Annotated in this window: 52 protein-coding genes (1 of these 52 running past the window's edge); 27 read left to right on the top strand and 25 right to left on the bottom strand. The window is 70.1% G+C overall.

The window, feature by feature from the left end:
- On the top strand, window positions 1–399 hold the 3' portion of the coding sequence (locus GGR04_RS19285) for a DUF6030 family protein (RefSeq protein ID WP_183201553.1). 411 nt of this gene lie to the left of the window's left edge; 399 of the gene's 810 nt are visible here — the last part of the coding sequence; the start codon falls outside the window, past its left edge; it ends in the stop codon at window positions 397–399.
- 19 nt (window positions 400–418) lie between these two features.
- Here GGR04_RS19285 and GGR04_RS19280 read toward each other — a convergent pair whose 3' ends face one another.
- The 5 genes from GGR04_RS19280 to GGR04_RS19260 all read right to left on the bottom strand — a co-directional run bounded on the left by GGR04_RS19280 (window position 419) and on the right by GGR04_RS19260 (window position 7,432).
- Complete coding sequence (locus GGR04_RS19280; protein ID WP_183201551.1) at window positions 419–1,906, bottom strand: helix-turn-helix transcriptional regulator; 1,488 nt, start codon at window positions 1,904–1,906, stop codon at window positions 419–421.
- Between the two features lie 97 nt (window positions 1,907–2,003).
- On the bottom strand, window positions 2,004–3,860 hold the full coding sequence (locus tag GGR04_RS19275; protein WP_210291884.1) for a PAS domain-containing protein: 1,857 nt from the start codon (window positions 3,858–3,860) through the stop codon (window positions 2,004–2,006).
- Window positions 3,861–4,046: 186 nt separating this feature from the next.
- A complete protein-coding gene (locus tag GGR04_RS19270; protein WP_183201547.1) occupies window positions 4,047–5,162 on the bottom strand; it encodes an HlyD family secretion protein in 1,116 nt (371 codons plus the stop codon).
- Between the two features lie 25 nt (window positions 5,163–5,187).
- Window positions 5,188–6,786: an MFS transporter gene (locus tag GGR04_RS19265; protein WP_183201620.1), complete on the bottom strand. Its 1,599-nt coding sequence runs from the start codon at window positions 6,784–6,786 to the stop codon at window positions 5,188–5,190.
- A gap of 133 nt (window positions 6,787–6,919) precedes the next feature.
- A complete protein-coding gene (locus GGR04_RS19260) occupies window positions 6,920–7,432 on the bottom strand; it encodes a MarR family winged helix-turn-helix transcriptional regulator (protein ID WP_183201545.1) in 513 nt (170 codons plus the stop codon).
- Window positions 7,433–7,610: 178 nt separating this feature from the next.
- Here GGR04_RS19260 and GGR04_RS19255 point away from each other — a divergent pair, with 178 nt between their 5' ends.
- A complete protein-coding gene (locus GGR04_RS19255; RefSeq protein ID WP_246393401.1) occupies window positions 7,611–7,928 on the top strand; it encodes an Rdx family protein in 318 nt (105 codons plus the stop codon).
- A gap of 122 nt (window positions 7,929–8,050) precedes the next feature.
- Here GGR04_RS19255 and GGR04_RS19250 read toward each other — a convergent pair whose 3' ends face one another.
- Both GGR04_RS19250 and GGR04_RS19245 read right to left on the bottom strand, forming a co-directional pair.
- Window positions 8,051–8,485, bottom strand: a complete 435-nt coding sequence (locus tag GGR04_RS19250) for a DUF1236 domain-containing protein (RefSeq protein ID WP_183201543.1) — start codon at window positions 8,483–8,485, stop codon at window positions 8,051–8,053.
- Window positions 8,486–8,622: 137 nt separating this feature from the next.
- The gene (locus GGR04_RS19245) at window positions 8,623–8,970 is read right to left on the bottom strand and encodes a DUF427 domain-containing protein (RefSeq protein ID WP_183201541.1); all 348 of its coding nucleotides are present in this window, start codon (window positions 8,968–8,970) and stop codon (window positions 8,623–8,625) included.
- A gap of 232 nt (window positions 8,971–9,202) precedes the next feature.
- Between GGR04_RS19245 and GGR04_RS19240 the strand changes: the two genes are divergently transcribed.
- From GGR04_RS19240 to yacG, 8 genes are all read left to right on the top strand, one after another.
- A complete protein-coding gene (locus GGR04_RS19240; RefSeq protein ID WP_246393398.1) occupies window positions 9,203–9,727 on the top strand; it encodes a sigma-70 family RNA polymerase sigma factor in 525 nt (174 codons plus the stop codon).
- Window positions 9,724–10,449 carry an anti-sigma factor gene (locus tag GGR04_RS19235; RefSeq protein ID WP_183201539.1) on the top strand — a complete coding sequence of 242 codons (726 nt, stop codon included), beginning with the start codon at window positions 9,724–9,726 and terminating at the stop codon, window positions 10,447–10,449. The genes GGR04_RS19240 and GGR04_RS19235 overlap by 4 nt, the downstream gene beginning before the upstream one ends.
- 189 nt (window positions 10,450–10,638) lie before the next feature.
- Window positions 10,639–11,205, top strand: a complete 567-nt coding sequence (locus tag GGR04_RS19230) for a fasciclin domain-containing protein (protein ID WP_183201537.1) — start codon at window positions 10,639–10,641, stop codon at window positions 11,203–11,205.
- A gap of 120 nt (window positions 11,206–11,325) precedes the next feature.
- Window positions 11,326–11,484 carry a hypothetical protein gene (locus GGR04_RS19225; protein WP_183201535.1) on the top strand — a complete coding sequence of 53 codons (159 nt, stop codon included), beginning with the start codon at window positions 11,326–11,328 and terminating at the stop codon, window positions 11,482–11,484.
- Window positions 11,485–11,651: 167 nt separating this feature from the next.
- Window positions 11,652–12,941, top strand: a complete 1,290-nt coding sequence (murA, locus tag GGR04_RS19220; protein WP_183201533.1) for a UDP-N-acetylglucosamine 1-carboxyvinyltransferase — start codon at window positions 11,652–11,654, stop codon at window positions 12,939–12,941.
- Window positions 12,942–13,167: 226 nt separating this feature from the next.
- Complete coding sequence (gene infA / locus GGR04_RS19215) at window positions 13,168–13,386, top strand: translation initiation factor IF-1 (RefSeq protein ID WP_062011982.1); 219 nt, start codon at window positions 13,168–13,170, stop codon at window positions 13,384–13,386.
- A 14-nt stretch (window positions 13,387–13,400) separates the two neighbouring features.
- A complete protein-coding gene (locus tag GGR04_RS19210) occupies window positions 13,401–14,033 on the top strand; it encodes a Maf family nucleotide pyrophosphatase (protein ID WP_183201532.1) in 633 nt (210 codons plus the stop codon).
- Window positions 14,034–14,040: 7 nt separating this feature from the next.
- A complete protein-coding gene (yacG, locus tag GGR04_RS19205) occupies window positions 14,041–14,235 on the top strand; it encodes a DNA gyrase inhibitor YacG (protein ID WP_183201531.1) in 195 nt (64 codons plus the stop codon).
- 12 nt (window positions 14,236–14,247) lie between these two features.
- Here the strand turns inward: yacG and GGR04_RS19200 are convergent, their stop codons facing one another.
- Window positions 14,248–14,772 (bottom strand): transglutaminase-like cysteine peptidase, encoded by a 525-nt coding sequence (locus GGR04_RS19200; protein ID WP_246393396.1) that lies wholly within the window; start codon window positions 14,770–14,772, stop codon window positions 14,248–14,250.
- Between the two features lie 455 nt (window positions 14,773–15,227).
- Entirely contained in the window at window positions 15,228–16,007 is a 780-nt protein-coding gene (locus tag GGR04_RS19195) for an alpha/beta hydrolase (protein ID WP_183201529.1), read from the bottom strand.
- A gap of 241 nt (window positions 16,008–16,248) precedes the next feature.
- Between GGR04_RS19195 and infC the strand changes: the two genes are divergently transcribed.
- The 13 genes from infC (at window position 16,249) to GGR04_RS19130 (ending at window position 29,866) form a co-directional block, all read left to right on the top strand.
- On the top strand, window positions 16,249–16,788 hold the full coding sequence (gene infC, locus GGR04_RS19190; RefSeq protein ID WP_183201613.1) for a translation initiation factor IF-3: 540 nt from the start codon (window positions 16,249–16,251) through the stop codon (window positions 16,786–16,788).
- Window positions 16,789–17,072: 284 nt separating this feature from the next.
- Window positions 17,073–17,273 carry a 50S ribosomal protein L35 gene (gene rpmI / locus GGR04_RS19185; RefSeq protein WP_183201528.1) on the top strand — a complete coding sequence of 67 codons (201 nt, stop codon included), beginning with the start codon at window positions 17,073–17,075 and terminating at the stop codon, window positions 17,271–17,273.
- A gap of 34 nt (window positions 17,274–17,307) precedes the next feature.
- Entirely contained in the window at window positions 17,308–17,724 is a 417-nt protein-coding gene (rplT, locus tag GGR04_RS19180; RefSeq protein WP_183201527.1) for a 50S ribosomal protein L20, read from the top strand.
- Between the two features lie 182 nt (window positions 17,725–17,906).
- Window positions 17,907–18,989: a phenylalanine--tRNA ligase subunit alpha gene (gene pheS / locus GGR04_RS19175; protein ID WP_183201526.1), complete on the top strand. Its 1,083-nt coding sequence runs from the start codon at window positions 17,907–17,909 to the stop codon at window positions 18,987–18,989.
- A gap of 11 nt (window positions 18,990–19,000) precedes the next feature.
- Complete coding sequence (locus GGR04_RS19170) at window positions 19,001–20,050, top strand: glycosyltransferase family 2 protein (RefSeq protein WP_312857491.1); 1,050 nt, start codon at window positions 19,001–19,003, stop codon at window positions 20,048–20,050.
- Window positions 20,051–20,185: 135 nt separating this feature from the next.
- Window positions 20,186–20,602 carry a hypothetical protein gene (locus GGR04_RS19165; protein ID WP_183201525.1) on the top strand — a complete coding sequence of 139 codons (417 nt, stop codon included), beginning with the start codon at window positions 20,186–20,188 and terminating at the stop codon, window positions 20,600–20,602.
- Window positions 20,603–20,664: 62 nt separating this feature from the next.
- Window positions 20,665–23,079 carry a phenylalanine--tRNA ligase subunit beta gene (gene pheT, locus GGR04_RS19160; protein ID WP_183201524.1) on the top strand — a complete coding sequence of 805 codons (2,415 nt, stop codon included), beginning with the start codon at window positions 20,665–20,667 and terminating at the stop codon, window positions 23,077–23,079.
- Between the two features lie 37 nt (window positions 23,080–23,116).
- Window positions 23,117–24,103 (top strand): Gfo/Idh/MocA family protein, encoded by a 987-nt coding sequence (locus GGR04_RS19155; protein ID WP_183201523.1) that lies wholly within the window; start codon window positions 23,117–23,119, stop codon window positions 24,101–24,103.
- Window positions 24,104–24,210: 107 nt separating this feature from the next.
- The gene (mepA, locus tag GGR04_RS19150; RefSeq protein ID WP_183201522.1) at window positions 24,211–25,305 is read left to right on the top strand and encodes a penicillin-insensitive murein endopeptidase; all 1,095 of its coding nucleotides are present in this window, start codon (window positions 24,211–24,213) and stop codon (window positions 25,303–25,305) included.
- Between the two features lie 116 nt (window positions 25,306–25,421).
- The gene (locus tag GGR04_RS19145; RefSeq protein ID WP_183201521.1) at window positions 25,422–26,447 is read left to right on the top strand and encodes a glucokinase; all 1,026 of its coding nucleotides are present in this window, start codon (window positions 25,422–25,424) and stop codon (window positions 26,445–26,447) included.
- A 94-nt stretch (window positions 26,448–26,541) separates the two neighbouring features.
- Complete coding sequence (locus GGR04_RS19140; protein WP_183201520.1) at window positions 26,542–28,368, top strand: ABC transporter ATP-binding protein; 1,827 nt, start codon at window positions 26,542–26,544, stop codon at window positions 28,366–28,368.
- Window positions 28,369–28,387: 19 nt separating this feature from the next.
- Window positions 28,388–29,206 carry a 4-hydroxy-tetrahydrodipicolinate reductase gene (dapB, locus tag GGR04_RS19135; RefSeq protein WP_183201519.1) on the top strand — a complete coding sequence of 273 codons (819 nt, stop codon included), beginning with the start codon at window positions 28,388–28,390 and terminating at the stop codon, window positions 29,204–29,206.
- Window positions 29,207–29,245: 39 nt separating this feature from the next.
- Complete coding sequence (locus GGR04_RS19130) at window positions 29,246–29,866, top strand: 2,3-bisphosphoglycerate-dependent phosphoglycerate mutase (RefSeq protein ID WP_183201518.1); 621 nt, start codon at window positions 29,246–29,248, stop codon at window positions 29,864–29,866.
- A gap of 260 nt (window positions 29,867–30,126) precedes the next feature.
- Here the strand turns inward: GGR04_RS19130 and GGR04_RS19125 are convergent, their stop codons facing one another.
- The gene (locus tag GGR04_RS19125; protein ID WP_183201517.1) at window positions 30,127–31,161 is read right to left on the bottom strand and encodes an SDR family oxidoreductase; all 1,035 of its coding nucleotides are present in this window, start codon (window positions 31,159–31,161) and stop codon (window positions 30,127–30,129) included.
- A 294-nt stretch (window positions 31,162–31,455) separates the two neighbouring features.
- Here GGR04_RS19125 and GGR04_RS19120 point away from each other — a divergent pair, with 294 nt between their 5' ends.
- Entirely contained in the window at window positions 31,456–32,340 is an 885-nt protein-coding gene (locus GGR04_RS19120) for an ABZJ_00895 family protein (protein ID WP_183201516.1), read from the top strand.
- A gap of 351 nt (window positions 32,341–32,691) precedes the next feature.
- Here the strand turns inward: GGR04_RS19120 and GGR04_RS19115 are convergent, their stop codons facing one another.
- The 5 genes from GGR04_RS19115 to GGR04_RS19095 form a co-directional block, all read right to left on the bottom strand.
- Window positions 32,692–33,123, bottom strand: coding sequence for a hypothetical protein (locus GGR04_RS19115; protein WP_183201515.1), 432 nt, complete (start codon window positions 33,121–33,123; stop codon window positions 32,692–32,694).
- A 156-nt stretch (window positions 33,124–33,279) separates the two neighbouring features.
- Window positions 33,280–34,095: a 5-deoxy-glucuronate isomerase gene (gene iolB / locus GGR04_RS19110; RefSeq protein WP_183201514.1), complete on the bottom strand. Its 816-nt coding sequence runs from the start codon at window positions 34,093–34,095 to the stop codon at window positions 33,280–33,282.
- Window positions 34,096–34,106: 11 nt separating this feature from the next.
- Window positions 34,107–34,991 (bottom strand): myo-inosose-2 dehydratase, encoded by an 885-nt coding sequence (gene iolE, locus GGR04_RS19105; RefSeq protein WP_183201513.1) that lies wholly within the window; start codon window positions 34,989–34,991, stop codon window positions 34,107–34,109.
- Between the two features lie 25 nt (window positions 34,992–35,016).
- Window positions 35,017–36,927 carry a bifunctional 5-dehydro-2-deoxygluconokinase/5-dehydro-2-deoxyphosphogluconate aldolase gene (locus tag GGR04_RS19100; protein WP_183201512.1) on the bottom strand — a complete coding sequence of 637 codons (1,911 nt, stop codon included), beginning with the start codon at window positions 36,925–36,927 and terminating at the stop codon, window positions 35,017–35,019.
- A gap of 52 nt (window positions 36,928–36,979) precedes the next feature.
- On the bottom strand, window positions 36,980–37,879 hold the full coding sequence (locus GGR04_RS19095; RefSeq protein ID WP_183201511.1) for a MurR/RpiR family transcriptional regulator: 900 nt from the start codon (window positions 37,877–37,879) through the stop codon (window positions 36,980–36,982).
- Window positions 37,880–38,034: 155 nt separating this feature from the next.
- On the opposite strand from GGR04_RS19095, the gene GGR04_RS19090 reads away from it, so the two are divergent.
- Both GGR04_RS19090 and iolD read left to right on the top strand, forming a co-directional pair.
- On the top strand, window positions 38,035–39,138 hold the full coding sequence (locus GGR04_RS19090; protein WP_183201510.1) for a Gfo/Idh/MocA family protein: 1,104 nt from the start codon (window positions 38,035–38,037) through the stop codon (window positions 39,136–39,138).
- 83 nt (window positions 39,139–39,221) lie between these two features.
- Window positions 39,222–41,078, top strand: a complete 1,857-nt coding sequence (gene iolD, locus GGR04_RS19085; protein ID WP_183201509.1) for a 3D-(3,5/4)-trihydroxycyclohexane-1,2-dione acylhydrolase (decyclizing) — start codon at window positions 39,222–39,224, stop codon at window positions 41,076–41,078.
- Window positions 41,079–41,142: 64 nt separating this feature from the next.
- On the opposite strand, the gene nhaA is transcribed toward iolD, so the two are convergent.
- The 10 genes from nhaA to GGR04_RS19035 all read right to left on the bottom strand — a co-directional run bounded on the left by nhaA (window position 41,143) and on the right by GGR04_RS19035 (window position 54,936).
- Window positions 41,143–42,330 carry a Na+/H+ antiporter NhaA gene (gene nhaA / locus GGR04_RS19080; RefSeq protein ID WP_183201508.1) on the bottom strand — a complete coding sequence of 396 codons (1,188 nt, stop codon included), beginning with the start codon at window positions 42,328–42,330 and terminating at the stop codon, window positions 41,143–41,145.
- Window positions 42,331–42,514: 184 nt separating this feature from the next.
- Window positions 42,515–44,035: a siroheme synthase CysG gene (gene cysG, locus GGR04_RS19075; protein WP_183201507.1), complete on the bottom strand. Its 1,521-nt coding sequence runs from the start codon at window positions 44,033–44,035 to the stop codon at window positions 42,515–42,517.
- Window positions 44,007–46,676 carry a nitrate reductase gene (locus GGR04_RS19070; RefSeq protein ID WP_183201506.1) on the bottom strand — a complete coding sequence of 890 codons (2,670 nt, stop codon included), beginning with the start codon at window positions 46,674–46,676 and terminating at the stop codon, window positions 44,007–44,009. The genes cysG and GGR04_RS19070 overlap by 29 nt, the downstream gene beginning before the upstream one ends.
- A gap of 3 nt (window positions 46,677–46,679) precedes the next feature.
- Window positions 46,680–47,030, bottom strand: coding sequence for a nitrite reductase small subunit NirD (gene nirD / locus GGR04_RS19065; protein ID WP_183201505.1), 351 nt, complete (start codon window positions 47,028–47,030; stop codon window positions 46,680–46,682).
- Window positions 47,027–49,483: a nitrite reductase large subunit NirB gene (nirB, locus tag GGR04_RS19060; RefSeq protein WP_183201504.1), complete on the bottom strand. Its 2,457-nt coding sequence runs from the start codon at window positions 49,481–49,483 to the stop codon at window positions 47,027–47,029. Before nirB ends, nirD begins: the two co-directional genes overlap by 4 nt.
- A 165-nt stretch (window positions 49,484–49,648) precedes the next feature.
- Entirely contained in the window at window positions 49,649–50,446 is a 798-nt protein-coding gene (locus GGR04_RS19055) for an ABC transporter ATP-binding protein (protein ID WP_183201609.1), read from the bottom strand.
- A 64-nt stretch (window positions 50,447–50,510) separates the two neighbouring features.
- Complete coding sequence (gene ntrB / locus GGR04_RS19050) at window positions 50,511–51,410, bottom strand: nitrate ABC transporter permease (protein ID WP_183201503.1); 900 nt, start codon at window positions 51,408–51,410, stop codon at window positions 50,511–50,513.
- Window positions 51,411–51,449: 39 nt separating this feature from the next.
- The gene (locus GGR04_RS19045; RefSeq protein WP_183201502.1) at window positions 51,450–52,748 is read right to left on the bottom strand and encodes a CmpA/NrtA family ABC transporter substrate-binding protein; all 1,299 of its coding nucleotides are present in this window, start codon (window positions 52,746–52,748) and stop codon (window positions 51,450–51,452) included.
- Window positions 52,749–53,113: 365 nt separating this feature from the next.
- Window positions 53,114–54,334, bottom strand: a complete 1,221-nt coding sequence (locus GGR04_RS19040; protein WP_183201501.1) for a CmpA/NrtA family ABC transporter substrate-binding protein — start codon at window positions 54,332–54,334, stop codon at window positions 53,114–53,116.
- A complete protein-coding gene (locus GGR04_RS19035; protein ID WP_183201500.1) occupies window positions 54,331–54,936 on the bottom strand; it encodes an ANTAR domain-containing response regulator in 606 nt (201 codons plus the stop codon). Before GGR04_RS19035 ends, GGR04_RS19040 begins: the two co-directional genes overlap by 4 nt.
- A gap of 552 nt (window positions 54,937–55,488) precedes the next feature.
- Between GGR04_RS19035 and GGR04_RS19030 the strand changes: the two genes are divergently transcribed.
- Window positions 55,489–56,181 carry an Arm DNA-binding domain-containing protein gene (locus tag GGR04_RS19030; RefSeq protein WP_210291882.1) on the top strand — a complete coding sequence of 231 codons (693 nt, stop codon included), beginning with the start codon at window positions 55,489–55,491 and terminating at the stop codon, window positions 56,179–56,181.
- Window positions 56,182–56,267: the final 86 nt, after the last annotated feature.

The raw sequence follows: 56,267 nt of genomic DNA, 5'->3' as shown, positions 1-56,267 counted from the left end.
GCCTATCCGGCATCCGCGGCGGGACGGCCGGCCACCACGGTCTTCGCGATGCTGCGCGGCGCGGCGCAGTCCCCGGCGTCCGAAGGGCCGGGCGGCAGCGAAGCGCTGCGCGAGATCCGCATGAAGCTGAACCTCCTCGACCCCGGCACGGCGGGGCGCGCGGCGGCGGATGCGGCGGGAGCGCTCGGGGCGGCCTTCGCCGCGCTCGGCTGGGCCGCACCTGCCGGGACGCTCACCCGGATCGCCGCGCTCGAGCCCTTCTCCGGCGAGGAGCGCGGCGTGCGCCTCCGCTTCTGGCGCGAGGTCGGCGACGAGGAGCGCTACAACCTGACCGTCGAGCTGCCGCGCCCGCTCGCGGTTCCCGACGCGACGCGCTTCCTGCCGATCCGGCGCGGCTGACGATCGAAGGGGCGCAAGATCAGCTCTCGCGGCGCGGCGGCACGGGCGACCCGGCGCGGGCAGGGAAGCTGCGTTCGCGCGCCCAGACGATGGCCGCGCTGCGGCGCGTCACCCCGATCTTGCGGTAGAGCGAGGCGACGTGGTTGCGCACGGTGTGGGGCGACAGGTGCAGCGCGGCGGCCATCTCCTTGTCGCCGAGCCCCTGGCAGATCAGGCCGAGCACCTCGCGCTCGCGCTCCGACAGGTCGCCGAGATCGGAGGAGGGGGGCGCGGCGTCCTGCGGCTGGCGCAGCGAGGCGAGCTTCTCGACGATGCGCCGGCTGAACCAGGACGTGTCCGACATCACCGTCTCGATGGCGGTGACGAGCTCGGCCTCGGTGCGCTTGCGCTCGGTGACGTCCTGCAGAGCGCAGAGGGCGCAGTCCTCGCTCCCGATGAGAATGCGCTCGGCCGAGAGCAGCGCCTCGACGCGCCCGCCCTTGCCCGATTTCAGCGACACTTCGAGATCGCTGAGGCTCGGCGAATGGGCCAGCGCGGCGGCGATGCGCGAGGTGGCGGAGGGGCCGCCGTCGAGAAGGCCGCTGCCCTCGCCGAGGATCTCCTCCTTCGGGCGACCGAGGAGATCGGCGAAGGCGTCGTTCACCTCGATGAAGCCAAACGGATCGAGCCGCACGATGGCGGTGGCCGCCGGCGAGAGGCGGAACGCCTTGGCGAAGCGCTCCTCGCTCTGGCGCAGCGAGCGCTCGGCCTGGCGTCGCGGCTCGAGGTCGGCGAAGGTGAAGAGCATCGAGGGCTCGTCGGCGATGTCGATCGGCTGCCCGGCGACGAGGACGCGCTTGTGCTCGCCGCCCGGCAGCGCGAGGTCCGCCTCGGTCTGGGGAATGGTCTCGCCGGCCCGCAGACGCTCGATCGCCTGCTCGCGGTCGGCCGAGCCCGCGAGAATGTCGAGCTCGTAGGCCGAGCGCCCCACCACGTCCCGGCGCTCGAAGCCCGTCATCTCGGTGAAGCCGCGGTTGACGCGCACGAAACGCAGATCCTTGAGCCGGCAGATGATGGCGGGTGCCGGGTTGGCGTTGAAGGCGCTCTCGAACCGGTCCTCGGCCTCGATGCGGGCCGTCTCGTCCTCCACCACCATCACCAGATAGTCGGGCTCGCCGTCGTCGTCGGTGATCAGCTGGAAGCGGATCGAGTGGATGCGCAGGTCGTCCGGATCGTCGGCGGGCACCACCTCGACCAGAACGGGCTCGCTCTTCTCGCCGCGCAGCAGGCGGTCGATGGCGATGTCGCCTTCGATGAGCGGGCTCTTGTCGCGCCGCGCGAGACGGAAGCGTTCGCGGTAGTCGTCGAGATCGCGGCCGAGATCGGCGAGCCGGCCGACGCCGTGCATGTCGATCGCGGCCCGGTTGGCCCAGAGGATCGTCTCGTCGAGATCGATGAGCACGATTCCGTCGGTGAGGCCGGAGATGAGCTGGTGGAGCTGGCGATGGTCGCGTGTCGGCCGGGTCATCGTCTCGAAATCGTCCTCCGCGTCACCCCGGCCCGCGCCGGGCGATCGTCCGCCTCGTGTCCTCTGCCTCATGCCCCCGGCCTCGCGCCGGCGCAACTCAGTCGTGCAACGCGGCGAGCGGAACCGCCAGCACCGAGCGCAGTCCGTCTTCATGCCATTCGTGCCGCATCTCGCCGCCGAGCTGGCCCGAGGCGCTGCGCTCGGCCAGGAGCGTGCCGAAGCCCTGGCGGGCCGGCGGCCCTTCGACGGGCGGCCCGCCGGTCTCGTGCCAGTCGATCTCGAAGCGTCCCTCGCCCGGCCGCGTCTCGATGTGGATGCGGCCCTCCTCGTTCGACAGGGCGCCGTATTTCATCGCGTTCGTGGCGTGCTCGTGGATGATGAGCGCCAGCGCCGTGGCGGCGCGTGCGCCGATCGGCCCGTCGGGCCCCGAGACCGTGAAGCGCCAGTCGCCGCTCTCGGTGCGGTAGGCGTCGAGAAGGGTCGAGAGCAGGCCGTGCACCGTGGTGGCGATCGGCTGCGACCGCGAAGCCGCGGAATGGGGCCGCACGTAGTCGTGCGCCAGCGCCAGGGTGGCGAGCCGCTGGCGCAGCCCGTCGGCATAGGGACGCAGCGCGGGATCGCGCCGCGCCGAGGTGGAGACGAGGCTGCCGACCACGGCGAAGATGTTCTTGATGCGGTGGGCGAGCTCGCGCGCCAGGAGATCGGCCGCCTCCTCCGCCTGCCGGCGCTCGTGGATGTCGAGGCTGATGCCGGCCCAGCGCCGGACGACGCCGGCCGCGTCGCGGATCGGCTGGGCGCGCACCAGCATCCAGCGGTAGCTGCCGTCGCGGCGCCGGAAGGGCATCTCCATCTCGAACGGGTGGCCGCCTGCCAGCGCCGCGCCCCAGGCGGCGGCCACGCCCGCGCGCTGGTCGTCCTGCACGACGCTCATCCAGCCCTCGCCCGCCGTGTCGGCGGGGCCGAGCCCGGTGAACTCGAACCAGTGCGGGCTGGTATAGGTCATCGCGCCGTCCGGCCCGGCGAACCAGACGACCTGCGGCGCCACCTCGATGAGCGTGCGGAAGCGCGCCTCGCTCTCGGCGAGCGCCGCCTCGGCATGCTTCAGCGTGTCGATGTCGGTGCAGGTGCCGAACCAGCGCAGGATCCGGCCCTCGTCGTCGCGCAGCGGCGCGGCGCGCCCGAGCACCCAGCGATAGTCGCCGTCGCGATGGCGCAGCCGGTACTCGATCTCGTAGAGCTCCCCGGTCGCCAGCGACCGGCGCCAGAGCGCGAAGGCCCGCTCGCGGTCGTCGGGATGGAACATCCCGTTCCACGCCTCGCCGTCGGTGGAGCCCCGCGGCACGCCGGTGAACTCGTACCAACGCTCGTTGTAGAAGTCGTGGAATCCGTCCGGCCGCGTCGTCCAGATCATCTGCGGCATGGAATCGGTGAGGACGCGGAACTGCTGGTCGCTCTCGTTGCGCTCGCGCAGCAGGCGCCGGCCTTCCAAGAGGTGCATCACCTGCCGGGCGAGCACCTCGAGCGTCAGCCGCTGCGTGTCGTCGAGGCCTTGCGCGTGGGGCGCGACGTCGAGCACCGTCAAGGCGCCGATCGCCACGCCGTCGCGCGTGACGAGGGGGCAGCCGGCGAAGAAGCGCAAGGGGCCGGCCTCGGTGCCGCGCCGCAGGTCGGCGAAGCGCTCGTCGGCGGTGAGATCGGGCACCACGACGACCCCGCCCCGGTCGAGGATACGGGCGCAGATCGACACGTCGAGCGGGGTTTCGGTGCAGCCGAGGCCGATCTGCGACTTGAACCATTGCCGCTGCCCGTCGATCAGGCTAATCGAGGCCATCGGCATGCGGCAGACCTTGGCGGCGAGCGCCGCCAGATCGTCGAAGGCCGCTTCGGCCTGCGTGTCGATCACGTCGAAGGAGCACAGCGCCTCGGTCCGGGCGGAGCCGTCGAGTTCGCTCATCGCGCCGCCGTCGCCGCGCCCGGGACGCAGCCCAGCTCCAGCGCCCTTCGAGGGGCGCGGGGCTGCGGCGCGCATGGATCGATGCTCATGGAATTTCCGTCCGGCTCTGTCCCGACCTTCCTTCTAAGGGAACCCGACCATTCGCGCGAGCCCGGAACCTACCAGAGGCGCTAGTAGGTTTCGGCTTTACGGTGTGGCGCCGGCGGCTGTCGGGGCCGCATGGGGCGCGGCGGCGGGCGCCTCGGTTTCGGCGCTGGCTTGCGTTCCCGCCGAGGCGGTGTCGAGGCGCACCACCACCGACATGCCCGGCGACAGCTCGGCGATGTCAGCCTGTCCGGGGTCGATGGCGATGCGCACGGGAATACGCTGGGCGACCTTGGTGAAATTGCCGGTGGCGTTGTCGGGCTTCAGCACCGCGAATTCCGAGCCGGTGGCGGGGGCGAAGCGCTCGACCCGGCCGGTGAGTTGGCGCCCGCCCAGCGCGTCGACGCTGAAATGCACGGGCTGGCCGATGCTCATGCCCGGCAGCTGCGTCTCCTTGAAGTTGGCGACCACCCAGACCGCCGAAGGAACGAGGCTGGTAAGCTGCGTGCCCGCCTGCACGTACTGGCCGAGCTTGACGCCGATCTCGCCGAGCCGGCCGGCCTTCGGCGCGGTGACGCGGGTGTTGGCGAGATCGATCTCGGCGAGCTTCACCGCGGCCTCCGCGCCCTCCACCGCCGCTTCGAGCGACTGGCGCGCGACGATCACGGTCTGCAGGTCCTGGCGCGAGACCTCGAGCGAGGCTTTGGACTGGTCGAGCGCGGCGGCCGCCTGGTCGCGGGTGCGGGTGGCCACGTCGAGATCGCTGCCGGGCACGTAGCCCTGGCGGGCGAGCGGCGCAATGCGGGCGTAGTTGGCCTCCGACGTGTCGAAGGCCGACTGGGCGCTCGCCACCGCCGCCCCGGCGGCCGCGACCTTGGCTTCGCCCGATCGGCGCCCCTGCTGCGAGTTGGCGAGCTGCGCTTTCTGGCCGGCCAGCGTGGCGCGCGCCTGCGCCACCTTCTGGGCGAAGATGCGGTCGTCGATGCGCGCGATGAGCTGACCCTCCTCGACGCTCTGGTAGTCCTGCACCGGCACCTCGGCGACATAGCCCGCGAGCTGCGGCGAGATCACCGTCACCTGCCCACGCACGAAGGCGTCGTTGGTGGTCTCGACGCTGGTGGCGAAGGGCGGCAGGCGCCAGGCGTAGAGGATGAGCGCGACGCCGGCGAGGCCGACGGCGAGGGCGACATAGGTGGAAGCTGAGCGGAAGATCGTCATCGGGGAACCTGCGAAGCGGGCAAAATCATGCGGCGGCGGCGGCCGGACGCCGGGCGGCGCGCCAAGCCCTCATGTGGAGGACCGTGAGGTGGACGAGGAGCGCGGCGAGGCCGATCGAGGCGAGCACGGCGACCGCCAGGAAGGCGTCGTTGTAGGCGAGGACGTTGGCCTGGGTGGTGGCCTGCGTGCCCAGCAGCGCCAGCCCCTCGGCCTGTCGAAGCGCGGCGTCCGGCAGCACGCGGGCGTAAGCCGCGCCGAGCTGGGCGATGCGCGCGGCGACGATCGGATCGGAGAGCACTACGCTCTCCGCGATCTGGCTCGAATGGAACTTCTCGCGCACCGTCACGAAGGTGCGGAAGATCGCCGAGCCGACCGCGCCGCCGAGCGACTGGGTGGTGAGGAAGACGATGAGGAAGGAGAGGATGTAATTCATCCCCTTCTTCATCGCCGAGGCGAAGCCGATCGCCATGGCCGGCGGCAGGAACAGAACGCCGGCCGCCGAGATCAGCCCCTGGCTGAGATACATCTGTTCGGGCCGCGTCAGCACGGTGGCGCGCGCGTCCATCAGCGAGCCCGCGATGAGGCAGGAGAGGGCGAGGATGTGGATGTAGGGGGCCCGGCCCGGCCGCACGAAGCAGACGCAGAAGAGCCCGGCGGCGAGCCCCGAGCCGAGCATCACGAGGTAGAGCGTCGTCATCTGCTCGTTCTTCAGCCCCAGCACCTGGAAGAAGCCGGTGGCCCCGCTCGCCTGTTCGGAAAGGAGCAGGCGGAAGAGCAGCAGCGTTCCCGCGAAGTGTAGGATCTCCTTCGAGGTGATCCAGCGAATGTCGATCAGCGGGTTGGCACGGTTGAGCTCCACCACCACGGCCACGGTGAGGCAGGCGACGCCGATCGCCAGCAGCCCGCCGATCCAGGGCGCCTCGAACCACCAATAGAAGGGGCCGACGGTGGCGACCACCGCGGTGGAGCCGAGGCCCACCGCGATGAAGGCGTAGTTCACGACGTCCATCGGCTCGATCACCGGCGTCTTTGGCGGCGAGTTGAGCGGCAGCAGCTTGATGAGCGCGAAGGAGACGAGCGCGAGCGCGGTCTCGAGCAGGAACAGGCCGTTCCAGTCGCCGAGATCGAGAAGGCTCGGCGACACCAGCCGCGACAGCGGCACCACGATCGACAGGTTGGTCATCGCCAGCGACACGCCCACCGTCATCTTGCGCTCGGGCGGGAAGGATTCCAGCATGTAGAGGAAGGCGAGCGAGGACATGGGCGAGGCCGCGACGCCCGCGAAGAAGCGCACCACGATCGCCGACTGGATGTCGTCGACGAAGAGATGCAGCGAGGTGACGGCCACGAAGGCGACGATCGCCCAGGTCGCGAAGGCGCGCAGGCCGAACTGAGCGCGCACCTTGGTGAGGAGCAGCGTCAGGCTGACGTTCGGCGCGAGATAGGCGGCCGAGAGCCAGACCGTCTCGTTCAGCGTGGCGCCGAGCGGCCCCTGGATCTGGTAGAGATTGGCGGTGATGAGGTTCAGCCCGAGCCCCTGCGTCATCGCGATCGCGGTGGAGGCGAAGACGTAGAGCGCGGCGAGCCAGACGGGCTTGGGCACGAAGGGCGCGGGCGCCGGCATCGGCTGGCCGCGGCGGCGACCGGAGGGGGCGGGCGAGCCGTCCGCCATCGTGTCGGCGGGCGCGGCGCCGCCGACCTGCGCGCTCAACGAGGCGCCGGCTGGCGTCTTCGCGCTCTCGTGGTCGGGCCGTTCCTCAAGCATCGCCGTCGCTCCCGGCCAGCGGCGTCTCGACCAGCGACCCTGCTTCGCCCGGATCGGCGTCGCGGAAGTCCAGGTCGATGGCATCGCCGATCAAGCGGAGCACCCCGAGCGCCACCGCCACGTCGGCGCCGGCGCTGCGCGCCAGGATGACATCGCGGATGCGCGAGGAGATCGCGGCCACCGTCTCGGCCTGTCGGCGCCCGTGGGCGGTGAGCGCGACGGCCTTGGCGCGCCGGTCGCCGGCGACGCCCTGGCGCTTCACCAGCCCGATCCGCTCCATGCCGTCGAGAAGGCGCACCACGGTCGGCCCCTCCAGCTCCAGCTCGATCGCCAGCTCGCTCTGGCGCAGCGGCTGGCGGCGCGCCAGCACGGCGAGCGCGCGGGCGCGGGGATAGGTGAGGCCATGGCGCACCACCTCCGCGTTGAAGCGCGTGCGCAGCTTGCGCCCGGTCTGCACGAGGGCGTCCGTGAACTCGGCCTTGAGCTGGGGATCGAGCGTTGGCATGAGGCGGATATAAATAGCGCGCTACCGTTCGGCAAGGCGGGCGCGATCGTCTTTCGCGCGCGTGGGCCAGCTCTTGCCTGCGGCGCGGGACGGGCAGACAAGGGGCGAGCCGATCCGTCATGCGGCTCCGACGGGCCGCCTCTCACGCCACTCCGTCACGCCGCCGGAAGCCCACCCCATGACCGAACCCCTCGCCATGACCGAACCGAACGAGACGGGCCTTTCGGCGCCGCGCGTCACCATCCGCTTCTGCACGCAGTGCCAGTGGCTGTTGCGCTCGGCCTGGCTGGCGCAGGAGCTTCTCTCCACCTTCGGCACCGATCTCGGCGAAGTGGCGCTGGTGCCCGGCACCGGCGGCATCTTCGAGATCCGCTACGGCGACGACGTCATCTGGGATCGGGTGACGGACGGCGGATTTCCCGAGGCCAAGGTGCTGAAGCGCCGGGTGCGCGACCGCATGGACCCCGAGCGCAGTCTCGGCCACAGCGACCGCTGAAGGACGGCACAGCGACCGCCGACGCCGGGATACGGGCTTTCGATACGACGACGCCGCCCTGTCGGAAGACATGACGGCGCCGGACGTCGGGTCGGTCGGGCCAGCCCGACCGGTCTCTCGGCCTACTCGGTGTAGTAGATCACGCGGCGATCGGCCTTCGAGACGATCACCGGGCGATTGCCGTCGGCGTAGAAGTACTCGTATTCCGGGTTCGAGGGCACGGGCGCCAGCGTCACCGTGTTCGGCACCTCATAGCCGTTGACGATCTGACCCTCGACGATGACGGGCGAGGTCGGGTTCGCCACGACGTATTGGCGCACGTCGTCGGGCGCCGAGGCCGCACCGCCGATCACCGCGCCCGCGACGCCGCCGACCACGGCTCCGACCGGCCCGCCCACCAGCGCGCCGGCCACCGCCCCGGTGCCGGTGCCCGCCAGCGTGCCCGTGGCGCGCTCGGCGTCGGAGGAGGGCTCGGTGGTGGTGATGACCGTGGTCTGGGCGAGCGCCGGGCCGGCGAGGAAGGCCGAGACGGCGGAGAGAAGCAGAAGCTTGCGCATGTGAATGGTTCCGAGAAGCGTTGTGTCCCTATGCCGCAAGAACATGCGACCGGGGCTTCCGTTCCGTTCGGTCTCATTATCAACGGGCTTTCGCCCATGATGGGCAAGGCTCGCTGCGAAAGGCGGAGGCATCGCCCTCAGGCGTCGCCCTCGACGGCGATGCGCACCTTGTCGGGATAGAAGGCGAGGTGGCCGGCGATCTCGGCCGCGCCTTCCTTGGGCTGGTCGTAGGCCCAGACGGCGTTCTCCGCGCCGTAGCCGCCGGCCGAGATCGACCAGTAACGCGCTTCACCCTTGTGCGGGCAGGTGGTGCGGCGCTCGCTCTCCTGGAGGAAGGCCATCTCCACGTGGTCCCGGGGAATGTAGTAGACCGGCGGATAGGAGCCCTCGTGCAACATCAGCGCTTCCGTGGTGGAGGCGATCACCGTGTCGTGGAAGAGGATCTGCACGGGACGGGTCTCGTGCTCGATTCGGATGGGGCTCATGGGGTGGGGCTCGCGGACTTGAGAGGAGGGGATCTTCTGCATCAAGCCGGCAGGCGGGCGCGGGGTTCCCGCCAACTTGCCGCAGCCGCCGATGGAACCGGTGGCGAAGGCTCGTCCTGCGGTTGACAATCGCCGGCCGGGCTTGTTCGGGTGGCGCGCCGGACGGTCCGGCCCGGTCACCGATGGAAACGCGCCCCCGATGAGTGCAGCCGATCGACGCGATCATCTGGCGATGCGGCTCGGTGCCGTGGCGCGCGGGCAGCGCGAGGCGCTGCGCGAGGTCTACGACCTCACCTCCGCGAAACTATTCGGGATCATCCTGCGTATCTTGCACGACAGGGAAGAGGCCGAGGACGTGCTGCAGGATGTCTACGTCACCGTCTGGAACCGGGCCGATCGCTACGATCCGGCGCGCGCCAGCCCGGTGACGTGGCTCGCCACGATCGCCCGCAACCGCGCCATCGACCGGTTGCGCGCGCTCGGGCCCCGGCGCGCTGGGGCCTCAATGGAGGACGCCGAGACGCTCGCCGACGAAGCGCCGGACGCACTGTCGCGGCTCGAGGCCGACGATGAGGCGCGGGCGCTCCGGCGCTGCCTGGAGACGCTGGACGCGCGCACGCGCGGCTCCATCGTCGCCGCCTTCTTCGGCGGCGTCACATACGAGGACGTCGCGGCCCGGGAAGGGGTGCCGCTCGGAACCATGAAGAGCACGATCAGGCGCGGCCTGATCCGGTTGAAGGGATGCCTGGGATCATGAGCGCGACGGGCGAGCGGGACGACGAGGCGCTGGCGGCGGAATACGCGCTGGGCGTTCTCTCCGCGCGCGAGCGGCGCGCGGCGGAGCGGCGCATGCGCGAGGACGCGGCCTTCGCCGCCGAGGTGGACGGCTGGACGGCGCATCTGGCACCGCTCGCCGCGACCCTCGCGCCTGTCGAGCCGCCGGCCGGCCTGTGGCGCGCCATCGAGGCCGAGCTGCCGCATGGCGCGTCCGCACCCATCGCCGCGCCCGCCGTCCCCGGCCGCCGCCTCGTCTCGGCGCTCTGGCAATGGCTGGCGGTCGGCGCCTCCGCGGTGGCGCTCGCCAGCCTCGTCGGCCTCGCCGTGATCGCGCAGGCGCCAACGCACGCGTCACCGATGATGACCGCCTCGATCGCGGCGGCCGACGGGCTCCCCCTGTTTACGGCGGTGATCGATGCCGGCACGGGCCAGGCGATGCTCGTTCCCATCCGGGTGGACGCCGCCGGCGGCGTCGTGCCCGAACTCTGGCTGGTGCCGGCCGGCGGCACGCCGATCTCGCTCGGGCTTCTCGACGCCGCGCGCCCGCTGCGCATCGACCTTCGCTCCGGCCACATGGACGACATGGGGATGATGAGCGCGCCGGACGCCGCGCTCGCCGTGTCGATGGAGCCGGCCGGCGGCTCGCCGACGGGCCAGCCCACCGGCCCCGTGGTCGGGCAGGGTCTGCTGCGCTCGGTCTGACCAGCACCGGTCGACTGACGCCAAGCCGCCGAGCGGTGGGATCGGACGGTCGTTTCAAGGCGATTTTTTGGCCGGCGCTCACAAAAACTTGAAAATAACGTTGGGCGCCTGCATCCGCGCCGCTCGGGCCGCTCGTAGCTCCCCTCGATCCTGCCCGGCTCCTCGGGCAGCTCGAACCGGAGATGCCCGATGAATCGCTCGTCCTCGCTCAGCCTCGCCCTCGTCCTCGCCGGATCGCTCGCCGCCTCGTCCGCCGCCTTCGCCAAGGGCCCCGTGATGGTCGGCGGCGCGCCGATGTATGCCAACAAGACGATCGCCGAGAACGCGCCGGAAGCGCCGAACCTGACGACGCTGGTGGCCGCCGTGAAGGCCGCCGGCCTTGTCGAGACGCTGGGCTCCAAAGGCCCGTTCACCGTCTTCGCGCCCACCAACCGCGCCTTCGACAAGCTGCCCAAGGGCACGGTCGCGACGCTGGTGAAGCCCGAGAACAAGGCGAAGCTGACGGGCATCCTCACCTACCACGTCGTGGCCGGCGACTATTCGGCCGCCCGCCTGATGCGCGAGGCCAAGGCCGGCGGCGGCGAGGTGCATCTGAAGACCGTCGAGGGCGAGCCGCTGACCGTGAAGCTCGACGGCCGCAAGCTCGTGGTGATCGACCGCGCCGGCCACGGCGCCACGATCCAGACCCCCGACGTCAAGCAGTCGAACGGCGTCGTCCACGTCATCGGCTCGGTGCTGATGCCGAAGATGGGCTGACCCCTCCCGCCCCATCCCCCGCATCGCATCTTGGAGAGACCCGGACGGCGGATACCGTCCGGGTCTTTTCGCGCCAGAAAGGCGCTTGGCGCGGGTCCGCGATGCTGTAGGGGAAGGGGGATGAACAAGCTCTTCTCGATCCTGATGATCGCGCTCATGGCGGCGCAGATCTGGCGGCCCTTCGGCGTGCCCGGCCTTCGCCGGCGCGGCGACTTCTGGAAGATCGCGCTCGCCGCGATGGTGGTGTTCGGGCTCGATGTACTGCTGCGCCCGCACTGAAGGCGCGCGGAACGGGACCGGAGACCCAGGGGAGAGAAGGGGCGAAGCCGCCGATTTGATCGTCTCCCTTGCCTCGTGTAGGAGACGGACTTTCCCGCCCCGGCCGACCGGACGGCGCGCCGCGCCGCGGGGTTCGACCTCCTCGGCGACATCAGCAAGGCCCCTTCATGGATCGCATTCGCATTCGCGGCGGCAACGCCCTCAACGGCACGATCCCGATCTCGGGCGCCAAGAACGCCGCCCTGCCGCTGATGATCGCCGCGCTTCTCACCGACGACACGCTGACGCTCGAGAACGTGCCGCATCTGGCCGACGTCGAGCAGCTCATCCGCATCCTCGGCAATCACGGCGTCGACTACACGGTCTCGGGCAAGCGCCTCGCCACGAACGCCGGTTCGGGCCGCACCATCCACTTCACCGCCCGCACCATCGTCGACACCACCGCGCCCTACGAGCTCGTCTCCAAGATGCGCGCCTCGTTCTGGGTGATCGGGCCGCTGCTCGCGCGCATGCACAAGGCGCGCGTCTCGCTGCCGGGCGGCTGCGCCATCGGCACGCGGCCGGTGGATCTCTTCATCGAGGGCCTGCAGGCGCTCGGCGCCACGATCGACATCGACGCCGGCTACATCGTGGCCGAGGCCAAGGGCGGGCTCGTCGGCAACCGCTACACCTTCCCGAAGGTCTCCGTCGGCGCCACGCACGTCCTGATGATGGCGGCCTCGCTCGCCAAGGGCGAGACGGTGCTCGAAAATGCGGCGCGCGAGCCCGAGGTCGCCGACCTCGCGCAGTGCCTCAACGCCATGGGCGCGCGCATCACGGGCGCCGGCACCTCCACGATCACGATCGAGGGCGTCACCGCGCTCTCCGGCGCGCGCCACCGCGTGCTGCCGGACCGCATCGAGACCGGCACCTACGCCATGGCCGTGGCGATGGCGGGCGGCGACGTGACGCTGGAAGGCACGCGCTCCGACCTGCTGCAGACCGCGCTCACCGCGCTGCGGGACGCCGGCGCCTCCGTCACCGACACGCCGCATGGCATGCGCATCCAGCGCAACGGCAATGGCATCCGCCCGGTGGACGTCGTCACCGACCCGTTCCCCGGCTTCCCGACCGATCTCCAGGCGCAGTTCATGGCGCTGATGACGCGCTCGGACGGCGTCTCGCACATCACCGAGACGATCTTCGAGAACCGCTTCATGCACGTGCAGGAACTGGCCCGTCTCGGCGCGAAGATCTCGCTCTCGGGCCAGATGGCGCGGATCGAGGGCGTGCCGCGGCTCGTCGGCGCGCCCGTCATGGCGACCGACCTTCGCGCCTCGGTCTCGCTCGTCATCGCCGGGCTCGTCGCCGAGGGCGAGACCACGGTGAACCGGGTCTACCATCTCGACCGCGGCTTCGAGCGGCTGGAGGAGAAGCTCGTCGCCTGCGGCGCCGACGTCGAGCGCATCTCGAGCTGAAAGCCGGGCTCCGGACGCCCGGCGCGGGAAGTGCTTGCATTTTGGTGGGCGAACGCCGATTTAGGGCGGGAATTCACGTTTTGAGGCGCGTGCGCGGCCGGCTTGCCGTCCGACGCCTGACCCGTTCCCCCCGCGGTCCCGGACCTCACGTCCGGGACGCTGTTTTTTCGAGGTGGTCCCGGACGTCATGTCCCGGGCCCCTGTCTTTTCGAGGTTCCGTAGACGCATGGCGAAAGAAGAAGTTCTCGAGTTCCCGGGAGTCGTCACCGAACTCCTGCCCAACGCGACCTTCCGCATCAAGCTCGAGAACGAACACGAGATCATCGCCCACACCGCGGGCCGCATGCGCAAGAATCGCATCCGCGTGCTCACCGGCGACAAGGTGCTCGTGGAGATGACGCCCTACGACCTGACGAAGGGCCGCATCACCTACCGCTTCAAGTAACGGCGGCGCTCCTTATGAAGCCGGCGAGCGCGCTCGTCCTCGCATCCGCCTCGCCTCGGCGCCTCGAACTCCTGCAGCAGGTGGGCATCGAGCCCGAGCGCCTGCTGCCGACCGACGTCGACGAGACGCCGCAGCGGGCCGAGACGCCGCGGGCGCTGGCCAAGCGCCTGGCGCGGCTGAAGGCGATGGCCGCCTTCGAGACGCTGCGCGCCCGCGGCGAGACCGAGGGGCGCTGGACGCTCGGGGCCGATACGGTGGTGGCGGTGGGGCGCGAGGTCATGCCGAAGGCCGAGATCGCGGACGACGCGGTGGCCAACCTTCGCATCCTCTCCGGCCGCACGCACCGCGTCTACACCGGAATCTGCGTGGTGACGCCCGGCGGCAAGACGCGCGAGCGGCTGGTGGAGAGCCGGGTGCGCTTCAAGCGTCTGTCGCGCGAGGACATCGAACGCTACGTCGCGTCCGGCGAATGGCAGGGCAAGGCCGGCGGCTACGCCATCCAGGGCCGGGCCGGCGCCTTCGTGGTGAAGCTCACGGGCTCCTACACCGGCATCGTCGGTCTGCCGCTCTACGAGACCCTGTCGCTGCTCGCCGGCGAAGGCTTCGCGGTTCCCCCGATCGGCGCACACGCGCCGCTGCCGGGCTGACGCGACGTTGAGCGCCAGCGTCGTCCCGCTTCGCCCCCGGCGCCGCTGCCCCGAATGCGGGCGGGTGTCCGATCGCGAGAGCTTTCCCTTCTGCTCGCCGCGCTGCAAGGCGGTGGATCTCAATCGCTGGCTGAAGGGCTCCTACGTGCTGCCGGGGCCCGAGACCGACCGTCCACCGAGCGAGCCCGACGACGAGAGTTGAAGCGCTTCGGCCTCAGCGCGACAGAGCGCTGACGATCGGCTCGGCGTCGGTCTCGATCTCCACCCAGCGGGCGGGATCGGTGGACGACTGGCGCTTGATGAAGCGATAGGGCACCTCGGCCCAGGGCCGCACGCGATCGTCGAGATTGTCGAGCACGAAGTCGCCGGCCTGCGTGCGCAGCGTCAGGATGGCGTGGCCGGTGCCGTCGCGTTTGCGCACCACCGTCATCAGGAGATCGCCATAGGGAACGCCGGCATCGTGCAGGCGCCGGCGCTTCAGCAGCGCGTAGTCCTCGCAGTCGCCGCGCGAGAGCGTCGGCAGGGTCCAGCGCTCCTCGACGCCGTAGAGCGCCTGGTCCGATTCCGGGGCGATCGAGCGGTTGACGTCACGGTTGATGCCGGCGACGAGGCGCATCAAGGGCAGATCGAGCGCGGCGGGCGAGGCGGCAGGACCGGGTTCGACGCGGCATTGCTCGGGATCGCGGCGGCACAGCGAATAGTGGCCGAAGGGTTGTTTGGTGGCCGCGCCGAGCGGCATGGTGCCGAGCCCCGTCGCGGAAGCGGGTCCGCCAAGGGATCCGAAAAAAAGGCAAGCCAAGAGCGTTGCGCCGAACACGCGCCGAAAAATCATGTCTGATCTCCGTCGGTTAGGCGAGCCGTCCCTCGCCTGGACCCATCGTGGGTGCAGCGCGAAAACCTGTCAATCGCAGGATTTCGTCGTCGCGGCGGCGCAGCACCGCCCCCAAGCCAGCTTCGGCCGAAAATGCGTGGGCGATGTGGAGCGCACGGGATCGGCGTCCAGAGGGTCTTGCAGCGAATCTTGCTCTTTTTTCCACCGCTTGCGTGGGCGGTGTCGCATGGCTGTGCCCGAAACGTCACAGCATCGTCACGATTGCCGGCGGAGCGATCCCTCAGGGCTGACCACCGGCTCCAGGCTCCCGTTTGCCGTCGTGTCCGCACGCGAAAGCCGGCTCGGCCTTCACGGCGGAGGCTCTAGCCGCGCGCCGCGGCCAGCAGTTCGCCGAGCGCGCGCTCCATGCGCAGGAGGTCCTCTTCGCGCGACAGGCGATGGTCGCCGTCGCGCACCAGCGTCAGCGTCACCCCGTCGGCCGGCAGGTGCGAGACGAGTTCGAGCGCGTGGGCGAAGGGGACCTCGGCGTCCTCCATGCCCTGGATGATGCGCACGGGGCAGCCGGTCTCGATCGGGCGGTCCATCACGGCGACGGCGGCACCGTCCTCGATGAGCGCGCGCGTGTAGAGCGTCGGCTCGCCATAGGGCGAGGGACGCAGGATCCGGCCTTCGCGCTCGAGGCATGCGCGCTCCTCGGCGGTGAGGGAAGGCTCCACCAGCCGCCCGGTGAAGTCGGGCGCGGGGGCGAGGAGCAGCAGGCCCTTCAGGCGCTCGCCCTCGCCGCGCGCCCGCAGCCAGGCCGTCAGCCGGAGCGCGATCCAGGCGCCCATCGACGAGCCGACGAGGATCAGCGGCCCCGGCGCCAGCGCCTCGATCGCGGCGCCCGCATCCTCGCTCCAGCGCGAGATCGTGCCGTCCTCGAAGGCGCCGCCCGATTCCCCGTGGCCGGAATAGTCGAAGCGCAGGAAGCCGTAGGTGCCGCGGCCGGCTCCGGCGGCCAGCCGTTCGGCCTTCGCGCCCCGCATGTCCGAGCGGTAGCCGCCGAGCCAGACGACGGTGGGCGCGGGGCCAGCGACGGCAAGATGGGCGATCGGATGGGGAAGGGCGGCGTCGCGCAGGATCGAGGCGGTGTCGGCGGTCATCGGCAGGGGTTCCATCGTCGAGGCGGGGGAGGGGCTGGGGGCGACCCCGCCATTTTTCTGGCGTTCGCCTTGCTACTTTTTCTGGCGCTGGCAACGTGAAATCGGGGCTGCGCCATGCTATATGCGAAAAAGCATTCACGACCGACAGGGTGTTCTTCGCATTGGGATGCGACGAAACCTCGTGCGGCTCGTTCTGATTTGAGACCCCGCAGCCGCCCGTCAACAGCCGGAGACAACGACCATTCGCAGACCATTTCGCGCGCCGCCGGCCCAGAAGGAGGGGCCGCGCTCCAACCGGGACATCCGGGTTCCCCAGGTTCAGCTGATCGACACCGACGGCCACAACCGGGGCGCCATCAACACCTCCGAGGCGCTCGCCCTCGCCGAGGAGGCCGGACTCGACCTCGTCGAGATCGTGCCGACCGCGAACCCGCCGGTCTGCAAGATCCTCGATCTCGGCAAGCTGAAATACGAGGGCCAGAAGAAGGCCGCCGAAGCCCGTCGCCGACAGAAGATCATCGAGGTCAAGGAGATCAAGATGCGTCCGAACATCGATGACCACGACTACGAGACGAAGATGAAGGCCGTGCGTCGCTTCTTCGAAGAGGGCGACAAGGTCAAGCTGACCCTGCGCTTCCGTGGTCGCGAGATGGCGCACCAGGAACTCGGCATGCAGCTTCTCAACCGCGTGCGCGAGGAGACGGCCGAGATCTCCAAGGTCGAGGCCGAGCCCAAGCTCGAAGGCCGCCAGATGATGATGGTGCTCGCCCCCAAGGGCTGAGCGCCGACGATCCTCCGGGATGCGAAGAGGGCGGCTCGGCCGCCCTTTTTCGTGTCCGCAGGTTGGCCGGCGAGGGTCTCTCCCCGGCAGATGGTGGCCGCGGCGCGGCTTGCCAGCGGCGCGCGGATGGTCTAAGCGAGCCCTCGTCCATACGAACCGGCCGGCAGGGCATGCCGTGCCGGTTCTAATGCTGTCGCGACCCTTCGAGCCCTTCGATGGAGTGCCGCACCGCCCGCGAGGGAGGCTGCCCGGCCGTTCGCGATCCTAAAGCCTAGGAGAGCAAAATGCCCAAGATGAAGACGAAAGCCAGCGCCAAGAAGCGCTTCCGCATGACCGCCTCCGGCAAGGTCAAGGCGGGTGCGGCGGGCAAGCGCCACGGCATGATCAAGCGCTCCAACGACTTCCTTCGCAACGCGCGGGGATCGATGATCCTGTCCGACGCCGATGCGAAGATCGTCAAGGTCTACATGCCCTACAACCGCTGAGCGGTTCGGTCTCAAGATTTAAGGAGCGACTACCATGGCACGTGTCAAGCGGGGCGTTACGTCCCATGCCAAGCATAAGAAGGTTCTGAAGGCCGCCAAGGGCTTCTACGGCCGCCGCAAGAACACCATCCGCGCCGCCAAGGCCGCGGTCGACCGGTCGAAGCAGTTCGCCACGCGCGACCGCCGCGTCAAGAAGCGCAACTTCCGCGCCCTGTGGATCCAGCGCATCAACGCCGCCGTGCGCGAGCACGGCTTCACCTACGCCCGCTTCATCGACGGCCTGTCGAAGGCCGGCATCGAGGTCGATCGCAAGGTCATGTCGGACATCGCGATCCACGAGCCGGAGGCCTTCGCCGCCCTCGTCGAGCAGTCCAAGGCCGCGCTCGGCTACATCAAGGACCAGAGCGAGACCGCGCACGCTCGCGCCGTCGGCGAGAAGATCGCGGCTTAAGTTCGCGAACCGTCTCGGGTTCGAGAGACCGAAGGCCCGTTCCCTGTCCGGGGGAGCGGGCCTTTTTCCGTTCACGGAGCCTTCGTCTTTCCAACCGCGGCGCGCCGCGATAGACAGGCCGCCTGTCCGGCCGGGCTTGGCGCCCGCCGCATCCACCGTTTCACGAGCATGAGGGTGATCCGATGAGCGATCTCGCCGACATCGAGACCCGTTTCCTCCAAGAGATCGAGGCGGCCGCCGACGAGGCGACGCTCGAAGCCGTGCGCCTCGCCGCGCTCGGCAAGAAGGGGGAGATCTCCGAGCGCCTCAAGGGACTCGGCAAGATGAACCCGGAGGAGCGCCGCGACGCGGGCCCCGCGCTGAACGGCCTTCGCGACCGGGTGCAGGCCGCGCTCCTCGCCCGGCGCGAGGCGCTGGCCGACGCCGCCATCGAGGCGCGGCTCACCGCCGAGCGGCTCGACGTGACGCTCCCCATTCGCCCCTCGCCGGTGTCGCGCGGGCGCATCCACCCGATCAGCCAGGTGATCGACGAGATCACCGCGATCTTTGCCGACATGGGCTTCCGCATCGCGGAAGGGCCGGACATCGAGACCGACCGCTACAATTTTACGGCGCTGAACTTCCCCGACGGGCATCCGGCGCGCGAGATGCACGACACGTTCTTCCTGAAGCCGGGTGCCGATGGAGAACGCAAGCTGCTGCGCACCCACACCTCGCCCGTGCAGATCCGCACGATGGAGACGCAGAAGCCGCCGATCCGCATCGTCATTCCCGGCAAGACCTACCGGCAGGATTCCGACGCCACGCACACGCCGATGTTCCATCAGGTCGAGGGGCTGGTGGTCGACACCACGGCCAACATCGCCAACATGAAGTGGGTGCTCACCGAGTTCTGCAAGGCCTTCTTCGAGGTGCCCTCGCTGAACATGCGCTTTCGGCCGTCCTACTTCCCCTTCACCGAGCCCTCAATGGAGGTCGACATCCAGTGCGACCGCTCCGGCTCGGAGGTGCGCTTCGGCGAAGGCAGCGACTGGATGGAGATCCTCGGCTGCGGCATGGTGCATCCCAACGTGCTGCGCGGCGTCGGGCTCGACCCCGACGTCTATCAGGGCTTCGCCTGGGGCATGGGCATCGACCGCATCGCCATGCTGAAATACGGCATGCCGGACCTTCGCGCCTTCTTCGACGCCGACATCCGCTGGATCGAGCATTACGGGTTCCGCCCGCTCGACGTGCCGACGCTGTTCGGCGGCCTCGGCGCCTGACAGGGCCGCTCGTGGGCCGCACGTTCCGCTATCCCGTCGCCGACCCCGCGGACTGGGCGGCGATGCGGCGCCTGCCGCTCTGGCGCCGGTGGGCGTTGGCCCTTCGCGAGCGCCGCTACCGCCGCCGGGCCAAGCCTGCGGAGGGCGTGGACCTGACGCCGGTGACGCCCGAACGTCCGCTTGGGGCGGGGGATCTCGCGCTCGTCTGCACCGTGCGCAACTCGCGCGCCTATCTCGGCGCCTTTCTCGATCACTACCGCCGGCTCGGCGTCACCCGCTTCGTCTTCGTGGACGACCGCTCCGACGACGGCACCGCCGAGTTCCTGCGGGGCCAGGGCGACGTCGATCTCTTCGTCTCCAACGTCACCTATGGCGCGGCGGTGTTCGGGCGGGTCTGGCGCGACGCGCTGTTCACGCGCTACGGGCGCGGGCGCTGGTATCTCAACGTCGACGCCGACGAGTTCCTCCTTTTCCCCGGCAGCGAGACGCGGGGCCTTTGCGACTTCATCGGCGATCTCGAACGCGCCGGGCTGAAGCGCTGCCTCGCGCCGATGCTCGACCTCTATCCGGACGGCCCCCTGCGGGACGCCGTGTTCGACCCCGCGCGCCACCGCCATCCGCTGGAGGTCTCGCCGCTCGTCGACGGCGACGGCTACGAGATCGCGCCCGAGAAGTTCTGCATGGCGGTGCGCGGGGGACCGCGCACCCGCCTCTTCGGCAATGCCATCCGTCTCACCAAGTTTCCGGTGATCTTCGTCGACGACGCCACGCAGGAGAACGGCGCCTCGATCCACGGGCCGCTGCCGCTCGTGCGCAACTTCGCCGCCGTCAACGCCGTGCTGCTGCACTACAAGTTCTCCGCCGCCTCGGTGGAGGAGTTCGCGCGGCTGGTGGCGGAGGGCGAGCATTTCGGCGGCGGCGTCTTCTACCGCGAGATCGCCGCCTCCGGCGCCTTCACCGACGCGCTGTCGCTGCGCTATCCCGGCTCGCTGCGCGTCGGCGACTCCGCCGATCTCGTGCGTCGCGGCTTCATGGAGGACCTGCGCACCCGCGCGGGCTGAAGAGGCAAGCCGCTGCGAGGCGCCGCCCGGAACCGCCGGAGATCGCGGGCATTTGACCCCCGCGCCAAAGGCGGGCATCACAGCCGCGAGCCCCGCCCGGCCCTTCCATTCCCTGTCCCGAGGAGACCTCGTCCCATGGCCCGAACCGCCGCCGGTATCGCCCGCTTCACCCTGGTGGAGGCGGTGTCCGTGATCGCGGGCGCCATGGTGGGGACGCTCGCCGTAGCCTTCTTCGGCTGGCTGTTCCTGTCGATCGACTTCGCCTCCATCGCCGCGGCGCCCGCGCATTACGTGCTGGCGCTCGTCACCGTGGCGATCTTCGCGGCGCTCTATGCCTACCTCCCGGGAACGCCCGCGACGCTCGCCTCGCTGGCCGTGGGCATCCTTCTGCCGACCGTGATCGCCAAGTTCGCCTTCGACAGCGTGCAGACGCTCGGCACGGTGCTTCTGCTCAACCTCGTCTTCGCGCTCGTTGCGCTCTCGGTCTACCGCTTCGTCCATGCGAGCGGTCTCGTGCGACGCGCCGCCGCCGACGTCACCGACCGAACCTGAGGCGCCCGCCTCGCCGCCTGCCCTTGCGAAGCCGCTTCGCTTCCAACCGATCGAGACCTCCCATGAAATTCACCCTGTCCTGGCTGAAGGACCATCTCGACACCGATGCCGAGATCGCCGAGATCGCCGAGAAGCTGACCTCGCTCGGGCTCGAGGTCGAGGCGATCGACGACAAGGCGGCGATGCGCCCCTTCACCATCGCCCGCGTCCTCACCGCCACGCGCCATCCCGACGCCGACAAGCTGCAGGTGCTCACCGTCGATGCCGGCCCGGCCGTCAACGGAGGCAAGCCGTTGCAGGTCGTCTGCGGCGCGCCGAACGCACGCGCCGGGCTCGTCGGCGTCCTCGGCCTGCCCGGCACCTACGTGCCCGGCCTCGACGTGACGCTCGGCGTCGGCAAGATCCGCGGCGTCGAGAGCCACGGCATGATGTGCTCGGAGCGCGAGCTGGAGCTCTCCGACGAGCACAACGGCATCATCGACCTGCCCGAGGATGCGCCCGTCGGCACCGCCTTCGCCGACTACGCCGATCTCGCCGACCCCGTGATCGAGATCGGCCTGACGCCGAACCGGCCGGACGCCACCGGCATTCACGGCATCGCCCGGGATCTCGCCGCCGCCGGCCTCGGCACGCTGAAGACGCCGCCCGTCGCGCCGATCGAGGGCGAGGGCGAGTGCCCCGTCGCGGTCGAGGTCGAGAGCCCGGTCTGCCAGGGATTCGCGCTGCGCCTCGTGCGCGGCGTGACGAACGGCCCCTCGCCGGCCTGGATGCAGAAGCGCCTCGCCGCCATCGGTCTTCGCCCGATCAACGCGCTCGTCGACGTCACCAACTACCTGACCTTCGATCGCGGCCGCCCGCTTCATGTCTTCGACGCCGCCAAGGTCGCGGGCGCGCTCCATGTGCGCGGGGCGCGGGCCGGCGAGGAGATCGTGGCGCTCGACGGCAAGACCTACGCGCTGCCGGAGGGGACCTGCGTCATCGCCGACGACAACGGCGTCGAGTCGATCGCCGGCATCATGGGCGGCGAGGCCTCGGGCTGCGACGAGGGCACCACCGACGTCCTCGTGGAATCGGCGCTTTGGGAGCCGATCGCCATCGCCCGCGCCGGCCGCGCGCTCGGCATCATCACCGACGCGCGCTACCGCTTCGAGCGCGGCGTCGATCCCGCCTTCGACGAGCCCGGCCTCGATCTCGCGACAGCGCTGATCCTGGAGCTCTGCGGCGGCGAGCCGACGCGCGCGCGCGTTCAGAGCATGAAGCCCGTCACCCCCAAGCGCCTGAGCCTGCCCTTCGCGGAGGTGAAGCGCCTGACCGGCCTCGAGGTCGAGCCCGAAAGGCAGGCCCGCATCCTGACGCGCCTCGGCTTCGCCGTGGAGGCGGGCCTCGAGAGCGCCGAGGTGACAGTGCCCTCCTGGCGCCCGGACATCGACGGAAAGGCCGATCTCGTGGAGGAGGTCATGCGCCTCGTCGGCGTCGACCGGATCGAGCCGCAGCCGCTGCCGGCGCTGGCGGGCGTCGGCGGGCGTATCCTGACCAACGCGCAGATCCGCGACCGCGCGGCGCGCCGGGCGCTCGCGGCGCGGGGCATGGCCGAGGCCGTGACCTATTCCTTCGTGTCGCACGAGGCGGCGAGCGCCTTCGGCGGCGGCAGCGATGCGCTGCGCTTGGAGAACCCGATCGCCGCCGACCTCTCGGACATGCGGCCCTCGCTGCTGCCGAACCTGATCCTGGCCGCCCATCGCAACGCGCAGCGCGGACAGGGCGACACCGCGCTGTTCGAGGTGGCCGCGCTCTACCGCTCGCCCGAGCCCGCGGGCCAGCGGCGCGCGGCGGCCGGCGTTCGCCGCGCCACCGCCGGCCATGGCGGCGCGGGCCGCGACTGGGCCGGCAACGCCGCGCCGGTCGGCGTCTTCGACGCCAAGGCCGACGCGATCGCCGCGCTGGAGGCGGCCGGCGTGCCGGTGGACCGGCTGCAGTTCGAGGCCCCGGCGAGCGACTGGTACCATCCCGGCCGCTCGGGGAAGATCAAGCTCGGACCGAAGACCGTGCTCGCCGAATATGGCGAGTTCCATCCGCGCACGCTGAAGAGGCTCGGCGTCACCGGCGCCTATGCCGGGTTCGAGGTCTTCCTCGACGAGGCGCCGGAGCCCAAGCGCAAGGCGACGCGCACCAAGCCGGTGCTCGCCCTCTCGCCCTTCCAGCCGGTGCGGCGCGACTTCGCCTTCGTGGTGGGCGCGGAGGTCGATGCCATGAAGATCGTGCGCGCCGCGGAAGGCGCCGACCGCAAGCTGGTGAGCGAGGTGCGGGTGTTCGACGTCTTCACCGGCGCGTCGCTTGGCGAGGGCGCCAAGTCGGTGGCGATCGAGGTGACGCTGAACCCGGCCGAGCGCACGCTCACCGACGAGGATCTGGAAGCTTTGAGCGCACGCATCGTCGCGGCGGTGGAAAAGGCGACGGGCGGCACGCTGCGCGCCTGAGCGCGAGACGAAACGAAACAGGGGGAGGGAACGAGCCATGCTGCGTTGGGGCATCCTGTCGGGCGCGAAGATCGCCCGCGAGCAGATGATACCGGCCATCCTGAAGGCCGAAGGCTGCCGGCTGCAGGCGATCGCCAGCCGCGACCGCGACCGCGCCGAGGGGCTCGCCGCCCATTTCGGCGCGCGCGAGGCCTTCGGCTCCTACGAGGCGCTGCTGGAGGACCGCGAGGTCGACGCGGTCTACGTGCCGCTGCCGACCTCGCAGCATCTGGAATGGGCGCTGCGGGCGGTGAAGGCCGGCAAGCACGTGCTGGTCGAGAAGCCGCTGGCGCTGAAGGCGGACGACATCCAGCCGCTGATCGAGGCGCGCGACGCGGCGGGCGTCCAGGTCGCGGAGGCCTTCATGGTGCGCTACCACCCGCAATGGGAGCAGGTGCGCCGATGGATCGCGGAGGGGCGCATCGGGCGCCTGCGCCACGTTCAGGGCGCCTTCGCCTACCACAATGTCGACCCCGCCAACATGCGCAACCAGATCGAGCTCGGCGGCGGCGCGCTGCCCGACATCGGCGTCTACCCGGTGGTGACGACGCGCCTCGCGACAGGGGCCGAGGCCGTTTCGGCGCGCGCCCGCATCGAGCGCGACGAGACGTTCGGCACCGACATCTTCGCCGATTGCGACGTCGATTTCGGCGCCTTCCACCTCTCCTTCTACGTCTCCACCCAGATGGCGGCGCGCCAGACCATGGCCTTCCACGGGACCGAAGGCTTCATCGAGGTGGACGGCGCCTTCAACGCCGGTTCCTACCGGCAGGCCGCCGTGCATTGCCACGACCAGTCGCACGGGCACACCGAGACCCTGCGCTTCGGCGCCGCCGACCAGTATCGCCTGCAGGCCGAAGCCTTCGCGCGCGCGGTGGCGGGCTCGGGCGAGACCCTCTTCAGCCTCGAGGATTCGGTCAAGAACCAGCGGGTGCTCGACGCGCTCTACGCCTCGGCCGAGACGGGGGCGGCGCAGCCGGTCTGAAGGCGAGGGCTTCCGGTCCCGCGCAAGCTTCGAGCCACCCGGCGGCCTTAGTTTCGGCCGAACTCTCCGGCTTTCGTGCACGGACGGGCAGCTTGAGGGCGAGAGCGATGCGAGGAACGGCACGGGCGGGACGGACGGCGCGGCGCCTCGCGGGCGCGGCGCTCCTGAGTGTGGCGCTGACGGGCCTCGCGGGGCCCGCTCTCGCGCAGACGCCGGCCAAGGATCTGTTCTCGGCCGAGACCGCGCCCTCCGCCGCCCCGCCCCAGAGCATCGGCTTCTATTCCAAGGGGTGTCTCGCCGGGGGCATGGAAATGCCGAAGGACGGGCCGACCTGGCAGGTGATGAAGCCCTCGCGCGATCGCGCCTATGCCCATCCCACGATGATCGCCTTCCTCCAGCGCCTGTCGCGCGATGCGGCGGCGCAGGCGAACTGGCGCGGGCTCCTGTTCGGCGACATGGCGCAGCCGCGCGGCGGCCCGATGAAGGACGGCCACGCCTCGCACCAGATCGGCCTCGACGCCGACATCTACCTGACCGAGATGCCGAACCGCCGCCTCAGCCGCGAAGAGCGCGATACGATGCCGCTGCCCTCGGTCATCGACAAGACGACGCGCCACATCGATCTCAAGCGCTGGCGCCCGGAGATGCTGAAGCTCATCCGCACGGCGGCCGAGGAGCCCGAGGTGCAGCGCATCTTCGTGCATCCCGGCATCAAGGAGCAGCTCTGCAAGACCGCCGGGCGCGACCGCGGCTGGCTCAACAAGGTGCGGCCGATGTTCGGCCACGACTATCATTTCCACGTGCGCCTCGTCTGCCAGCCGGGCTCGCCCAATTGCGAGCCGCAGGAATCCACCGGCAAGGGCGACGGCTGCGACAAGCTAGACTGGTGGTTCGACGTGGCGCTGCAGCCGCCCAAGCCCTCGGCCAAGCCCTACAAGAAGCCGCCGCCGATCTTCATGACGGCGCTGCCGAAGGCCTGCTCGGCGGTGCTGAAGCAGCCGGACGCCGCGGGCGGCACGCCCGCCGCCGCGCGCCCGGCGCCCGTTGCCGTGCCGGCTGCCACCGCCTTCGACGCGTCGCCGCCCGCGCCCGCCCGTCTGCCGCCGCCGCCCGCTCGCGCGCAAGCTCCCGAGCCCGCCGGCGCCGAGGCCGGCGAGGACGGCGGCGCCCTGCCGATGCCGCGCTTCCGCCCGGCCGGCTGAGCGGCGGCCCGCCTTCGCCCCGCCCCCCGGCGCGGCGCTTTTGCCGGCGGGCGGGCGGTGCTAAGGCTGGCCATCGAGCGGCCCCCGCCCGATCCCCACACCCGATCCGGTGACGCATGGCCAAGAAGCTCGAACACATCGATTCCCTCGCCTTTCCCATTCTCGTCGGCGACATCGGGGGCACGAACGCGCGCTTCGCGCTCCTCGCCGATGCCGCCGGCGAGCCCATCGTGTTTCCGGTGGTGCCGACCGCCGACTATCCCAACATCGACGACGCGATCGAGGCCGTGGTCTTCGCCCATACCGCGATCAGGCCGAAGACTGCGGTGCTCGCCATCGCCGGCCCGGTGGACGGCGAGGAGATCGAGCTCACCAACAGCCCCTGGGTGGTGCGGCCCCACGCCCTCATCGCCGATCTCGGGTTCGAGGACGTGCTCATCCTCAACGATTTCGAGGCGCAGGCGCTCGCCGTCTCCGCGCTGCCCGAGAGCGGGCGCGACCCGATCGGCGGCGGCACGGTGCTGGAGGGCGCCAGCCGCGTGGTGATGGGGCCGGGCACCGGGCTCGGCGTCGCGGGGCTCATCCGCTCGCGCGACCGCTGGATCCCCGTGCCGGGCGAGGGCGGCCACATGGATCTCGGCCCCCGGACGGAGCGCGAGCGCGCGATCTGGCCGCATCTCGAAACGCTGGAGGGCCGGGTGTCGGGCGAGCAGGTCCTCTGCGGTCGCGGCCTCGTCAACCTCTACCATGCCATCGCCGCGGCAGACGGCGCGAGCGCGACGCTGACCCTGCCGGCCGAGGTGAGCGAGGCCGCCGCGAAGGGCGCGGACCCGGCGGCGCACGAGGCGGTGCAACTCTTCGCGGTGATCCTGGCGCGCGTCGCCGGCGATCTCGCGCTCGTCTTCATGGCGCGGGGCGGCGTCTACATCGCCGGCGGCGTCTTCGGCCGCATCGCCGCGCTGGTCGATCCGGCCGCGATGCGCGAGGCCTTCGAGGACAAGGCCCCGCACCGCGAGTTGATGCGCGGCATTCCGCTCTTCAGCGTGACGCTGCCGCTCGCCGCGCTCGCGGGCCTCGCCGCCTTCGCGCGCCGCCCGCATCTCTACGCGCTGGAGACCGCGCACCGGCGCTGGTCACGCTGACGACGCCCCGCCGGGCAGACGGGAGATCGTGGGCGGTAGCGGCGGGCGCCGCGAGCCGCTATAGAGCGGGCACCTCGCGAACCCCGGCGGATCCTTGACGAAGAAGAGCCTGTCCCTGTCCGACGAGCGCGATCGCGGACAGGCGATCGCGCTCCTCAAGCGGATCATCGCCGAGAACGGGCGCGAGCACATCCGCGGCTATGCCGTGGCCGTGGTCTGCCTCGTGCTCGTAGCGCTCTCCACCGCCTTCCTCGCCTGGATCATGCGCGACGTGATCGACCGGATCTTCGTCGAGGGCGACCGGGCCGTCCTGTTCACGCTGCCCTTCGCGGTGTTCCTCTCCTTCCTCATCCGGGGCCTCGCCACCTACGGGCAGGGCGTCATCCTGGCGCGCATCGGCAACGACGTGGTGGCGCGCTACCAGCGCCGGCTGTTCGCCCATCTCACCGACCTCTCGGTCGATTTCTTCGGCGAGAACCGCTCGGCCCAGCTCGCCGCGCGCATCAACCAGAACGTCTCGGGCGTGCGCGACACGCTGAACCTCACGGTCACCTCGCTGGCGCGCGATCTCCTGACGCTGATCTTCCTCATCTTCGCGATGATCTGGCAGGACTGGGTGCTCTCGCTGATCGCGCTGCTGGCCGGGCCGCCGATCGCCATCATGATCTCGGGGCTCTCCAAGAAGCTGCGCAAGGCGACGCGCCAGTCGATCGACCTCAACGCGCGGGTGCTCGGCTCCATGCAGGAGACGGCGCAGGGCATCCAGGTGGTGAAGGCCTTCACCATGGAGCGCCTGCTGCGCGAGCGCACGGAAGTGCTGATCCAGGCGGCGGAAGAGCGCTCCAACCGCATCGCCGTGATCACCGAGCGCTCCGGGCCGATCACCGAGACGGTGGCGGGCCTCGCGGTCGCCGCCGTCATCGCATGGTCGGGCTACCGCGCCATCGCCTACGGCTATTCGCCGGGCGCCATGTTCGCCTTCATCACCGCGCTGCTTCTCGCCTACGACCCCGCCCGGCGCCTCGCCAAGCTGCAGGTGCAGCTGGAGCGCGCGCTCGTCAACGCCGCGATGATCTACGAGATCCTCGACGAGACCCCGCGCCAGGCCGACGCGCCCGGCGCGAAGGCGCTGGTGGTGCCCCGCGGCGAGATCCGCTTCGAGGAGGTGGTCTTCGGCTACCATCCCGGCGAGCCCGTGCTGCGCGGCGTCTCGTTCACCGCCGAGGCCGGCCGCACCACGGCGCTGATCGGCGCCTCGGGCGGCGGCAAGTCCACGGTCGTGGCGCTGCTCGAGCGCTTCTACGACGTGGAAAGCGGGCGCATCCTCATCGACGGGCAGGACGTCGCCGGCGTCACCAAGGCCTCGCTTCGCGGGCAGATCGCCTACGTGCCGCAGCACCCGACGCTGTTCGAGGGATCGATCCGCGACAACATCCGCTTCGGCCGGCCCGAGGCCGACGATGCCGCGGTGGAGGAGGCGGCTCGGCGGGCGCAGGCCGAGGAGTTCATCCTCGCCCAGCCGCTCGGTTACGACACGCCCGTGGGCGAGAACGGCGTGACGCTCTCGGGCGGCCAGCGCCAGCGCCTGTCGATCGCGCGCGCGCTCCTGCGCGATGCGCCGATCCTTCTTCTCGACGAGGCGACCTCGGCGCTCGACACGCGCTCCGAAATCCTGGTGCAGCGGGCGCTGGAGGCGGCGATGAAGGAGCGCACGGTGATCGTGGTGGCGCACCGCCTCTCGACCGTCGTGAACGCCGACCAGATCCTCGTGGTGGACCGCGGCCGCATCGCCGAGCGCGGCAGCCATGCCGAGCTGGTGCGCCGGCCGAACGGGCTCTACGCCCGCTTCCACGGGCTGCAGGCCGGCGGCGGCGCGGCGGACGAAGCCGTTGGGGATACGATTCCGCAGGCGGCGGACTGAACACGAGGAGGAACGGGCGATGGATGCGATAAAGCTGGTGATCCTCGGCGCCGCCGGGCGCATGGGCCGCGCGCTGGCAAAGGTCGTGGCGGAAACGCCGGGGGCGCGCGTCTCCGCCGCCGTGGAGCGGGCCGGCTCGATCGCGCTCGGCACCGATTGCGGCGAGCTCGCCGGTGCCGGCCATTTCGGCGTCGCCATCACCGGGGATCTCGACGCCGCTTTGAAAGACGCCGACGGGGTGCTCGACTTCACGGCGCCGGCCTCGTCCGTCGCGGTGGCGGCGGTAGCCGCGCGGCTCGGCCTCGTCCACGTGGTCGGCACCACCGGCCTCGGCGCCGCCGACCACGCGGCGATCGCGGCGGCGGCAGCGGGCGGGGCGCGGATCGTCCAGTCCGGCAACATGAGCCTCGGCGTCAATCTCCTCGCCGTGCTCGTGGAGCAGGCGGCAAAGGCGCTCGGCCCCGACGCCTTCGATCTCGAGATCCTCGAGATGCACCATCGCCACAAGGTCGACGCGCCCTCGGGCACGGCGCTGCTTCTCGGCGAGGCCGCCGCCGCCGGGCGCGGCATCGACCTCGCGACGCAGGCGGTGCGCGTGCGCGACGGGCACACCGGCGCGCGGCCGCCCGGCGCCATCGGCTTCGCGACGCTGCGCGGCGGCTCGGTGGTCGGCGACCACACGGTGGTCCTCGCCGGCGAGGGCGAGCGCATCGAGCTGACGCACCGCGCCGACGACCGCGCGATCTTCGCGCGCGGCGCCGTGCGCGCGGCGCTCTGGGCGCGCTCCCAGCCGCCCGGCCTCTATTCCATGCGCGACGTCCTCGGCCTCGCGCGCTGATCCGATCGTCCGTCCCTTTCACCCCCGCAGGAGTGCCCGATGTCCCGAACCCTCGTCCTCGTCCGCCACGGCCAGAGCGACTGGAACCTGAAGAACCTCTTCACCGGCTGGCGCGATCCCGACCTGACCGAGAAGGGCGTCGAGGAGGCCAAGGCCGCCGGGCAGCGTCTCAAGGCGGCGGGGCTTCACTTCGACCTCGCCTTCACCAGCGTCCTGTCGCGCGCGCAGCGCACGCTCTCGCTGATGCTGACCGAACTCGGGCAGGAGGGTCTGGAGACGATCCGCGACGCCGCGCTGAACGAGCGCGACTACGGCGACCTCTCGGGCCTCAACAAGGACGACGCGCGCGCCAAGTGGGGCGAGGAGCAGGTGCACATCTGGCGCCGCTCCTACGACGTGCCCCCTCCCGGCGGCGAGTCGCTGAAGGACACCGGCGCCCGCGTCTGGCCCTACTACATCCACAAGATCCAGCCGAAGGTGCTGGCCGGCGGCACGGTGATCGTGGCGGCCCACGGCAACTCGCTGCGCGCGCTCATCATGGCGCTGGACGGGCTGACGGGCGAGGAGATCGTGGTGCAGGAGCTCGCCACCGGCGTGCCCGTGGTCTACCGGCTGAACGCCGATTCCACCGTCGCCTCGAAGGACGTGCTCTCGGCCTGATCGCCACGTCGGCACGTGACGCGCCGTGGTCTTCGATCACGGGCCGGCCCGTGATCGAAGACCCGAGCCCAGCCGTGGTGATGAACGCGAAAGGCCGGCCTCCCGCGAGGCCGGCCTTTCATGGTTTGCGGGGTCGGCGTGAGGCGTCGGCGCGCAGGAGAGATACGTCGCGCGTCCCGCCGAGAGAGTCGGGCCGTGCCGATCTCCTCTCCATCCCGCCGTCCAGCGGCGAAGCGCATCCGCCTCGTCGCAGCCGACCTTCAGGGCTGGCCATTCCCGCCCGCCGCGCCGTAGATCTGGCCGGTGGCGTAGCTGGCGTCGGCCGCCGCGAGCTGCACGTAGATCGAGGCGAGCTCGGCGGGCTGGCCGGGGCGCCCGAGCGGCGTCTTTCCGCCAAAGGCCACGAGATCGATCTGCGTGGCGCCCCCGGCCACCTGCAGCGGCGTCCAGATCGGGCCGGGCGCGACGCCGTTGACGCGGATGCCCTTCGGGCCGAGCTGCTTGGCGAGCGACTTGGTGAAGTTCATTTCCGCCGCCTTGGTCAGCGCGTAGTCGACGAGATTGGCGGAGGGGTCGTAGGCCTGCTCGGAGGTCGTCTGGATGATCGCGGACCCTGCGTCCATGTGTTCGAGCGCGGCCTTGGTCAGCCAGAACATCGCGTAGACGTTGGTCTTCATCGTCGCGTCGAAATCCTCCGAGGTGATCTCGGCGAGGCTCTGGCGCTGCTGCTGGCGCGAGGCGTTGTTGACGAGGATGTCGAGCCCGCCGAGGCGCTGGACGGTCTCGGCGACGATGCGCCGGCAGGTCGCCTCGTCTCTGATGTCGCCGGGCAGCGCCAGGGCGATGCGCCCCTCGCGCTCGACGAGGGCGATCACCTCGCGTGCGTCGGGCTCCTCGTCCGGCAGGTAGGAGATGGCGACGTCGGCGCCCTCGCGGGCATAGGCGATGGCCGCGGCGCGCCCCATCCCCGAATCGCCGCCGGTGATCAGCGCCTTGCGGCCGGTCAGGCGTCCCGAGCCGCGATAGCTCTCCTCGCCATGGTCGGGGCGCGGGTTCATCTTCGAGGCCAGACCCGGAAAGGGCTGCTCCTGGCGCTCGAAGGGCGGCTGCGGATATTTCGTGCGCGGGTCGCTCTTGGCCGGCCCGGTCGGCGGCGGGGACGCTTGGGGCGTTTGACCCGTCGGCGTGCCCTGCGCCTGCGCCGTGCCGGCGGACACCGCCACCAGCCCCGCCCCGGCGGCAAAGCCCGCGAGGCCCCGCCGCGTGATCCCCGCCCTGTCGTTCGTCTCGCTCATCGTCGTCTCCGTCGCTCTCGCCGGCCCGCCGTGCCATCGCGCGGGGCCTGACCCTGGGAGAAGAAAGCTAGGGCGGGGCGGTCCGCCTTCCTGCGGCGCGGCGATCGAATGTGTGGCCGGCTGATGGACCGTGCGCGGCGCCATCAGTCGAAGGGCGGGGGTGGATTGCAGACCGTCCGCTTCTGCCGTGGGGATAACCTTACCGGACGCTAGAGTTCCAAGGTCACTCGACATCTAGCCCGACGTTATGATCTTCCTACACAGTCAGTCATGGCGTTGGGAAAGCACACTAGCATGTCTGTGAAAGATGTCCTGCGATACGGTCTCTACTACGCGCTCGCTTATGTCGGGGTGCTGGGACTCATTTTCGTGAGCGCAACGATCATCGCCGTGTTCTACGAGTTCCGGCCATCCGATCTCAGCATCGGCGCGTTGATCACGGCGGCGCTGTTCACCTACCTTCGGTTCCTTAAAGACAAGGTTCGGCTCCCGACCTCCCGAGAATACTGGTCGCTCGTCGCGGTCGGCTCGATCATTGTGCTGGTCATCGACTTCACGCTCGCTTCGCTCGTAATTCAATCCACGCAAGACGAAGGTCTCGATACAACGGCGATCCTCATCATGATCGGCTTTCCGCTGTTGAAGGGCATGGTCGGCAACATGGTCTTCTTCCGAAGAGGTGGTTTCGGAAAACGAACCCTGGAGCAGATAGAAGCCAAGCAGGCGCGACTTGGTCCACCCGCTGCGGCACCCTCCAACCTGATGTCGCTGCACGACATCGGACCGTTCCTTGTTCGCTACTTCGCCGTTTACATCCCACTCTACGCGCTCGCTCAATGGGTTTCGGCCACAAAGGATTTCACAGGTGAATGGGTACTGTCGTTCGCAGTGATGATCGTCGCGGCGACAAGCGCCTTCGCCTACGTCGTCAGGCATCTTGGCCGCCGACCGACGCGATCGGAGTATTGGCTTCTCGTCCTGACGAGCGCGGTCTCCGCTACGGTCTTCGAATTCGTCGCCAAGCTGGCGTTCGACTACTACCGTTTCAACGGGCTGCCGGACTTCGGCACATGGTTCCTCTATATGTTGGGGGGAGTCGTCATTTACGCTGCGGTCCACGCCATCGTCTACTCTCGACCCGTCGCATGGCTCGTCCGGCCGAAAGCGCGGTCGGCCTAAGACGTGATGAGATGAACGGCGTCCGCATTCGGGAGACCAGCCCAGCCTGCCTGAACGACCGGCACGGGTCGAGGCTGTGTAAAAACTCGTTCTCCGAAATTGTCATTAGAAAGCGAATCCACATCGAGACCCTATCGGCCGCTGTTGACCACTTTGGGGAGCCCTAATCTGCTCTCAAGATCGCGCTACAGCTGCACGTAGCCAATCGGGTCCGCTGGGACTGAAACAGTATTCTGTAAGGGTAGCTGACGGACCGAGTTTTGACACAGCCTCGGTCGAAATCGGATAGCCCGCTTCCGGACGTCCGCTTCCTCGACGCCGGTTGGCACGACCGGGTGGAAAGCGAACGACCTACCAGCCAAACTGGCAGCCGCGCTCCTGTGGAAAAATCAATGTTTGATACGTGCCGGTACCGGCTGCCGTAGGCTTGCTCCGCAACGTGATGCGAACGCCGCTGACATCCGGAAACCCGCCTACCTCATTAGCACTCTGAACCATCGGCATCATCAAATTCGAGCAGACTTCGAGGATCGCTTCCTGCAAGTCAGCTGGCATGGTCTTGATGTCGGCGAGGGACGATGGGACGGGATGCGGTGTTTCCAGCTGGATTTCGAACGCCAGCCGTTGATCGACCCCATTTGCGTTGAGTCGAGTCAACACCAGTGCGACCACGTTGGCCTGCAAGGTCTGCATCGGTCGCGAGATATCACGTTCCTGAGCGAGCGCTGATGGCTGGGACCAGAGCATGATCGTCGCTGCGATCAGAGCACGTGACAGACTCAAGCGGACCGCCTCTCGCGTTGAAGGGGTGTTCGCTCACCATACCGCACGAGTGATCGATTGCCCGCAATGGGGTTTCTGCGCTCGCTTATCCCCAGCCGATCAGAAATAGCTCGGAGGGGGTCAATGCCGGCCCGCCGTTCGGCGCGCCCCACCCGCTCAGCCCTTCAGCAGCCACTCGTGTTCGGGGGCGTTGTGGAACTTCCAGGTTCGGTGCGGGCCGGCCATGACGTTGAGGTAGTAGAGGTCGTAGCCGTGGACGGTGGCGCAGGGGTGGTAGCCTTCGGGCACCAGCGTCACGTCGCCGTCCTCCACCGCCATCGCTTCGTCGATGCGGCGGCGCCCGTCCGCCTCGCGGTCGGTGTAGACGCGCTGGAAGGCGAAGCCCTGCGCCGGGTTCAGGCGGTGGTAGTAGGTCTCCTCCAGAAGCGACTCGCGCGGCAGGTCGTCCCGGTCGTGCTTGTGCGGCGGGTAGGAGGAGGTGTTGCCGGCGGGCGTGATCACCTCCACCACGAGCAGCCCGTCGGCGTCGGCGGTCTCGGGCAGGATGTTGGTGACGTGGCGCACGTTGGCGCCGCGCCCGCGCACCTCCTGCCCGACGTCGTCCTCGCCGATGAGCCGCGGGGCCCGCGCCCGCTCGACGCCCGGCGCGGTGCAGACGGCGAGTTCGATCGCGGTCTCGGCGCGCGCCGTCCAGGCCATGCCGGCGGGTACGTAGACCGAGGCGGGCTTGCCTTCGAAGGGCGAGGTGCGGCGCCCGACCGGGCCGAAATCCTCCTCCCCGGCGGTGATCGACGCGGTGCCCGACACCAGCACGATGCAGGCCTCGCGCCCCGCCTCGCCGCCCGTGATGGTCTCGCCGGGCTCCAGGCGATGCAGCGCGAAGCCGACATAGGTCCAGCCGGCGCTCGCCGGCGTCACGTCGTGGACGCGCCCCGCCGCCGCGGTGGGTTTCACGTGAAGCGTCGAGCGCATGAGGGTTCCTTTCAGGCTCGCAGGCCGGTCTCGGCGAGAACGCGCACGAGGTGGCGGTAGCCCATCTTCACGTAGGTCGCGGGATGGGCCTTCTCGGGATCCTGCTCGGCCTCGATCACGATCCAGCCGCGATAGTCCGGCAGCTGGCGCAGCACGGCGGCGTAGTCGATCGAGCCGTCGCCGGGCACCGTGTAGACGCCGGCGAGCACCGAGGTGAGGAAGGACCAGCCTTCCGCCTCCGACTGGCGGGCCACCGCCGGGCGCACGTCCTTGACGTGGACGTGGACGATCCGCTCGCGGTAGCGCCGGGCGAGATCGGCCGGGTCGGCGCCGCCCCAGGTGGCGTGGCCGGTGTCGAGCAGCAGCGTGAAGGCCGAGCCGGTGCCCGCCATCATCCGGTCGATCTCGGCGCCGGTCTGGATCACCGTGCCCATGTGGTGGTGGTAGGCGATGCGAAGGCCCTCGGCCGCGAGCAGTTCGGCAAAGCGCGTGAGGCGCGGCAGGAAGCGCGCCCACTCGGCCTCGCTCATCACCGGACGGCTCGCCAGCGGCGCGGCCTCGTCGCCGTGCACGGTGCGCGTGCACTCGCAGACGATGAAGACGTCCGTGCCCGCGCCCTTCACCAGCGCGACGTGCTCGCGCGCGGCCTCCATCTCGGCCTCGGCGTCGCGCTCCAGAAGGAAGGTCGAGTACCACCCGCCGACGAAGGCCATGCCGTACTCGCCGAGCTTGGCCTTCAACGCAGCGGGCTCGCGCGGAAACTTGTTGCCGAGCTCCATGCCCTCGATGCCAATGGAAGAGGCCTCGGCCAAGCACTGCTCGAGGCTGATGTCGCCGCCGATCTCCTGCTTGTCGTCGTTGGACCAGCAGATCGGATTGGCGCCGATGCGAATCATTGTCGTCTCTCCCATGAATGGCGGATCAGGCGGCGACGGGCGCGGCACCCGCGCCTTGCCACGCGTCGACGAGGGCGGCAAAGCGCGCCGCCATGTCGGCGATCGCCGCTTCGTCGTCGATGGCGCCGGTGAACCACCGGCGCGCGGCGTCGGCGAAGATCGTGCGCCCGACCGCAAATCCCTTGACCATCGGCACCGCGGCGACGGCGCGGAAGGCCGCTTCCAGCTCGGCCGCGGGCGCATCGAGCCCGAGCAGCACGATGCCGCGGCAATAGGGATCCTCGCGGGCGATCACCGCCTCGATGCGGCGCCAGGCCCGGGCGTCGCGCTGCGGTTCGAGCTTCCACCAGTCGGGCCGGATGCCGAGATCGTAGACGCGCTGCACGACGCTCGCCACCGTGTCGTCATCGAGGGCCCCGTGCTTGCCGGCGATGATCTCGACCAGAAGCTCGCGCCCGACGGTGCGCGCGGCGTCGGCGAGGCGCAGCAGCTCGCGCTCCTGGCGGGCCTTGAGATCGGCCGAGTCGTCCGGGTGGTAGAAGCAGAGGCACTTCACCACGTGGTCCACCGGCCATTCCACGAGATGGCTGCCGAGATCGGGCAGATGGTCGAAGTCGAGCGGGCGCGAGCCGGGCTGCTCCACCGGCCGGCCGATCCAGAACTTGTGGTGGGCGGCGCGGTAGAGCGCCTTGCGGCCGTAGATGGAGTCGAGCAGCATGCCGAAGCCCGGCCGCCCCCCGGCGACGCGCGCCGCGGCCTCCACCGTCAGTAACTTGAAATCCTCGATGTGGGTGCGCGGCACGCCGGCGGCGTCGGCGATCTCCTCGATCTGCGAGCGGTGGTCGCAGGCGAGCGCCATCAGCCGATCGGGCGCGGGCCGGCGCGTCGTCGCCCAGTGGATGTGGTTGAGCTCGGCGTCCTCGCGAAGGCGCCGCGTCACCTCGGACTTGGCGAGGAAGGCGTCGAGCTCCGCCTCGGTCGGGTATTCCGGCGAGCAGAGGAGGCGCGACACTGCGAAGGCGCCGCAGGCATTGGCCATGGTCGCGCATTCGCCGTGCGAGAGGCCGCGCAGCCAGCCGGCAAGAAGGCCCGACATGAAGGCGTCGCCGGCGCCGAGCACGTTGAACACCTCGATCGGGAAGCCGCGCCCGGCGATCCCGTCGTCGAGCGAGGCGATCGGCCCGTCGAAGACGATGCAGCCCATGGCGCCGCGCTTCAGCACCAGCGTCGCACCCGAGACCGCGCGGATCGCCTTCAGCGCCGCCAGCGGATCGTCGATCCCGCCGGCGATCATCATCTCCTCCTCGGTGCCGACCACGAGGTCGCAGTCGGGCAGGATCGCCATGAGCTTCTGCGACACGGCGTCGGACTTCACGTAGCGCTCGAAGCCGGCGGCGTGGCCGGCGAGGCCCCAGAGGTTCGGCCGGTAGTCGACGTCGAAGACGACCTTGCCGCCGTTCGCCTTGGCGATGCGGATGGCCTTGCGCTGCGCCTCGGCGGTCGATTCGCGCGAGAAATGCGTGCCGGTGACCACCACGGCGCGGGCCGAGGCGACGAGCTCTTCCGAAACGTCCGCCTCTGAGAGCGCCATGTCGGCGCAGTCGGAGCGGTAGAAGATCATCGGCGAGACGCCCTCGTCCTCCACCGCCAGGAGAACCAGCGCCGTCAGCCGCTCGGGATCCACCGCGACGCCGCGTGTCTCGACGCCCTCGCGCGCCAGCTGCTCCCTGACGAAGCCGCCCATCTGCTCGGCGCCGACGCGGGTGATCAGCGCCGATTTCAGGCCGAGCCGGGCGGTGCCGATGGCGATGTTGGCAGGGCAGCCGCCCACGGATTTGGCAAAGGTCGCGATGTCCTCGAGGCGCGAGCCGATCTGCTGGCCGTAGAGATCCACCGAGCAGCGGCCGATCGTGACGACGTCGAGCGCGTGGGTCATGCCTCTCTCCCTCTCAATTCGCCGCGATATGAAGCATGTGGTTCAAATCTGGTCAATCTGGAACTGGCATTCCATCTTGCGGAGTAGAGCCGGGGGCGCCCCGTCGCCGCCGCTCGTCGGCCACCGCCACGGCCAGCGTCATCGCGAAGGCCATGCTCGCGGCCAGCGAGCGGAAGCCCTGGAAGTCGGCCTCCACCAGCTCGAACCAGAGCCGCCCTTCCGCGACGAGCGGGCTGAACGGGCTGTCGGTTACGGCGACGAGCGGCGTGCCCTGCGCCGCCGCTTGGGCGGCCAGCGCCAGCGTGGTGGAGGCGTAGGGCGCGAACGAGATGGCGAGCGCGGCGTCGCGCGGGCCGGCGAAGGAGACGGTCTCGGCGTCGGTGCCGGCGGCCGAGCCGATGAGGACGTTGCGGATGCCGAGCTTGCCGAGCGCGTAGCTCATGTAGGCGGTGACGGGAAAGGACCGGCGCTGGCCGATGAGATAGAGGGTCTCGGCCGAGGCGAGGATGCGCGCGGCGCGATCGACGTCGGCGAGATCGATCCGGTCGTGGACGGCGGCGACGGATCGGGTCGCGGCCTCGCAGAACCCGTCGAAGAGCACGGCCGACGCCGGGGCCTCGCCGCCGCGCGCGCGCAGCGACAGGAGGCGCTCGTCGTAGTTCGACACATGGTTGCGCAGCCGCGCGCGAAACAGCGCCTGAAGGTCGGAGAAGCCGGCAAAGCCGAGCGTCTGGCTGAAGCGCACCAGCGTCGAGGGCTGGACGCCCGCCTTCTCGGCGATGCTCGCCACCGTACCGAGCGCGATCTCGTCGGGCTGGGCGAGGGCGAAGGACGCGACCTGCGTCAGCCGCTTCGACAGGCGCACGCCGCCGCCCGCCAGACGTTCGCGCAGCGCCGCGAAGCTCTCGGGCGGGGCCGTGGGGGCGGCGCGCCTGTCGTCTCGTGTGTTCATCGCCGTCTCCTAGCCGATCGTCCGCCCGCCGTCGCCGCCCTCTCGTCGCGGCTGGGTCACCGCAGCTTGACAGGACTCCGCCGCAGGGAATACCGATTTCATCCTATCATCTTTCGGATCATCCGTTCCATTCGCTCCCTCGTGACTGCTGCGCCATGACAAAGGACACGATCGGCATCGGCCTCGTCGGCACGGGCTTCATGGGCAAGTGCCACGCGCTGGCCTGGAACGCGGTGGCTGCGACCTTCGGGGAGACGCGGCGCCCGGTGCTGCGCCATCTCGCCGACGTCGATGTGGGCCGGGCGCGCCGATGCGCGGCCGAGTGGGGCTTCGAGGCCGCGACGGACGATTGGCGCGCCGTGATTCACGATCCCGCGGTGGAGATCGTCTCGATCGCCGCGCCCAATCCGTTCCATGCCGAGATGGCCTGCGCGGCGCTGGCGGCCGGCCGGCACGTCTGGTGCGAGAAGCCGATGGCAACGACGATGGCGGATGCGCAGGCGATGCTCGATGCCGCCGGGCGCTCGGGCCGCATCGCAGCGCTCGGCTACAACTACATCCAGAACCCGGCGATCCGCGCCATCGAGGCGCTGGTGCGCGAGGGGGCGATCGGCGATCTCAACCATGTCCGCGTCGAGATGGACGAGGATTTCATGGGCGATCCCGACGCGCCCTTCGCCTTCAAGAACGAGGCGCGCTCGGGGCATGGCGCGCTCGACGATTTCGCCGTGCATCCGCTGTCGCTGCTCGGGCGCCTCGCCGGGCCGCTCGCCGCCGTGATGGCCGAGCAGGCCAAGCCCTATGCCGCGCGCGAGGGGCGGCCGGTGGAGACGCACGAGATCGCCATGGCCCTGCTGCGCTTCGCGAGCGGGGCTTCCGGGCTGCTCGTCGCCAACCGCGCGGCCTGGGGCCGCAAGGGGCGCATCGCGCTGCAGCTCTTCGGCTCGAAGGGGACGATCGCCTTCGACCAGGAGCGGATGAACGAGTTTCAGCTCTTCACGCGCGAGGACGATCCGCGCCGCGAGGGGTTCCGCACCGTGCTGGCGGGCCCTGCGCACGAGCCCTACGGTCACTTCCTGCCGGCGCCCGGCCACGGGCTGGGCTTCAACGACCTCAAGGTGATCGAGGCGCACGAGATCCTCGCCGCCATCGACGGACGGCCGGCGCGGATCGTCGACTTCGCGGACGGGCTCGCCATCGAGGCGGCGGTGGCGGCCATGGCGCGCTCGCATGCCGAGCGGCGCTGGATCGAGCTATGACGACGCGACGCTGCCGCTCGGCGGGCAGCGAGCGAGGGAAGGAAACGCCGGCGCGCGCCGCGGGCGGCAAGGGGAGTTGAGAGATGACGGGATCCACGATCCGGCTGACCACGGCGCAGGCGCTGGTGCGCTTCATGATGGCGCAGAAGACGGTGGTCGATGGCGAGACGCTGCCGATCTTCGCGGGCTGCTGGGCGATCTTCGGCCATGGCAACGTCGCCGGGCTCGGCGAGGCGCTGCAGGCGGTGCAGGAGGAGTTCCCGACGTGGCGCGCCCATAACGAGCAGGGCATGGCGCATGCTGCCATCGCATTCGCCAAGGCGAGCTTCCGCCGGCGCTTCATGGCCTGCACCACCTCGATCGGGCCGGGCGCGCTCAACATGGTGACGGCGGCGGGCGTCGCGCACGTGAACCGGCTGCCGGTGCTGTTCCTGCCCGGCGACGTCTTCGCCAGCCGGCTGCCCGACCCCGTGCTGCAGCAGATCGAGGATTTCGGCGACGGCACGGCGACCGCCTCCGACTGCTTCCGCCCGGTGTCGCGCTACTATGACCGCATCCAGCGGCCCGAGCAGCTGATCCCCGCGCTCGCCCGCACCATGCAGGTGCTGACCGACCCCGTGGATTGCGGGCCGGTGACGCTCTCGCTCTGCCAGGACGTGCAGGCCGAGGCCTACGACTTCCCGGCCGCCCTGTTCCACGAGCGCGTCTGGGGCGTGCGCCGGCCGCGGCCCGACGAGGACGAACTCGCCCATGCGCTGGCGCTGATCCGCGCCGCGAGGAAGCCGATGATCGTGGCGGGCGGCGGCGTGCTCTATTCGCAGGCGTGCGAGGCGCTCCAAGCCTTTGCCGAGCGGCACGGCGTGCCCGTGGCGGTGACGCAGGCCGGCAAGTCGGCGATCGACGAGCGCCACGACTTCTCGCTCGGCGCGGTCGGCGTCACCGGCACCTCGGCGGCGAACGCCCTCGCGGCCGACGCCGATCTGGTGCTCGCCGTCGGCACGCGGCTGCAGGACTTCACCACCGGCTCGTGGTCGCTCTTCCAGGGCGAGGGCCTGTCGATCCTCGGGCTGAACGTCACGCCCTTCGACGCCGCCAAGCATGGCGGCGTGCCGCTGGTGGCCGACGCCCGCGTCGGGCTGGAGCTTCTCTCCGCCGGGCTCGGCGACTGGCGGGCCGACGCCGGGCAGGCGACGCGGACGCGGGACGAGCGCGCGCGCTGGTTCGAGGCGGCGGGCGCCGCGCTCGCGCCCGGCAATGCCGAGCTGCCCTCGGACGCGCAGGTGATCGGCGCGGTGGCGCGGGCGCGCGGCACCGACGACACGGTGGTGGTGTGCGCGGCCGGTGGCCTGCCGGGCGAGCTCGACAAGCTGTGGGCGCCGACCCGGCCGGGCGGCTATCACATGGAATACGGCTTCTCCTGCATGGGCTACGAGATCGCCGGGGGGCTCGGCGTCAAGATGGCGCGGCCGGAAGCCGACGTCGTCGTGATGGTGGGCGACGGCTCCTACATGATGATGAACTCCGAGATCGCGACCTCGGTGATGCTGGGGTTGAAGCTCACGATCGTCGTCCTCGACAATCGAGGCTATGGCTGCATCAACCGGCTGCAGCGGGCCTGCGGCGGCGCGAGTTTCAACAATCTTCTGGAGGACTGCCGGCAGGTGGTGGCGCCCGCCATCGATTTCGCCGCCCATGCGGGGGCTATGGGCGCGCGCGCCCGCAAGGTCGCCTCGATCGCGGAGCTGGAAGCGGCGCTGCGCGACACCGCGGGCGAGGACCGCACGACGGTCGTCGTGATCGACACCCATCCGCTCGTGACGACGGAGGCGGGCGGCACGTGGTGGGACGTCGCCGTGCCTGAGGTTTCGGAGCGCCCGGCGGTGGGCGCGGCGCGTGAGACCTACGAGGCGCGCCGGCGCCTGCAGCGCGTGTTGAACTGAACGAGCGGCGTCGCTGACCCCGCCTGTGCGCTTGCCGAAGCCAGTGCGCAGGCGGGGCTGGGTGTCAGACGGCTCGCGTTCGCGGCGAGGTGAGAAGCACGAGCGTCCCCGCGAGCCCGGAGAGCACCGACCCCATGATGACGCCGAGCTTCACCTCGTCCTGCAGGATCGGCGAGGTCGGGAAGGCGAGGAGCCCGATGAAGAGGCTCATCGTGAAGCCGATGCCGCAGAGCAGCGCCACGCCGTAGAACTGGCGCCACGTCGCGCCCTCCGGAAGCGTCGCCCGTCCGGAGCGGATGGCGAGCCAGGACAGGCCGAAGACGCCCGCCTGCTTGCCGAGAAACAGCCCGGCGGCGATGCCGAGCGGCACGGGATCGAGAAGCGCGGCCGGCGTGAAGCCGGCAAAGGAAACGCCGGCATTGGCGAAACCGAAGATCGGCACGATCAGGAAGGCGACGCCGGGCTGGATGGCATGTTCGAGGCGAATGAGCGAGGAGTCGCCGGTTCGCCGGTCGAGCCCGAGCGGGATCGTCAGCGCGAGCACGACGCCGGCGAGCGTCGCATGGATGCCCGACGCGAACACGAGCACCCAGAGGAGGACGCCCGGCACGAGATAGGCGGCGAGGCGATGCACGCCGATGCGGTTCATCGCGACGAGCCCGGCGACCACGAGCGCGGCACCGCCGAGCGCGGGAAGGTCGAGGTCGGCCGTGTAGAACAGCGCGATGATGACGACGGCGCCGAGGTCGTCGATGATGGCGAGCGCGGTGAGGAAGACCTTCAGCGACAGGGGCACGCGGGGGCCGAGCAGCGACAGCACGCCGAGCGCGAAGGCGATGTCGGTGGCGGCGGGAATGGCCCAGCCGCGCAGTGTCTCCGGCGATCCGGCGTTGAAGGCGAGATAGACGAGCGCGGGCGCGGCCATGCCGCCGAGCGCGGCGAGGCCGGGCAGCACGCGCTGCGGCCAGGTCGCGAGCTGTCCCGTCAGCACCTCGCGCTTGATCTCGAGCCCGACCATCAGGAAGAACGCCGCCATCAGGGCGTCGTTGATCCAGTGCAGCAGCGACAGGCCGCCGAGGGTGGCGTGGAGCGCGCCGAAATAGGCGGGCGCGAGGGGCGAGTTGGCGACCGCGAGCGCGAGCGCCGCGGCCGCCATCAGCACGATGCCGCCGGCGGCGGCGTTCGCGAGGAAGGCGCGCAGGCGCGAGATCGGGCGAGCGGGCACAGCGCTCGTGGGGCGGGGGTCGGTCATGGATCTGCAGTCCTCGGATCGCGGTTTCACCGGTCTCCGTCGGTTTGGGGCGAAAGCCCCCGGCGCACGCAGCACACGCCTGCGTCCATCATAGTCCGGAAGCGCGGGCTCGGCCACCCTGACGCGCTGGCCTGCAGGGCCTCTGAAGTCTTGCGCGCGACGCCCGCGGCCGGCGCCGGGGGGGTCAGGAGGCCTTTGCCCGAAGCCGCGAGGTTTCGCCAGCGGCGGTGCCTTGGCCGGGCTCGAAACCGGCGAGCGCCTCGGCCTCGCAGTCGGCGAAGACGCGCCCCACCCCGATGAGGATCGGCCGGTCGACGCCGATGCGCTCGACGATCGCGCCGAGATCGGCGAGACGGCCCACGGCGCGCGTCTCGTCGTCGCGCGAGATGTTGGCGGCGACCGCCACGGGCGTCTCGCCCGGCAGCCCGTGCGCGATCAGCATGGCCGAGATGCGCGGCGCCATGCGCCCGCCCATGTAGAAGATCGTGGTGGCCCGGTCGTCGGCGAGCGTCGCCCAGTTCAGGTCGTCGGGCAGATCCCCCTTCTTGGAATGCCCGGTGACGAAGCGCACCTGCTGGGCCCGGTCGCGATGCGTCAGCGACACGCCGAAGCCCGCCGCCAGCGCCGAGGCCGCGGTGATGCCGGGCACGATGCGCACGGGAATGCCCGCGCGCTTCAGCTCGGCGATCTCCTCGCCGGATCGTCCGAAGACGGAGACGTCGCCGGACTTCAGCCGCACCACGTGCTTTCCGGCCCGCGCGAACTGCACCATCGTGCGGTTGATATCCTCCTGACGGCACGAGTCGCGCGAGGCGCGCTTGCCCACCAGCATGCGCTTGGCCTCGCGCCGGGCGAGCTCCAGAATGTCGTCGGAGACGAGGTCGTCGAAGAGGATGACGTCGGCGGCCTGCAGCGCGCGCACCGCCTTCAGCGTCAGAAGCTCGGCCTCGCCGGGGCCGGCGCCGACCAGCGTGACGCGCCCGCCCGCCTGTGGGGCGGCGACGAGATCGGAGACGAAGCGCCGGGCGTCGGCTTCCGCGGCCTCGTCCGGGGCCTTGCGGGTGAAGGCCTCGTCGGAGAAGCGTTCCCAGAAGGCGCGGCGCAGCGGGCCCGGCTCGAGGCGCTCCATCACCTCGGCGCGGACCTTCGCGGCGAGCTTCGCCCAGCCCGTCAACGTCGCGGGCAGCAGCGTCTCGATGCGCCGGCGGATGGCCTGGCCGAGGATCGGCGCGGCGCCGTCGGTGGAGATGCCGACGACGACGGGCGAGCGGTTGACGATGGTGCCGAAGCGAAAACTGCAGAAGGCGGGCTTGTCGATGACGTTGACGGGAACGCCCGCACTGCGCGCGGCGCAGAAGAAGGCCTGCGCGCCCGCGGTCGTCTCGCAGTCGGCCACCGCGAGCGCGGCGCCGGCGAAGACGTCGAGCGCCCAGGGGCGGTGGTGGTGGGTGATGCGCCCGCCGGCGAAGGTCATCGCGAGGACGGTGCGCATTTCCTCACTGAGGCTCTCCGCGGGCTCGTAGAGATCGACGAGCGCGCCGGCGGCGGCGAGGAGCTCGGCCTTCCACGCCGCGCCGTCGCCGCCCCCCGCCATGGCGACGCGCCGGCCCTTCAGGTCGAAGAACACCGGCAGCACGCTCAACTCGCCCACCCGCTGCGGACGGGCGGCGGCGGTTTCAGGACGGTTCGGGAACACGGGCTTCATCGATCAATCCCTGAATTTCGCTGCGGCAGGAGCCGCAATTCGTGCCGGCCTTCAAGGCCTCGCCCACCGCCGCGACGCTGCGGCAGCCGGGCGCGGCGACGGCGCGCCGGATGTCGTCGGTCCCGACGCCGAAGCAGGAGCAGACGAGCGCGCCGGGATCGGGCCGGTCCGCCCCGGCGCGGCCGGCGAGAACGCGAAAGCGCGTCGCCGATTCCGCCACCGCGCCGCCGAGGCACGAGACCGCATAGGCGCGCGACACCGCGACGGGCTCCGGCGACATCCAGAGCGCGCCGAGAAAACGCGGCCCGGCGAAGGCCGCGAGGCGGCGGTGGCCGGCCCCGTCGCCATAGGAGAGGATCTCGGCCCCTGCTGGCAGGCGCAGCACCGTGCGCGCGAAGGTGTTGGGATCGAGAGGCCGCGAGAGACCCGCCAGCTCCAGCCGCCAGCCGCCAGGGGCGCGGGCGCTCGCCCAGTAGTCGGCACCGCAGGGGTCGGGCTCCTCGCTCGACACCGCGAAGCCGTGCCACGCGGCGTCCAGCCGCTTGAGCGACACGGCGGCGGCCTTCGAGGCCGGCTGGCCGGAGACGGGATCGACGCGAGGGGGCACCAGTGCGTTGACGCGGGCCTTGGACGCGAACTGCTCGGTCCAGTGCATCGGGGCGAACAGCGAGCCGCGGGCGACGCGCGGGGTGACGAGCGCGCGCAGGATCGCCGCGCCGTGCTCGCTGGCGATCTCCACGAGATCGGCCTCGGTGATGCCATGGGCGGCCGCGTCGTCCGGATGGATCTCGCAGAAGGGCTCGGCGAGATGGGCCGAGAGGCGAGGCGAGCGCCCGGTGCGCGTCATCGTGTGCCACTGGTCGCGGATGCGTCCGGTGTTGAGGAGGAAGGGGTGCTCGGGCGTCGTCACGGGCGTGGAGCGGTCGGTGACAGGCACCAGCTGCGCGCGGCCGTCCGGCGTGAAGAAGCCGCCATCGGCGAAGAAGCGCTCAGTCCCCGTGCCGTCGCGCCGGATCGGCCAGCGCACCGGCGCCAGCTGCTCGTAGGCGAGGTCGCCGAGATCGGCGAGGCCGCCGATGTCGAAGTCGCGACGGCCCTCGTTCTCGTGGGCCGAGAGCGCGGCGTGTTCGCGGAAGATCGCGGCGGCGCTCCCATAGTCGAAGCCGGCAAAGCCCATGCGGCGGGCCACCTCCTTTAGTGCCCACCAGTCCGGCCGCGCCTCGCCGGGCGCGGGCAGGAAGGCGCGCTGGCGCGAGATGCGGCGCTCCGAATTCGTCACCGTGCCGTCCTTCTCGCCCCAGCCGCAGGCCGGCAGCGCCAGATGGGCGAAGGGCATCGTGTCGGTGTCGGCGACGATGTCCGACACCACCACGAAGGGGCAGGCCTTCAGCGCCGCGCGCACGCGGTCGGCGTCGGGCAGCGAATCCACCGGATTGGTGCCGATGATCCAGAGCGCGCGGATCCGCCCGTCACCGAGGGCCTCGAAGAGGTCCACCGCCTTGAGGCCGGGCGTCGCGGCCATGGTGGGCGCGTTCCAGAAGCCTTGCACGAGGGCGCGATGCGCGGGGTCGGCGAGGTCGAGATGCGCGGCGAGCTGGTTGGCGAGGCCCCCGACCTCGCGCCCGCCCATCGCGTTGGGCTGGCCGGTGACCGAGAACGGCCCCGCGCCCGGCCGCCCGATGCGCCCCGTGGCGAGATGGCAGTTGAGGATGGCGGAGACCTTGTCGGTACCGACCGACGACTGGTTCACGCCCTGGCTGTAGACGGTGACGACCTTGTCGGTCGCCGCGAAGAGCGCGAGGAAGTCTACTAGGCGCTCGGCCTCGACGCCGGTGGCCTTCGCGAGATGTGCGAGATCGCCGTAGGGCCGGGCGGCGTCGAGCGCCGCGTCCAGCCCGTTCAGATGCTGGGCCGCATAGGCGTGGTCGAGGGCGCCGGCGGCTTCGAGATGCGCGAGCACCCCGAGGAAGAGCGGCACGTCGCCGTCCGCGCGCACGGGCAGATGCAGGTCGGCGCCCGCCACTGTTGCGGTCTCGCGCGGGTCCACCACGACGATGCGCATCCCCGGCCGCAGGGCTTTGGCCGCGGCCACCCGCTGCCAGAGCACCGGGTGGCACCAGGCGAGATTGGCGCCGACGAGGACGAGAAGGTCGGCCTCCTCCAGATCCTCGTAGGTGCCGGGCACCGTGTCGGAGCCGAAGGAGCGCTTGTGGCCGGCCACCGACGAGGCCATGCAGAGGCGCGAGTTGGTGTCGATGTTGGCGGTGCCGAGGAACCCCTTCATCCACTTGTTGGCGACGTAATAGTCTTCCGTCAGCATCTGGCCGGAGACGTAGAGCGCCACCGAATCGGGCCCATGCTCGCGCACCGCCGCGCCGAAGCGTGTCGCCACGAGATCGAGCGCGGCGTCCCACGAGACGCGGGCGCCGTGGAGGCTGGGATGAAGCAGTCGCCGGTCGGGTTTGAGCGTCTCGGCGAGCGCCGAGCCCTTCGAGCAGAGGCGCCCGAAATTGGCCGGATGCGCGTCGTCGCCGGCGATTCCCACCGAGCCCTCGACGTGCGGCGTCGCCAGCACGCCGCAGCCGACGCCGCAATAGGGGCAGGTGGTGCGGGTGGCTTTGGGGGCGGCGGCGGCTTCCATCCGCTATTCCGCCGCGAGCGAGAAGGCGGGCTGGCGCTCGACGAGGATCTCCAGCGACTTGGTCACGGGATCGACGCGCACCGGAAAGGTGCGCACGCGGCCCTCGTCCGGCCCCTCGACGAGGCCGGTGTCGAGCGCGATCACCTGGGCGTGCAGCGGGCAGGTGACGAAGCCGCCATGGACGATGCCCTGCGAGAGCGGCCCGCCCTTGTGGGGGCAGCGGTCTTCGGTCGCGAAGACCTCGTCCTCGGCCGTGCGGAACACCGCGATGCGCCCGAGCGGCGAGCCGACGCAGCGTGCGCCGCGGCGGGGAATGTCGGCGAGGTTGCCGATCGGGGTCCAGGTCTCGGTCATTCGGCGGCCTCGCGGAAGGGTTCGATCACGGCCATCGGCCGGAACTCGTGGGCGGCGACCTCGCCGCTGGCGCGCGCGGCCCAGGGGTCGCTCTGCGAGAAGCGCTGCGAATGGACGAAGCGCTCGAAGTAAGCTCGGCGCCGCTCGACGTCCGCGACCACCGCGGCCTGGATCGAGGCCATGCCGACGCGCTTCAGCCACTTGTACATACGCTCGAGATAGTGGCCCTGCTCGCGGTACGCTTGAGTCAGCGCGACGATGACCTCCAGCGCCTCGTCCTCGGTGTCGACGTGGCAGAGAACCTCCGTGCCCTTGATGTCGAGGCCGGCGGCGCCCGCGAAATGGATGTCGTAGCCCGAATCGACGCAGATCACGCCGACGTCCTTGCAGGTCGCCTCGGCGCAGTTTCGCGGGCAGCCGGACACCGCCATCTTGACCTTGGCGGGCGTCCACGAGCCCCACATGAACTTCTCGATGCGGATGCCGAGCCCGGTGGAATCCTGCGTCCCGAAGCGGCACCAGTCGGTGCCGACGCAGGTCTTCACCGTGCGAAGGCCCTTGGCATAGGCGGCGCCCGAGACCATGCCGGCGGCGTTGAGGTCGGCCCAGACGGCGGGGAGGTCCTCCTTCTTCACGCCGAGCATGTCGATGCGCTGGCCGCCGGTGCATTTCACGGCGGGAATGGCGAACTTGTCGACGACGTCGGCGATGGCGCGCAGCTCCTGCGAGGTGGTCATGCCGCCCCACATGCGCGGCACCACCGAATAGGTGCCGTCCTTCTGAATGTTGGCGTGCACGCGCTCGTTGATGTAGCGCGACTGCTTGTCGTCCACGTATTCGCCCGGCCAGTCGGCGAGGAGATAGTAGTTCAGCGCCGGGCGGCACTTGGCGCAGCCGCAGGAGGTCTTCCACTCCAGCTCCTGCATCACGGCGGGGATCGACTTCAGCCCCTTGGCGACGATGAGCCGGCGCACGTCGCCGTGGCCGAGCGTCGTGCAGGGGCACATCGGCTTCACCGCGTTCGGATTGAACGCCTCGCCGATCGTCAGGCTCATCAGCTGCTCGACGAGCCCGGTGCAGGTGCCGCAGGACGACGACGCCTTGGTGTGGGCGCGCACCTCGTCGAGGCTGGTCAGGCCCTTGGCAACGATGGCCCCGGTGATCTTGCCCTTGCAGACGCCGTTGCAGCCACAGATCTCGGCGTCATCGGCCAAGGCTGCAACGGCCGCCATAGGGTCCAGCGGGGACCCTCCCTGGTAGCTCTGGCCGAAGATGAGCGTGTCGCGCATCGCGGCGATGTCGGACCCCTTCTTCATCAGGTCGCCGAACCAGCCGCCGTCCGCCGTCTCGCCGTAGAGCACGGCCCCGAGGATCCTGTTGTCCTGGAGGACGAGCCGCTTGTAGACGCCCGCCGAGGCGTCGCGCAGCACGATCTCCTCGCGCCCCGGCGCCTCCGCGAAGTCGCCCACCGAATAGAGGTCGATGCCCGTGACCTTCAGCTTCGTCGGCGTGTCGGAATGGCGGAAGCCCTGGCCCTCTTCGCCGGCAAGATGGCGCGCGGCGATTTCGGCCATCTGGTAGAGCGGCGCCACGAGGCCGTAGACGCGACCGTCCACCTCGACGCATTCGCCGAGCGCGAGGATCGCGGGATCGGAGGTCACCATGTGTTCATCGACATGGATGCCGCGTCCGACCGCGAGGCCCGAATCCTTCGCCAGCCCCGACGAGGGCCGGATGCCCACCGCCATCACCACGAGCGAGGCCGGGATGACGCGGCCGTCGGCGAGTTCCACGCCCTCGACGCGGCTCTCGCCGAGGATCGCCTTGGTGTTGGCCCCGGTGACGACCTCGATGCCGCGCTTTTCCAATGCGCGCTGGAGGAGGAAGCCGGCGGCGGGATCGAGCTGGCGCTCCATCAGCGTCGGCATCAGGTGGAGGACGGTGACCTCCAGCCCCTGCGCGCGAAGGCCCGCGGCAGCTTCGAGGCCGAGCAGGCCGCCGCCGATCACCACCGCCTTGGCCTTGGCCTGCGCGGCGAGGATCATCGCGTCGACGTCGTCGAGATCGCGATAGGCGAGGACGCCGGCGAGATCCTTGCCCGGCACCGGCGGGATGAAGGGCGTCGAGCCGGTGGCGATGACGAGCCGGTCGTAGGGCGCGGTGACGCCGTGATCGGAGGTGACGGTCTTGGCCTCGCGGTCGATCGCGACGATGCGATGACCCTTGTAGAGGGTGACGCCGTGGCGCTCGTACCAGCCGTCGCCGTGGATCACGATGTCGTCGAAGGACTTTTCGCCCGAGAGCACGGGCGAGAGCATGATGCGGTCGTAGTTGACCCGCGGCTCGGCGTTGAAGATCGTCACCTCGTAGCGGCCGGGGGCCTTTTCGAAGAGGTGTTCCAGCATCCGGCCGGGGGCCATGCCGTTGCCGACGACGACGAGTTTCTCGGGCATGTTCGGGTCCTTCAGGATCGTCGAAAGGAAGGGCGCCGTTCTTCTCCCCTCGGGGGGGAAGGTGGACGCGAAGCGGCCGGATGAGGGTCTGCGACGGTGGCGGAAGGCGCCCTCGTTCCCCTGCCGGGACTCGTCTCCCCGAAGGAGAGACGATGGCTTGTCTGGTCAGGCCGCTTCGACGAAGCGGTTGCGCTCGTAGAGGAACTTCAGCACCGCCTGGCGGCACTTGAGATAGGTCGGGTCGGCGGCCAGCTTGATGCGGTCGCGCGGGCGGGCGAGGGGAACGGGAAGGATCTCGCCGATGCCGGCCGAGGGGCCGTTCGTCAGCATCACGATCCGGTCCGAGAGAAGCACGGCCTCGTCCACGTCGTGGGTGATCATCATCACGGTGGTGCCGAGATCGGCCTGGATCTGCATGACCTGGTCCTGCAGATGGGCGCGGGTGAGGGCGTCGAGCGCGCCGAAGGGCTCGTCGAGGAGAAGGATCTTGGGCTCCATCGCCAGCGCCCGGGCGATGCCGACGCGCTGCTTCATGCCGCCCGAGATCTCGGAGGGGCGACGGTCCCGGGCGTGGCCCATATGAACCAGCTCGAGATTCTTCATCACCCATTCGCGGCGCTCAGCCGCCGTCTTGGTCCGGCCGAACACCTTGTCAACGGCGAGCGCGACGTTCTCGTAGACGGTGAGCCAGGGCAGGAGCGAGTGGTTCTGGAAGACGACGCCGCGGTCGGGGCCGGGGGCGTCCACCACCTTGTCTTCCAGCAGCACCACGCCTTTGGTGGCCTGCGTCAGGCCGGCGACGATGTTGAGGAGCGTCGACTTCCCGCAGCCGGAATGGCCGATGATCGAGACGTATTCGCCTTTCGTGAGCGTCAGGTCGACGTCCTTCAGCACCTCGGTGGTGGCGCCGCCGCGTGAGAAGCGCATCGTGACGCCTTCGATGGAAAGGAACGGCTTGGCGATCATGTCGCGTCTCCTCGTCTGGCTGGCAGGGGGCGGGCGGGCAGAGATGCTGGCAGGGGGGCCGTCAGCCGGCGGAGGTGCCGCGGGTGACGGCCTTGCCGACCGCGGCGACGATGCGGTCGAGCACGAAGCCGACGATGCCGACATAGACGAGGGCGAGGATGATGTCGGAGATCAGCGAGGAGTTCCACGCGTCCCAGATGAAGAAGCCGATGCCGACGCCCCCGATGAGCATCTCGGCCGCCACGATCGCCAGCCACGAGAGCCCGACGCCGATGCGAAGCCCCGTGAAGATGTAAGGAGCCGCGGCAGGGATCATCACCTTGGTGAAGAACTCGAAGCCGTTGAGGCGAAGCACCTTGGCGACGTTGCGGTAGTCCTGCGGGATGTTGCGAACGCCCACCGCCGTGTTGATGATGATCGGCCAGACGGCGGTGATGAAGATCACGAAGATCGCCGAGGGCTGGCCGTCCTGGAAGGCGGCGAGCGAGAGCGGCAGCCAGGCGAGCGGCGGCACGGTGCGCAGCACCTGGAAGATCGGGTCGAGGCCGCGCATGGCGAGATTCGACTGGCCGACGAGGACGCCGAGCGCGATGCCGACCACCACCGCGATCGCGTAGCCCATCGCGACGCGCTGCAGGCTCGCCCAGATCTGCCAGCCGAGGCCGACGTCGTTTCCGCCGTTGCGGTAGAACGGATGGGCGATCAGCTCCCAGGTGTCGGTGACGACCTGGCTCGGCGGCGGCAGGGCCGAGCCGGGTCCCGAGCACAGCGCCTCCCAGAGCCCGAGCAGGGCGACGAGCGCGATGAGCGGGGGCACGAGATTGTCGGCGAGCGAGCGCAGGATGCGCGCGCCCTGCGCCCGGCGGTCGGGCCCGGCGGGCCGCAGCGGCACCACCGCGCTCGCGCCGGCCCGCGGCAGGGCGACGACGGCGGCCGATGTCTTGATCACGGTCTGGGACATGGAAAGGCTCCGGTCTCGGGGCGCGCGGGCGGCGCCGTGTCAGGCGATGCGGGTGATCGCGAGGCTCGCAAGATAGGCGGCGGGGTCTGCGGGGTCGAAGACCTTGCCGTCGAAGAAGGTCTCGGGGCCTCGCGAGGTGGACGCGGGGATCGCAGCGACACTGAGAGCCTTGGCGGCTTCGCGCCAGAGATCCTCGCGGTTCACCTTGTCGACCATCGCCTTGACGTCGGTGGTCGCCTCCAGCTTGCCCCAGCGCATGTCCTCGGTGAGGAACCAGGCGTCGTGGCTCTTGAACGGGTAGGACGCGTCGTCCCGCCAGAACTTCATGAAATGCGGCGAGGCCTCCACCACGCGCCCGTCGCCGTAGTCGATCGTGCCCTTCATGCGCGGGCCGATGTCGGCGGGCTTGACGTTGAACCAGGCGCGCTTGCCCAGGATCTCGGCGAGCTCGTCCTTGTTGGCCATGTCGTCGGCCCATTGCGCGGCCTCCTGCACGGCCATGAGCAGCGCGACGGTCGCCTTCGGGTTCTTCTCCACCCAGTCGGCCCGCATGGCGAAGGACTTCTCGGGGTGCTTGGCCCAGAGTTCGCCCGTGGTGAGGGCGGTGGTGCCGATGCCCTGCTCGACGAGCTGCGCGTTCCACGGCTCGCCGACGCAGAACGCGTCCATCGTGCCGACCTTCATGTTGGCGACCATCTGGGGCGGCGGCACCACGATGGTCTCGACGTCGGTGTCGGGGTCGATGCCGCCGGCGGCAAGCCAGTAGCGGATCCAGAGATCGTGCGTGCCGCCGGGAAAGGTCATCGCGATCTTGGCCGGCGTTCCCGCCGCCTTCTTCTGCGCGAAGCTCTCCTTCAGCACGGAGGCGTCGAGCCCGACCTTGAGCGCGCCGTAGGCCTTGCCGATCGAGATGCCCTGGCCGTCGAGATTGAGCCGGGCGAGGATCGCCATCGGCAGCGGCTGGCCGTTCTGGGTGATCTTGCCGGCGCTCATCAGGTAGGGCATCGGCGTCAGGATATGGGCGCCGTCGATGCCCGAGCCGTCCGAACCGAGCACGAGATTGTCGCGCGTCGTGCCCCAGGACGACTGCTTGACCACCTCGACGTCGGGCATGCCGTGCTGGGCGAAATAGCCCTTCTCCTTGGCGACGATGAGCGGTGCGGCGTCGGTGAGCGCGATGAAGCCGAGCACCGCCTTCGTCGTCTCGGGGCCCGTGCCTTGCGCGAAGACGCCGCCGGCAAAGCTCGCCGAGACCGCCGAGAACAAGGCGGCCGTTCCGGCGGTCGCGGCCGAGTTCTGCAGGAAGCGGCGGCGGCTGAGGCGGACGATGTCGGACATGGGGAAGACCTCGGAGGCGACGGTGGAAGGGGCTCGGAAAACGAAAAAACGCCGCGGTCCCTGTGAGCCGGTCCCGGAGCCGGGATCGTCATGAAGGTCACGCGACGTCGATGTCTGGTGAGAGCGGCCGTCTCGAAGAGGCGCTCGGATGAGCCCGGTCGTCCTTGACGGGCTCGGGTCTATACAGCCTCACGGGACGCGGTTTGGAAAGGCCAAATGTGCGGCAATGCAGCATGCCGCTATTTGAGGCAGAAGACCGAAAAAGGCCGGTTCTACAACGGTTCCAAATAGCGAAAGCCTGCTGTCGCCCGAAGCATCACGCTGCACGAATATGCGCCACCGCCGCGACGAAGGGTCGCTGGAGCCTATTCGTCGTCGCGTGGAGCTCCCGCCGTGCCGGGCCGGGCGCGCACCGCGAACCCCTCGACATAGGCGGCGATCGACGCGGGGTCGAAGCGGCTTCTCCCGCCCGGGCCCGCCTCGCCGTCGCCGGCACCGGCGTCGGCATCAGGCAGGGCGACGCCGCGCGGTGCGAAGACCGAGCGGTAGAGGTCGGGCCGGAACGCGGCGGCGGCCCGCTCGGCCAGGGCGGGATCGAGCGGCACCTGCCCCCAGCGCGCCATCTGCGCGTAGACCCAGAGCGCCTGGGTTCGCCAGGGCACGTTGGCCTCGCCGGCATGGAAGGCGAGATAGTCGGGGATCTCGCGCCGCGTGCCGTCGGGATCGACGGGCAGAGCCCCCGCGAGGAGATGCTCGATCACCCCGGCATCGCCGCCGACATGCTCCGGGCTCGCCAAAATTTCCGCCAGTTCGCGCCGGTTGCCCGGCTCGTCGCACCAGCGGGCGCTCGCATCGAGCGCCACCAGCAGCCGCTCGCCCGTCTCGCGATGGGCGACCCACCAGTCGGGCCGCAGCCCCAGCACCTTTTCGGGCGAACCCGGCCAGATGTCGGCCTTCACCGCGACGATGCGGCCGATCCCTTGCGAGACCGCCAGGGCGTTCCACGGCGCGTTGACGCAGAACCCGTCGATGGCCCCCGCCTTCAGCGCATCGGCCGTCATCGGCGGCGGCACCACGCACATCGTGACGTCGCGGTCGGGGTCGATGCCGGCCTCCGCCATCCAGAAGCGGAACTCGTAATTGTGCGAGGAGAAGGGATAGGTCATCGCGAAGACGAGCGGCGGCCGGCCGGCCAGCCGGCGCGCCGCCACGACCCGCGCCAGCGCGCGGCCGTGCGCGGCGGCCTCGTCGCGGTCGTCCTCGCCCGCGGCCTCGCGCATTGCCGCGAAGAGGGCGGTGGAGAGCGTGATGGCGTTGCCGCCGCGCCCGAGCGAGAAGGGGGCGATCACCGGATAGGGGTTGGAGCCGAGCCCGAGCTGCGAGGCCACCGCCATTGGCCCCAGCATGTGCGCCACGTCGAACTGGCGGAAGGCGAGGCGGTCGCGGATGTTCGACCAGGAGACCTCGCGCACCAACTCCAGCCGCACGCCCTCGCTCCGGTCGAAGCCGCAGGCCGCGGCGGCGACGAGCACGGCCGCGTCGAGGAGCGGGATGAAGCCCGCGCGGATGGTGGGCGTCCCGCTCATCGTCCGTCTCCCGGCCCACCGAGAAGCGCCGCGGCGGTGACCACCGAGCGGGCGATCTCGACGAGCTTCTTCTTCTCGTTCATCGCGGTCTGGCGCATGAGGCGGTAGGCCTCCTCCTCCGAAAGGCCGCGCATGCGCATCATCAGGCCCTTGGCCTTCTCGATCACCTTGCGGTCGGCCAGTTCCGTGCGGGCCTCGTCGAGCTCGCGGGTGAGGCGCGAATAGGCGCCGAAGCGCAGGATCGCCATGTCGAGGATCGACTTGACCCGCTCCTTCTTCAGCCCGTCCACCACATAGGCCGAGACGCCGGCGTCGATGGCGGCCTCCATCGAGGCGGCGTCGGAGCGATCGACGAACATGGCGATGGGGCGGCGCACCGAGCGCGAGACCTGAAAGAACGCCTCTAGCCGGTCGCGATTGGGGTTTTCGAGATCCACCACGATGACGTCGGGCGCGAAGGCCTCGATCTCGCGCACCAGTCCCTGCATGCCCGTGACGACGTGGACGCGCGCATGCCCCGCCTCGCGCAGCCCATCCTCGATGATGGTGGCCCGCGCCCGGTTCTCGTCGATGATCAGAACGGCAAGCGAGCTGGGCTCCATGGCCCAAACTCTAACCACGGCGCAAAACGAGGCAAGAGCCGGCCCCCGACAATCTTGTGCGGCGCGGCAGAATTCGCGCGGGGGGTTTGCGGGGTTTCCTTACGGTCGACCACGACCTTCGCCGACCCGCATCGCCGAGGCGCAGCAGCGCTTCCACAGCGATGCGACGAAACCCCGCCGTCGTGGCAGGTCACCAAGAGAACGCTTCGCACGCCGCGATCTGCCAACGGGATCACTCGGCAAGTGAGCGCTCGACCCATAACAGCCCAAGCAATCGACTGCTTGGCTTGTCTTAACAGTAAGGAAAATTTGGAGCGGGCGATGGGATTCGAACCCACGACCCCAACCTTGGCAGGGTGTGCGACGGCCCTTCGCTACTGTATCCGTCATTGCGCTACCTTTGTATTATACTGTTGAAAACATGAGCATAGTCGGATTTCTGACTGTCGACTCCCCTCTGTCATACGCTACGATTCGCTTTCGAACGCTCGGAGCCTGCTTAGAAACTTGGTAGAAGAAGAAAATCTAAGCGACAATCCGGTAGGTTCTGACATGGCTATGGAAAAGCTGACGAAGCGCTTCGTGGATGGCCTGGAAACTCCGAAACCAGTGGGTGTTGGACTCAGGGTTCGGGAGACTTTCGCTTGGGATCGCGAGCTTCGCGGCTTCGGCGTACAGGTCATGCCATCCGGTCTGAAGAGCTTCGTCATTCAGTACCGGACACCAGAGGGCAAGCCAAAGCGTGCCGTGATTGGACGGTACGGCCTGATGACCGTTGAAGAGGCTCGCCGTCTCGCGCACGAAAAACTCGTCGCCGTATCCAAAGGTCTTGATCCGATGGAATCGCCCGATCGGAAAGTAAGGGGCTTCACAGTTGCTGAGGTTTGCGACTGGTATCTGACCGAGGCTGAAGCCGGACGAATCATCGGGCGCAGCCGGCGTCCGATCAAGGCTTCGACGCTGGCGATGGACCGCAGCCGGATCGAGGTCCACATCAAGCCGCTACTGGGCAAGCGTCCGATTGCCGCTCTGAAGCTTGGCGACATCGAAGGCGCGCAGGCCGATATCGCCGCCGGCAAGACGTCGAAACCCCGCCCCGGCAGCCGAGGCGGCGCGACCACAGGCGGCGAGGGCGTCGCGGCGCGGACCATGTCCACGCTCCATCCCATCTTTGAACATTCCGTTCGGCTGGGAAAGATCGATACCAACCCGGTGGTCTGCCCCCTGAAAAGTGGCCCTCCCTGAAGTAGGCTTTCGAGCCTTTGGAGGATGCCAGGAATGCCGCAAAAGAAGCACAAGCCTGAAGAGATCGTTGCCAAGCTTCGGCAGGT

The sequence above is a fragment of the Aureimonas pseudogalii genome (assembly GCF_014196835.1).
In the GTDB taxonomy this organism is placed as follows: domain Bacteria; phylum Pseudomonadota; class Alphaproteobacteria; order Rhizobiales; family Rhizobiaceae; genus Aureimonas; species Aureimonas pseudogalii.
Note: the sequence above shows the minus strand (reverse complement) of the source record. Positions and strands in the feature narration are given on the sequence as shown.

Coding starts and splice junctions, on each gene's coding strand:
- GGR04_RS19090 (WP_183201510.1), top strand. CDS start 38,035: ATGACAAAGGACACGATCGGCATCGGCCTCGTCGGCACGGGCTTCATG.
- cysG (WP_183201507.1), bottom strand. CDS start 44,035: ATGAAGCCCGTGTTCCCGAACCGTCCTGAAACCGCCGCCGCCCGTCCG.
- pheT (WP_183201524.1), top strand. CDS start 20,665: ATGAAATTCACCCTGTCCTGGCTGAAGGACCATCTCGACACCGATGCC.
- iolD (WP_183201509.1), top strand. CDS start 39,222: ATGACGGGATCCACGATCCGGCTGACCACGGCGCAGGCGCTGGTGCGC.
- GGR04_RS19235 (WP_183201539.1), top strand. CDS start 9,724: ATGAGCGCGACGGGCGAGCGGGACGACGAGGCGCTGGCGGCGGAATAC.
- GGR04_RS19270 (WP_183201547.1), bottom strand. CDS start 5,162: ATGACGATCTTCCGCTCAGCTTCCACCTATGTCGCCCTCGCCGTCGGC.
- GGR04_RS19210 (WP_183201532.1), top strand. CDS start 13,401: ATGAAGCCGGCGAGCGCGCTCGTCCTCGCATCCGCCTCGCCTCGGCGC.
- GGR04_RS19265 (WP_183201620.1), bottom strand. CDS start 6,786: ATGCCGGCGCCCGCGCCCTTCGTGCCCAAGCCCGTCTGGCTCGCCGCG.
- infA (WP_062011982.1), top strand. CDS start 13,168: ATGGCGAAAGAAGAAGTTCTCGAGTTCCCGGGAGTCGTCACCGAACTC.
- GGR04_RS19245 (WP_183201541.1), bottom strand. CDS start 8,970: ATGAGCCCCATCCGAATCGAGCACGAGACCCGTCCCGTGCAGATCCTC.
- rplT (WP_183201527.1), top strand. CDS start 17,308: ATGGCACGTGTCAAGCGGGGCGTTACGTCCCATGCCAAGCATAAGAAG.
- dapB (WP_183201519.1), top strand. CDS start 28,388: ATGGATGCGATAAAGCTGGTGATCCTCGGCGCCGCCGGGCGCATGGGC.
- GGR04_RS19240 (WP_246393398.1), top strand. CDS start 9,203: ATGCGGCTCGGTGCCGTGGCGCGCGGGCAGCGCGAGGCGCTGCGCGAG.
- nirB (WP_183201504.1), bottom strand. CDS start 49,483: ATGCCCGAGAAACTCGTCGTCGTCGGCAACGGCATGGCCCCCGGCCGG.
- GGR04_RS19255 (WP_246393401.1), top strand. CDS start 7,611: ATGACCGAACCCCTCGCCATGACCGAACCGAACGAGACGGGCCTTTCG.
- GGR04_RS19120 (WP_183201516.1), top strand. CDS start 31,456: ATGTCTGTGAAAGATGTCCTGCGATACGGTCTCTACTACGCGCTCGCT.
- GGR04_RS19225 (WP_183201535.1), top strand. CDS start 11,326: ATGAACAAGCTCTTCTCGATCCTGATGATCGCGCTCATGGCGGCGCAG.
- GGR04_RS19200 (WP_246393396.1), bottom strand. CDS start 14,772: ATGCCGCTCGGCGCGGCCACCAAACAACCCTTCGGCCACTATTCGCTG.
- GGR04_RS19100 (WP_183201512.1), bottom strand. CDS start 36,927: ATGACCCACGCGCTCGACGTCGTCACGATCGGCCGCTGCTCGGTGGAT.
- GGR04_RS19280 (WP_183201551.1), bottom strand. CDS start 1,906: ATGACCCGGCCGACACGCGACCATCGCCAGCTCCACCAGCTCATCTCC.
- GGR04_RS19260 (WP_183201545.1), bottom strand. CDS start 7,432: ATGCCAACGCTCGATCCCCAGCTCAAGGCCGAGTTCACGGACGCCCTC.
- GGR04_RS19035 (WP_183201500.1), bottom strand. CDS start 54,936: ATGGAGCCCAGCTCGCTTGCCGTTCTGATCATCGACGAGAACCGGGCG.
- GGR04_RS19195 (WP_183201529.1), bottom strand. CDS start 16,007: ATGACCGCCGACACCGCCTCGATCCTGCGCGACGCCGCCCTTCCCCAT.
- GGR04_RS19070 (WP_183201506.1), bottom strand. CDS start 46,676: ATGGAAGCCGCCGCCGCCCCCAAAGCCACCCGCACCACCTGCCCCTAT.
- GGR04_RS19130 (WP_183201518.1), top strand. CDS start 29,246: ATGTCCCGAACCCTCGTCCTCGTCCGCCACGGCCAGAGCGACTGGAAC.
- GGR04_RS19125 (WP_183201517.1), bottom strand. CDS start 31,161: ATGAGCGAGACGAACGACAGGGCGGGGATCACGCGGCGGGGCCTCGCG.
- GGR04_RS19275 (WP_210291884.1), bottom strand. CDS start 3,860: ATGAGCGAACTCGACGGCTCCGCCCGGACCGAGGCGCTGTGCTCCTTC.
- GGR04_RS19045 (WP_183201502.1), bottom strand. CDS start 52,748: ATGTCCGACATCGTCCGCCTCAGCCGCCGCCGCTTCCTGCAGAACTCG.
- iolE (WP_183201513.1), bottom strand. CDS start 34,991: ATGATTCGCATCGGCGCCAATCCGATCTGCTGGTCCAACGACGACAAG.
- GGR04_RS19230 (WP_183201537.1), top strand. CDS start 10,639: ATGAATCGCTCGTCCTCGCTCAGCCTCGCCCTCGTCCTCGCCGGATCG.
- nirD (WP_183201505.1), bottom strand. CDS start 47,030: ATGACCGAGACCTGGACCCCGATCGGCAACCTCGCCGACATTCCCCGC.
- iolB (WP_183201514.1), bottom strand. CDS start 34,095: ATGCGCTCGACGCTTCACGTGAAACCCACCGCGGCGGCGGGGCGCGTC.
- GGR04_RS19040 (WP_183201501.1), bottom strand. CDS start 54,334: ATGAGCGGGACGCCCACCATCCGCGCGGGCTTCATCCCGCTCCTCGAC.
- GGR04_RS19095 (WP_183201511.1), bottom strand. CDS start 37,879: ATGAACACACGAGACGACAGGCGCGCCGCCCCCACGGCCCCGCCCGAG.
- mepA (WP_183201522.1), top strand. CDS start 24,211: ATGCGAGGAACGGCACGGGCGGGACGGACGGCGCGGCGCCTCGCGGGC.
- ntrB (WP_183201503.1), bottom strand. CDS start 51,410: ATGTCCCAGACCGTGATCAAGACATCGGCCGCCGTCGTCGCCCTGCCG.
- GGR04_RS19155 (WP_183201523.1), top strand. CDS start 23,117: ATGCTGCGTTGGGGCATCCTGTCGGGCGCGAAGATCGCCCGCGAGCAG.
- nhaA (WP_183201508.1), bottom strand. CDS start 42,330: ATGACCGACCCCCGCCCCACGAGCGCTGTGCCCGCTCGCCCGATCTCG.
- rpmI (WP_183201528.1), top strand. CDS start 17,073: ATGCCCAAGATGAAGACGAAAGCCAGCGCCAAGAAGCGCTTCCGCATG.
- GGR04_RS19145 (WP_183201521.1), top strand. CDS start 25,422: ATGGCCAAGAAGCTCGAACACATCGATTCCCTCGCCTTTCCCATTCTC.
- pheS (WP_183201526.1), top strand. CDS start 17,907: ATGAGCGATCTCGCCGACATCGAGACCCGTTTCCTCCAAGAGATCGAG.
- GGR04_RS19165 (WP_183201525.1), top strand. CDS start 20,186: ATGGCCCGAACCGCCGCCGGTATCGCCCGCTTCACCCTGGTGGAGGCG.
- murA (WP_183201533.1), top strand. CDS start 11,652: ATGGATCGCATTCGCATTCGCGGCGGCAACGCCCTCAACGGCACGATC.
- GGR04_RS19030 (WP_210291882.1), top strand. CDS start 55,489: ATGGCTATGGAAAAGCTGACGAAGCGCTTCGTGGATGGCCTGGAAACT.
- GGR04_RS19250 (WP_183201543.1), bottom strand. CDS start 8,485: ATGCGCAAGCTTCTGCTTCTCTCCGCCGTCTCGGCCTTCCTCGCCGGC.